This window comes from Alicyclobacillus acidocaldarius subsp. acidocaldarius Tc-4-1 (genome assembly GCF_000219875.1).
GTDB lineage: Bacteria > Bacillota > Bacilli > Alicyclobacillales > Alicyclobacillaceae > Alicyclobacillus > Alicyclobacillus acidocaldarius_A.
On record NC_017167.1, the window covers coordinates 748,169 to 805,839 of the forward strand.

41 protein-coding genes, 1 pseudogene and 1 riboswitch (2 of these 43 running past the window's edge) are annotated in these 57,671 nt (G+C 64.5%); of the genes and pseudogenes, 29 read left to right on the forward strand and 13 right to left on the reverse strand.

Going from position 1 to position 57,671, the window contains the following annotated elements; all coding sequences use genetic code 11:
• The 3 genes from TC41_RS03390 to TC41_RS03400 all read left to right on the forward strand — a co-directional run.
• Positions 1-702 carry the 3' end of a S53 family peptidase gene (locus TC41_RS03390; protein WP_041695677.1) on the forward strand. The gene continues 957 nt to the left of window position 1, outside the view, so only the last 702 of its 1,659 coding nucleotides appear in the window; its start codon lies beyond the left edge, outside the window; it ends in the stop codon at positions 700-702.
• Between the two features lie 187 nt (positions 703-889).
• Positions 890-3,178, forward strand: a complete 2,289-nt coding sequence (gene metE / locus TC41_RS03395) for a 5-methyltetrahydropteroyltriglutamate--homocysteine S-methyltransferase (protein ID WP_014463597.1) — start codon at positions 890-892, stop codon at positions 3,176-3,178.
• 84 nt (positions 3,179-3,262) lie between these two features.
• Positions 3,263-4,276 (forward strand): LLM class flavin-dependent oxidoreductase, encoded by a 1,014-nt coding sequence (locus TC41_RS03400; protein WP_014463598.1) that lies wholly within the window; start codon positions 3,263-3,265, stop codon positions 4,274-4,276.
• A gap of 57 nt (positions 4,277-4,333) precedes the next feature.
• Here the strand turns inward: TC41_RS03400 and TC41_RS03405 are convergent, their stop codons facing one another.
• Positions 4,334-4,945, reverse strand: coding sequence for a flavin reductase family protein (locus TC41_RS03405; protein WP_041695678.1), 612 nt, complete (start codon positions 4,943-4,945; stop codon positions 4,334-4,336).
• Positions 4,946-5,122: 177 nt separating this feature from the next.
• A riboswitch (guanidine-I (ykkC/yxkD leader) is annotated at positions 5,123-5,225 on the forward strand.
• 85 nt (positions 5,226-5,310) lie between these two features.
• On the opposite strand from TC41_RS03405, the gene TC41_RS03410 reads away from it, so the two are divergent.
• From TC41_RS03410 to atzF, 5 genes and pseudogenes are all read left to right on the forward strand, one after another.
• A complete protein-coding gene (locus tag TC41_RS03410; protein WP_014463600.1) occupies positions 5,311-6,738 on the forward strand; it encodes an APC family permease in 1,428 nt (475 codons plus the stop codon).
• A 52-nt stretch (positions 6,739-6,790) separates the two neighbouring features.
• Positions 6,791-7,525 carry an urea amidolyase associated protein UAAP1 gene (locus TC41_RS03415; RefSeq protein WP_041694974.1) on the forward strand — a complete coding sequence of 245 codons (735 nt, stop codon included), beginning with the start codon at positions 6,791-6,793 and terminating at the stop codon, positions 7,523-7,525.
• Positions 7,526-7,540: 15 nt separating this feature from the next.
• Positions 7,541-8,194, forward strand: a complete 654-nt coding sequence (locus tag TC41_RS03420) for an urea amidolyase associated protein UAAP2 (protein ID WP_014463602.1) — start codon at positions 7,541-7,543, stop codon at positions 8,192-8,194.
• A gap of 33 nt (positions 8,195-8,227) precedes the next feature.
• Positions 8,228-11,833: an urea carboxylase gene (gene uca / locus TC41_RS03425; RefSeq protein WP_041694975.1), complete on the forward strand. Its 3,606-nt coding sequence runs from the start codon at positions 8,228-8,230 to the stop codon at positions 11,831-11,833.
• A 2-nt stretch (positions 11,834-11,835) separates the two neighbouring features.
• Positions 11,836-13,538: pseudogene (gene atzF, locus TC41_RS03430) on the forward strand (allophanate hydrolase).
• Between the two features lie 36 nt (positions 13,539-13,574).
• On the opposite strand, the gene TC41_RS03435 reads toward atzF, so the two are convergent.
• From TC41_RS03435 to TC41_RS03445, 3 genes are read right to left on the reverse strand one after another with little or no spacing between them, the layout of a single operon-like run.
• Positions 13,575-14,393 (reverse strand): carbohydrate ABC transporter permease, encoded by an 819-nt coding sequence (locus tag TC41_RS03435; RefSeq protein ID WP_148260112.1) that lies wholly within the window; start codon positions 14,391-14,393, stop codon positions 13,575-13,577.
• 18 nt (positions 14,394-14,411) lie between these two features.
• The gene (locus tag TC41_RS03440) at positions 14,412-15,353 is read right to left on the reverse strand and encodes a carbohydrate ABC transporter permease (RefSeq protein ID WP_148260113.1); all 942 of its coding nucleotides are present in this window, start codon (positions 15,351-15,353) and stop codon (positions 14,412-14,414) included.
• A 5-nt stretch (positions 15,354-15,358) separates the two neighbouring features.
• Complete coding sequence (locus tag TC41_RS03445; protein WP_014463608.1) at positions 15,359-16,687, reverse strand: ABC transporter substrate-binding protein; 1,329 nt, start codon at positions 16,685-16,687, stop codon at positions 15,359-15,361.
• Between the two features lie 204 nt (positions 16,688-16,891).
• Between TC41_RS03445 and TC41_RS03450 the strand changes: the two genes are divergently transcribed.
• On the forward strand, positions 16,892-17,158 hold the full coding sequence (locus TC41_RS03450) for a hypothetical protein (RefSeq protein ID WP_014463609.1): 267 nt from the start codon (positions 16,892-16,894) through the stop codon (positions 17,156-17,158).
• A gap of 10 nt (positions 17,159-17,168) precedes the next feature.
• Here TC41_RS03450 and TC41_RS03455 read toward each other — a convergent pair whose 3' ends face one another.
• The 3 genes from TC41_RS03455 to TC41_RS03465 form a co-directional block, all read right to left on the reverse strand.
• The gene (locus TC41_RS03455) at positions 17,169-18,464 is read right to left on the reverse strand and encodes an MFS transporter (protein ID WP_014463610.1); all 1,296 of its coding nucleotides are present in this window, start codon (positions 18,462-18,464) and stop codon (positions 17,169-17,171) included.
• 39 nt (positions 18,465-18,503) lie between these two features.
• On the reverse strand, positions 18,504-19,883 hold the full coding sequence (locus tag TC41_RS03460) for a methyl-accepting chemotaxis protein (protein ID WP_041694976.1): 1,380 nt from the start codon (positions 19,881-19,883) through the stop codon (positions 18,504-18,506).
• 124 nt (positions 19,884-20,007) lie between these two features.
• A complete protein-coding gene (locus TC41_RS03465) occupies positions 20,008-20,922 on the reverse strand; it encodes an acetamidase/formamidase family protein (protein WP_041694977.1) in 915 nt (304 codons plus the stop codon).
• Between the two features lie 119 nt (positions 20,923-21,041).
• On the opposite strand from TC41_RS03465, the gene TC41_RS17005 reads away from it, so the two are divergent.
• The 9 genes from TC41_RS17005 to TC41_RS03505 all read left to right on the forward strand — a co-directional run bounded on the left by TC41_RS17005 (position 21,042) and on the right by TC41_RS03505 (position 31,141).
• The gene (locus TC41_RS17005) at positions 21,042-21,167 is read left to right on the forward strand and encodes a hypothetical protein (RefSeq protein ID WP_008336890.1); all 126 of its coding nucleotides are present in this window, start codon (positions 21,042-21,044) and stop codon (positions 21,165-21,167) included.
• A gap of 157 nt (positions 21,168-21,324) precedes the next feature.
• Positions 21,325-22,215: a phosphodiester glycosidase family protein gene (locus tag TC41_RS03470; RefSeq protein ID WP_014463614.1), complete on the forward strand. Its 891-nt coding sequence runs from the start codon at positions 21,325-21,327 to the stop codon at positions 22,213-22,215.
• An 18-nt stretch (positions 22,216-22,233) separates the two neighbouring features.
• Entirely contained in the window at positions 22,234-23,223 is a 990-nt protein-coding gene (locus TC41_RS03475) for a hypothetical protein (protein ID WP_014463615.1), read from the forward strand.
• A gap of 119 nt (positions 23,224-23,342) precedes the next feature.
• Positions 23,343-23,918, forward strand: a complete 576-nt coding sequence (lepB, locus tag TC41_RS03480; RefSeq protein WP_237700023.1) for a signal peptidase I — start codon at positions 23,343-23,345, stop codon at positions 23,916-23,918.
• Positions 23,919-23,933: 15 nt separating this feature from the next.
• Positions 23,934-24,914, forward strand: a complete 981-nt coding sequence (locus TC41_RS03485; protein ID WP_014463617.1) for an aldo/keto reductase — start codon at positions 23,934-23,936, stop codon at positions 24,912-24,914.
• Between the two features lie 41 nt (positions 24,915-24,955).
• On the forward strand, positions 24,956-26,590 hold the full coding sequence (locus TC41_RS03490; RefSeq protein ID WP_014463618.1) for a peptide chain release factor 3: 1,635 nt from the start codon (positions 24,956-24,958) through the stop codon (positions 26,588-26,590).
• A gap of 5 nt (positions 26,591-26,595) precedes the next feature.
• Positions 26,596-28,278: a M14 family metallopeptidase gene (locus TC41_RS03495; protein ID WP_237700024.1), complete on the forward strand. Its 1,683-nt coding sequence runs from the start codon at positions 26,596-26,598 to the stop codon at positions 28,276-28,278.
• A 474-nt stretch (positions 28,279-28,752) separates the two neighbouring features.
• Positions 28,753-29,946 carry a glycosyltransferase family 4 protein gene (locus tag TC41_RS03500; protein WP_041694978.1) on the forward strand — a complete coding sequence of 398 codons (1,194 nt, stop codon included), beginning with the start codon at positions 28,753-28,755 and terminating at the stop codon, positions 29,944-29,946.
• A gap of 34 nt (positions 29,947-29,980) precedes the next feature.
• On the forward strand, positions 29,981-31,141 hold the full coding sequence (locus TC41_RS03505; RefSeq protein WP_014463622.1) for a hypothetical protein: 1,161 nt from the start codon (positions 29,981-29,983) through the stop codon (positions 31,139-31,141).
• Positions 31,142-31,160: 19 nt separating this feature from the next.
• Here TC41_RS03505 and TC41_RS03510 read toward each other — a convergent pair whose 3' ends face one another.
• A complete protein-coding gene (locus tag TC41_RS03510; RefSeq protein WP_041694980.1) occupies positions 31,161-31,625 on the reverse strand; it encodes a hypothetical protein in 465 nt (154 codons plus the stop codon).
• Positions 31,626-31,780: 155 nt separating this feature from the next.
• On the opposite strand from TC41_RS03510, the gene TC41_RS03515 reads away from it, so the two are divergent.
• The 4 genes from TC41_RS03515 to TC41_RS03530 all read left to right on the forward strand — a co-directional run bounded on the left by TC41_RS03515 (position 31,781) and on the right by TC41_RS03530 (position 37,362).
• Complete coding sequence (locus TC41_RS03515; RefSeq protein ID WP_041694981.1) at positions 31,781-32,629, forward strand: NAD-dependent epimerase/dehydratase family protein; 849 nt, start codon at positions 31,781-31,783, stop codon at positions 32,627-32,629.
• 88 nt (positions 32,630-32,717) lie between these two features.
• Entirely contained in the window at positions 32,718-34,922 is a 2,205-nt protein-coding gene (locus tag TC41_RS03520) for an alpha-galactosidase (RefSeq protein ID WP_041694982.1), read from the forward strand.
• Positions 34,919-36,043, forward strand: coding sequence for a Gfo/Idh/MocA family protein (locus TC41_RS03525; protein WP_014463626.1), 1,125 nt, complete (start codon positions 34,919-34,921; stop codon positions 36,041-36,043). Before TC41_RS03520 ends, TC41_RS03525 begins: the two co-directional genes overlap by 4 nt.
• Complete coding sequence (locus tag TC41_RS03530) at positions 36,040-37,362, forward strand: sedoheptulokinase (protein ID WP_014463627.1); 1,323 nt, start codon at positions 36,040-36,042, stop codon at positions 37,360-37,362. The genes TC41_RS03525 and TC41_RS03530 overlap by 4 nt, the downstream gene beginning before the upstream one ends.
• A gap of 44 nt (positions 37,363-37,406) precedes the next feature.
• Here the strand turns inward: TC41_RS03530 and TC41_RS03535 are convergent, their stop codons facing one another.
• Together TC41_RS03535 and TC41_RS03540 are read right to left on the reverse strand one after the other, a co-directional pair.
• Positions 37,407-38,369, reverse strand: a complete 963-nt coding sequence (locus tag TC41_RS03535; protein WP_014463628.1) for a glycoside hydrolase family 113 — start codon at positions 38,367-38,369, stop codon at positions 37,407-37,409.
• A 22-nt stretch (positions 38,370-38,391) separates the two neighbouring features.
• Positions 38,392-38,850: a VOC family protein gene (locus TC41_RS03540; protein WP_014463629.1), complete on the reverse strand. Its 459-nt coding sequence runs from the start codon at positions 38,848-38,850 to the stop codon at positions 38,392-38,394.
• Between the two features lie 171 nt (positions 38,851-39,021).
• On the opposite strand from TC41_RS03540, the gene TC41_RS03545 reads away from it, so the two are divergent.
• A complete protein-coding gene (locus tag TC41_RS03545; RefSeq protein ID WP_041694983.1) occupies positions 39,022-47,151 on the forward strand; it encodes a GH36-type glycosyl hydrolase domain-containing protein in 8,130 nt (2,709 codons plus the stop codon).
• A 65-nt stretch (positions 47,152-47,216) separates the two neighbouring features.
• On the opposite strand, the gene TC41_RS03550 is transcribed toward TC41_RS03545, so the two are convergent.
• Positions 47,217-48,581 (reverse strand): MFS transporter, encoded by a 1,365-nt coding sequence (locus tag TC41_RS03550; protein WP_014463631.1) that lies wholly within the window; start codon positions 48,579-48,581, stop codon positions 47,217-47,219.
• Positions 48,582-48,820: 239 nt separating this feature from the next.
• Here TC41_RS03550 and mmgD point away from each other — a divergent pair, with 239 nt between their 5' ends.
• The 4 genes from mmgD to ilvA all read left to right on the forward strand — a co-directional run bounded on the left by mmgD (position 48,821) and on the right by ilvA (position 53,680).
• Entirely contained in the window at positions 48,821-49,933 is a 1,113-nt protein-coding gene (mmgD, locus tag TC41_RS03555) for a citrate synthase (protein WP_041694984.1), read from the forward strand.
• Positions 49,934-50,022: 89 nt separating this feature from the next.
• Positions 50,023-51,468 (forward strand): bifunctional 2-methylcitrate dehydratase/aconitate hydratase, encoded by a 1,446-nt coding sequence (locus TC41_RS03560; protein ID WP_014463633.1) that lies wholly within the window; start codon positions 50,023-50,025, stop codon positions 51,466-51,468.
• Positions 51,469-51,483: 15 nt separating this feature from the next.
• Positions 51,484-52,407 carry a methylisocitrate lyase gene (gene prpB / locus TC41_RS03565; protein WP_014463634.1) on the forward strand — a complete coding sequence of 308 codons (924 nt, stop codon included), beginning with the start codon at positions 51,484-51,486 and terminating at the stop codon, positions 52,405-52,407.
• A 49-nt stretch (positions 52,408-52,456) separates the two neighbouring features.
• Positions 52,457-53,680: a threonine ammonia-lyase gene (gene ilvA, locus TC41_RS03570; RefSeq protein WP_041694985.1), complete on the forward strand. Its 1,224-nt coding sequence runs from the start codon at positions 52,457-52,459 to the stop codon at positions 53,678-53,680.
• Between the two features lie 241 nt (positions 53,681-53,921).
• Here ilvA and TC41_RS03575 read toward each other — a convergent pair whose 3' ends face one another.
• Positions 53,922-54,494 (reverse strand): hypothetical protein, encoded by a 573-nt coding sequence (locus TC41_RS03575; protein ID WP_041694986.1) that lies wholly within the window; start codon positions 54,492-54,494, stop codon positions 53,922-53,924.
• 266 nt (positions 54,495-54,760) lie between these two features.
• Between TC41_RS03575 and TC41_RS03580 the strand changes: the two genes are divergently transcribed.
• On the forward strand, positions 54,761-56,791 hold the full coding sequence (locus TC41_RS03580) for an ATP-dependent Clp protease ATP-binding subunit (RefSeq protein ID WP_041694987.1): 2,031 nt from the start codon (positions 54,761-54,763) through the stop codon (positions 56,789-56,791).
• A gap of 55 nt (positions 56,792-56,846) precedes the next feature.
• On the opposite strand, the gene TC41_RS03585 is transcribed toward TC41_RS03580, so the two are convergent.
• Positions 56,847-57,197: a hypothetical protein gene (locus TC41_RS03585; protein ID WP_014463639.1), complete on the reverse strand. Its 351-nt coding sequence runs from the start codon at positions 57,195-57,197 to the stop codon at positions 56,847-56,849.
• 216 nt (positions 57,198-57,413) lie between these two features.
• On the opposite strand from TC41_RS03585, the gene TC41_RS03590 reads away from it, so the two are divergent.
• Positions 57,414-57,671 carry the 5' portion of a UbiX family flavin prenyltransferase gene (locus TC41_RS03590; protein ID WP_049784324.1) on the forward strand. 336 nt of this gene lie beyond the right edge of the window, so 258 of the gene's 594 nt are visible here — the first part of the coding sequence; its start codon is at positions 57,414-57,416; its stop codon lies beyond the right edge, outside the window.

Sequence of the window (57,671 nt, forward strand, 5' to 3'; positions counted from 1 at the left end):
CCTGAGGACAGTTGGGCGCCGGCTTCCATCGCGGCGATGAACCGCGCGTTTCTGGACGCGGCCGCGCTGGGGGTGACCGTCCTCGCTGCGGCAGGCGACAGCGGATCGACGGACGGCGAGCAGGACGGCCTGTACCACGTCGACTTTCCCGCGGCGTCGCCGTACGTGCTGGCCTGCGGCGGAACGCGGCTCGTGGCGAGCGGGGGCCGCATCGAGCACGAGACCGTCTGGAACGACGGCCCGGATGGCGGATCGACGGGCGGCGGCGTGAGCCGCATCTTTCCGCTGCCCTCGTGGCAGGAGCGCGCGAACGTGCCTCCTTCGGCGAATCCGGGCGCTGGCAGCGGCCGCGGCGTGCCGGATGTGGCTGGCAATGCCGATCCGGCCACGGGGTACGAGGTCGTGATCGACGGCGAGACTACGGTCATCGGCGGGACGAGCGCCGTGGCGCCGCTTTTCGCCGCGCTGGTGGCCCGCATCAACCAGAAGCTCGGCAAGCCAGTCGGCTATTTGAACCCGACGCTCTACCAGTTGCCTCCGGAGGTGTTTCACGACATCACCGAGGGCAACAACGACATCGCCAACCGGGCGAGGATCTATCATGCGGGGCCGGGATGGGATCCGTGCACGGGGCTCGGGAGCCCCATTGGGATCCGATTGCTTCAGGCGTTGCTGCCGAGCGCCTCACAGGCCCAGCCGTAACGCGCGACCTCGCTTCAGGCAAGGAATACAATTGCGAAAGTTTGCAAGCGATGCTATAGTAGCGCCACGTAGAGATGGCGTCGGCACATGGCGACGCCCGGACGAGCATCCGGGCGCCGCTTGTGTGTATCAGGGCCTGTTGCCAACCACGTCGCCACTTTGATTCTGCGAAGGAGGAGAGGGCAACTTGACCATCACCGCCTCAATCGGATTTCCCCGCATGGGGCCTCGCCGCGAGCTCAAGCGGATGGTGGAACAGTTTTGGCAGGGTAAAATTGCGGAGGACGAGCTCACGTCCCGTGCCGCGGAACTGCGAAAACTGCGCTGGCAGGTGCAGAAGGACCGCGGCGTCGAGTGGATCGTCGCGAACGATTTTTCCTTCTACGATCACGTCCTGGACGCAGCTTGTCTGTTTCAGGCCGTTCCAGAGCGGTTCCGCGCATTGCCGTCGGGATCGCTTCAACAATATTTTGCTATGGCGCGCGGCACGCAGGACGCCACCGCGCTCGAGATGACGAAGTGGTTCGATACCAACTATCACTACCTGGTGCCGGAGCTCGAGCCTAAGCAGGTGTTCACGCTCGGCGTGAACAAGCCGCTCAACGAATATCTGGAGGCGAAGGCGCTGGGGATGGAGACGGTGCCTCAGCTCGTGGGCCCCATCACTTTCCTCAGGCTCTCGAAGGTGGTGGGCGGGGAGGCCAATCCGCTGTCGCTTCTCCCCAACCTCATCCCGGCGTACGAGGCGTGGCTTGCGTCTCTGCACGAGGCGGGGGCCGCGTGGGTGCAGCTGGACGAGCCCGCGCTCGTGCTGGATCTCAGCGACGCCGAGCGCCAGGCGTTCGTGGACGCATACGCCGCGCTGGCGAAGGTAGCTCGTCCGAATATCCTCTTGGCGACGTATTTCGGCTCGCTGGGGGACAACCTGTCCATAGCGCTCGAGCTCCCCGTCGAGGGCTTGCATCTGGATCTCGTCCGTGGTCCAGACGCGCTTCAACAGGTTCATGCGCTCGGGTGGCCAAAGGGGCGGAGCCTGTCGCTCGGCGTCATTGATGGGCGCAACGTCTGGCGGGCCGATCTCGACACCGCCTACGCGCACCTGGAGCAGGGCGTGCACCTGGCTGGCGCGGAGCACGTGATGATCGCGCCCTCGTGTTCGCTCCTGCACGTGCCGTGGGACGTGGAACTCGAGACGGACATGGATCCGGAGATCAAGTCGTGGCTCGCGTTTGCGCTGCAGAAGTTGGACGAGATCGCGCTATTGAAGCGGGCGCTTGACGAAGGGCGGTCGGCCGTCGAGGCGCAACTGGAGGCCAATCGCGCGCTTCTCGCGTCCAGGCGGGCGTCGGCGAGGTTGAACCGCGAGGACGTGCGCGCTCGGCTCGACGAGGTCAAGACCTGGAAGCTCGAGCGCCAGTCCCCGCACGCGGTGAGAAAGGAAAAGCAGGCGGCGCGGTTCAAGCTTCCGATGCTGCCCACCACGACCATCGGCTCGTTTCCGCAGACGCAAGCGGTGCGAGACGCTCGCGCGAAGTGGCGCAAGGGCGAGTGGACGACGGACGAGTACGAGGCGTACCTTCGGAGCGAAATCCGGCGGTGGATCGACATTCAGGAAGAGATCGGGCTCGACGTGCTCGTGCACGGGGAGTTCGAGCGAACGGACATGGTCGAGTACTTCGGCGAGATGCTCGACGGCTTCGTGTTCACGAAGCACGGGTGGGTGCAGAGCTACGGTTCCCGCTGCGTGAAGCCGCCCATCATCTACGGCGACGTGGCGCGGCCCGCGCCCATGACGGTCCGCTGGAGCACGTATGCGCAGTCGCTCACCGAAAAGCCCGTGAAGGGCATGCTGACGGGGCCAGTGACCATCCTGCAGTGGTCGTTCGTGCGCGACGACATTCCGCGCGCGGAGACGTGCCGGCAAATTGCGCTCGCCATCCGCGACGAAGTGCTGGATCTGGAAGCGGCGGGCATCGGCATGATCCAGATTGACGAGCCCGCGCTGCGCGAGGGATTGCCGCTCCGGCGCGCGGACTGGGAGGCGTATCTCGACTGGGCCGTGGAGTGCTTCCGCATCGCATCCTCCGGAGTGTGCGACGAGACGCAGATTCACACGCACATGTGCTACGCGGAGTTCAACGACATCATGCCGGCCATTCAGGCCATGGATGCGGACGTCATCTCGATTGAGACGTCGAGATCGCACATGGAGCTCCTGAAGGCGTTTGAGCACTTCCGCTACGAGAACGACATCGGCCCGGGCGTGTACGACATCCACAGCCCGCGCGTCCCATCGGTCGACGAGATGGTGGAATTGTTGCGCAAGGCGGCGAGCGTGATTCGCCCCGAGCAGCTGTGGGTAAATCCGGACTGCGGTCTGAAGACGCGCGGTGAGCCCGAGACCGTGGCTGCGCTGCGGAACATGGTGGACGCGGCACAGCGCATGCGCGCAAGCCTGTCTCAGCCTGTCAGCTGACGCCGTTTCGGCACGGTCTGCCTCCGGGGGTATAATGGCGTTGGGCCGATTGCGCCCGCTTGGAACCGGGAGGAGGCCTGCTCAATGGACTGGGGTTTGACCAAGGGCGAGACGGCGCTGTCTGTGCTCGATCTCGTCCCCATCACGGAAGGAAGTACGCCTGAGGAGGCGTTTCGAAGGAGCGCGGAACTGGCGCAGCACGCGGAGCGGCTCGGCTACCGGCGATTCTGGGTGGCGGAGCACCATAGCATGCCGGGCATCGCGAGCTCCGCCACGGCCGTCGTGATTGCCTATCTGGCGCAGCACACGCGGACGATTCGCGTCGGCTCGGGCGGGGTCATGCTCCCGAACCACGCGCCGCTCGTGGTGGCGGAGCAGTTCGGGACGCTCGCGTCGATGTTTCCCGGCCGGATCGACCTCGGCCTCGGCCGGGCGCCCGGCACCGACGCCCCAACCATCCGGGCGCTCGGCGGCGATCCGGACCGCCACGGGCACGATTTTCCCGAGCGCCTCGCGGAGCTTATGCGGTATTTCCATCCGCCGGAGGACGAGGCGCGCCGGGTGCACGCCGTGCCCGGCGAAGGGATGGATATTCCCATCTGGCTCTTGGGCTCAAGCGACTTCAGCGCGCGGCTCGCGGCGGAACTTGGCCTGCCGTTCGCGTACGCGAGCCACTTCGCGCCAGATTACCTGATGATTGCCCTCGAGACGTACCGGGCGAACTTCCGTCCCTCGCAGTGGCTGAAGGAGCCGTACGTGATGGTCGGCGCGGCGGTGGTGGCGGCGCCGACGGACGAGGAAGCGCGCTTTCTCGCGACTTCCTCGCAGCTTCAGCAGCTTTCGCTCATCCGCGGCAAGCCGTCGCGCCTCAAGCCGCCTGTGGAGCGCGTGCAGGATCTGTGCTCGCCGTACGAGTGGCAGGTCCTCCAGACGCGCGGGCGCCTCGCCATCGTCGGCGGGCCGGACACGGTGCGGAACCGCCTCCGCGCGTTCGTCGAGGCGACGAAGGCGGACGAGGTCATTGTCACGTCTCAGATTTACGATCACGCCGCTCGCCTGCGATCCTTCGAAATCGTCGCGGACGTCATGCGGACGTGAAAAGGCCCGGGTTCCTGTCTTCAGGAGCCCGGGCCTTTTCGTATCTGGGCGAACCGCTCACTTGGGCCGCTCGAGCGTGAACACCCGGCCGAGCAGACCGTAATCGTTGCCGGCGAGCCGGGCGACGGGGGCCAGTTGATGCGGATCAATCCGCCCTTCGTGATACAGCGATTCGTCGACGTGGAAGCGGACGACGCGGCCGATGAGCAGGTCGCAGGCTGGAACGCTGCCGCGGCCTCCCAGGGGAAGTGCCTGCTCGAGGACGCATTCCATTCGCACGCGCGCCTCGCGCACCCCAGGGACTTCGACGGCGTCGCTTGCGATGGGCGTGAGCCCGGCCAGTTCCACTTCGCTCTGATCCGGCGGCAGCGTCGCCGCCGTTTGATTGACGGGCTCGACGTAGGGTTCGCTTACGATGTGGACGACGAACGCGCCTCGGTCCATGGCGTTGCGCGCCGTGTCTTTCGGCTTCCCGCCTTGGCGCTGCACGGATACCGAGACCATCGGCGGATCGGACGTGACGACGTTGAAAAAGCTGAACGGGGCCGCGTTCAGCACGCCTTCCTTCGAGAGCGTCGTCACAAACGCGATGGGCCGCGGAATCACGGTGCCGATGAGGAACTTGTAGCACTCGAGCGGTGTCATCGCTTCCGGATTGAGTGACAGCACACACATCACCTCTCTCCAAGCTTGCCCTCCTGCGCGGCGAAAGTCAAATACCCATACAGGTACATGTACATAGAAAGAAAGCGGTTGCAGCTTTGTGTGTGTAATATTACTTAACAATTTTTCTGAAAATCACGCCGAGTCTGTTGAAGTTTCCGAGAGATCGTGATATAGATAGTGACACAAGGTCTCTAGGGTTCCGCCGGCAAGGCCGGGTCTGGTCCGAGAGAGGCCAGCTCTCGAGCGCTCGAGAGCCGCACGGAGGGATAAAAGCCCGGGAGGTCCTGCTTTCTTGGGTTTTTGTCCCTTTTTCGTACCCTGATTCGACGATACGGAAGAAAAACTCACATATGCGAGGAGGGCTATCTGTGGAGGATTCCGTGGCTTTTGTCGAGGCCGCGCGCCTGGAACATCTGGGCTATCGACAGCAGTTGAGCCGGAAACTCAGTCTGCGTGACGTGGTGGGGCTCGCCATCGCCAACGTGTCGCTGACGATGGCGGTCTTGCTCCTGACGTCCGGCGTGTTTTCCATCGGCGGCACCTTTGCCATCGGGGCCGACGTCATTCTGGGCGTCGTCGTCATTCTCATCTCCATGTGCCTGGCGGAATTGGGGTCCATGTTTCCGGTGGCGGGCGGCATGTACTCGCTGGTTCGTTTCGTGCTGCCAGCGCCCCTCGCCTTCGTGACCCTGTTCAATTACCTGATTCAGGGCGTCATCCTGCCGGCGAGCATCGCGCTCGGGATCGGCCAGTTCGTCAAGGACCTCTTTCCTCATGTGCCGCTGTCGGAGCCGATGATTGCGCTCGTCTCCGTGGCCGTCGCCGTGGCGATTGGCGTCGTCCGCGTGGAACTCGGCGCGTACGTGACCATGGCCATGGTGTTCGTGGAACTGCTCGTGCTGTCGACGGTCACGGTGGCTGCCTGGATCCACCCGCATCAGTCGCTCTGGGCGGTGACGTTTCACCCTGTGTATCTGGATGGCAGCGCACTGCGGCCCGTGACCATCGCGATGATGGCGGCGAGTCTCGCGCCGGCCTTTAACATCATCAACGGTTACGACGCGACGCTCGGGTTTGCTGAGGAACTGGTGGGTGGGCCGAAAAAGCTCGCACGCGCTGTCATCACCGCTGCCACGACGGCCGCCGTTGCCATTGTCGTCCCGCTCACCTCGGCCGTGGTCACCGCGCCCAACTTGAAGGCGTTCTTCGGCGCCGCGAGTCCCGTCATCTATGCGGTCAAATCGTCCCTCGGCCCGAATTTCCGGATTGTTCTGGATATCGGGGTGTGCGTCGCGCTGTTCAACTCCATGCTGGTCTACTTCATGTACTTCGGCCGCGTGTTTTACACCACCGGGCGCGACGGCCTGTGGTGGCGATGGGCGAATCGACGCGTGGGACAGGTGAACCGCTTCAAGGCGCCAGGGCTCTGTGTGCTCCTGCTTGGGCTGCCGACCGCCGTGCTGCTATTCATGAGCCAATTGAACTGGCTCATCATCTTCTCCGGCACGGTCACGACCGTCGTGTACTTCTTCATCGGCCTGGCCGCCATCTGGAGCCGGGTGAAGTTCCGGCATGACCCCCGTCCCTATCGAATGCCTGCATGGCCCATCGCGCCCGCGGTGGTGACCTTGTTCACCGCCTTCGCCATCGTCACGCAGGAGGCGCAATACCTGCTCGGCGAGGCCGTGCTCGCGGCGGCTTCCCTCGCGTGCTACGCGCTGTCGCGCTGGGTTTGGCGATCGCGCCAGGCTGCGGACGGCGAGGCCGAATGGCAGGAGGACGCCGTCAGCGGCTGACGCCAGTCCGAGTCCACCGTCCATGCCCATTCACGAAGGAGGTCATCTGCACATGTCCATGGCTCTTTCGTCGTTCACCCCGCTCTACACGCTCTCCATCCCGGCGGGCGGCCGCTTTTCCATGCGCATCGGCCGAGGCAAGCGACTCGTGGTGCGCGCCGAAGGCCCGGGCGCAAATGCGGCACTGTGGCTCTACCGGGCGGATCACCCCGCGGAGCGCCTGAACGTGCCAGACACACTCAAGGCCCAGCACACCGCGAAGATCTCGCTGTTCGACGTGCTGATGAGCGACGAGGGGCGCGCGATGGCGACCGTCGTGCACGACACGGTCGGCTGGCACGATCCGCTCTCCGGCGTGCAGACGAGGGCGGACGTGGATAAGCGCTATGGCGAGACCAACTTCCAGCGCCACCGGAACGCCATGCTTCGCTCCGGCTACGAGAACGCCGTGAAGGAGCTCGTGCGAAACGGCTTGGACGCGGGCGATCTCGTCCCTCCCGTGAACCTGTTCTCCAAGGTGTGGTGCGACGAATCCGGCCGCATGCACTTCGTCTCGGAGTTTGCCCCGAAGGGGAGCGAAATCGGGCTGCGCATGGAGATGGACGTGATCGCCATCGTGAGCAACACGCCGCACCCGCTCGACCCGCGCAGGCCGTATCCGTCCGTGCCGCTCACCCTCTCGGTCTACCAGGACGAACCGACGGATCCGCGGGATCCGCGCCTCAAGACGGACGAGGCGCGCAGAGCGATGGAAAACACCGTGTGGCAATACGCGCTCTTGCGCTGAACAAGGAGGATGTGTATGCCATCTCTTGCGTTTGATCGCGATCGCGACCTGGTCGCAGCCGACACCCGGCTGGTCCTGCCGAGTGGAGAAGGGTTTATGTGCACGCTCCAGCTGGGCGATGTGCTGCGCATTGTGGATCTCGAGGGCAACCAGGCCGTCGACACGCTGTTTTTCGACGCGGATCGCCCCTACGACCACTACAGCGCTGCGAAGACCATCGCGGCGCAGGGCAACATCTACCTCACCACTGGGGCTGTGCTCCTCACCGAGTCCGGACGGCCGCTCGTGCGGATTGTCGAAGACACCTGCGGCCGGCACGACACGCTGGGCGGCGCGTGTTCGGCCCAGAGCAACACCGTGCGCTACGGCCACGACAAGGTGCACATGCACAACTGCCGCGACACCTTCATGCTGCAGATTGCCATGCACGAGCCGCGCCTCGCGAAGCGCGATCTCGCCCCGAACGTGAACTTCTTCATGAACGTCCCAGTGAGGCCCGACGGCGGGCTGGAGTTCGCGGACGGCATCTCGGGCCCGGGCCGCTACGTGGAGCTGGAGGCGATGAGCCGGGTCATTGTGCTCATGAGCAACTGCCCGCAACTCAACAACCCGTGCAACGCATACAACCCCACGCCGGTCGAGATTGTCATCTGGCGGCGCGGGGTCTAAGAGGAGTCCATTCGGTCAGCGAGGGGGATGCCGATGTTTCGCAAAGTGTTGATCGCCAACCGCGGCGCCATCGCGGTCCGCATCATACGCACACTCAAGAAGATGGGCATTGCATCGGTGGCCGTGTACACCACGGCGGACGAGGACAGCCTGCACGTCGATCTCGCCGACGAGGCCCTCTGGATTGGCGAGGGACCGGTCCACGACTCGTACGTCAACGCGGAGAAGATCCTCGACGCGGCACTTCGGTCGGGCGCGGACGCCATTCATCCCGGCTACGGCTTTCTGAGCGAAAACGCGGCGTTTGCCCGGCAGTGCGCCGAGCGCGGGCTGGTGTTTATCGGTCCGGATCCCGAGCAGATTGAGAAGTTCGGCTACAAGCACGTCGCGCGCGACGTGGCGCGGCGGGCGGGCGTTCCGCTCTTGCCGGGGACCGATCTCGTCCGCGACCTTGAAGAACTCCGCCGCGTGTGTGCCGACATTGGCTATCCGGTCATCCTGAAGAGCACGGCGGGCGGCGGAGGCATCGGCATGCGCGTGGTGGAGCGCGAAGACGCGCTCGCGGACGCCTTCGAGAGCGTTCGGCGACTGGCGGGTCAGCACTTCCGCGACGACGGCGTGTTTGTGGAGAAGTACGTGCCGCGCGCCCGCCACATCGAGGTGCAGATCTTCGGCAATCGCCAGGGCGAGCTCGTGGCCATCGGCGAGCGCGACTGCACGCTGCAGCGGCGCAACCAGAAGGTGGTGGAGGAGTGCCCGGCGCACGTGCTCTCCGATGAGACGCGCCGGCGCCTGCACGAGGCCGCGCTGTCCGTGGCGCGCGCCGTGGGCTATCGGAGCGCCGGAACCGTGGAGTTTTTGTACGATCCGTCGTCCGACTCGTTCTACTTTCTCGAGGTCAACACCCGCCTGCAGGTCGAACACGGCGTCACGGAAGAGGTGTACGGGCTCGATCTCGTCGAGTGGATGATCCGGGAGGCGGCGGGGAAGCTCACAGACCTGGAGGCGCGACTGCCTGCGCCCTCGGGCCACAGCATTCAGGTGCGCGTGTACGCGGAGGATCCGGGCCGCGAGTTTCGCCCATGCGCCGGCAGGGTGGACGGCGTGGTGTGGCCCAGTGGCGCGCGCGTGGAGACGTGGATCGACAAGGGGGTGGCCGTCAGCCCCTATTACGATCCGCTGCTCGCGAAGATCATCGTGCGCAAAGCTTCGCGCGATGCGGCGGTGCAGGCGCTGCGCGACGCGCTCGCCGAGGCGCGGGTGTACGGCCTGCAGAACAACCTCCGCTACCTGCGCGCCATCGCGAACTCGGACGTGTTCGCGTCGGGCGACGTGTATACCAAGTGGCTGGAGGGATTTGAGGCGCCGGAGCGCGCGATTGAGGTACTGGACGGCGGCCTGCAGACGACGATTCAAGACCTTCCAGGGCGGCTCGGCCTGTGGGACGTGGGTGTGCCTCCGTCGGGGCCGATGGACGCACTGTCCATGCGCATCGGCAACCGCCTGCTCGGCAACCCGGAAGGCGCGCCTGCGCTGGAGCTGACGCTCCGGGGCGGATCGTACGCGTTTCGCGATGACGTCTGGATCTGCCTGACCGGCGCGGACATGGGGGCCACGCTCGACGGCCAACCGGTGCCGCGCTATCGACCGGTGCTCGCGCGCCGGCGGCAGGTCCTCCGCTTCGGAGAGTCGGCAGCTGGTCTGCGCGCGTATCTGTGCGTGCAGGGTGGTTTCGACGTCGCTCCTGTCCTCGGCAGCGCCTCGACGTTTGCGCTCGGCGGGTTTGGCGGGCACGGCGGGAGAGCGCTCGCCGCCGGAGACGTGGTGGGCATCTCGCCCGCGGCGGGCGAGGTCGCGGACGAAGGCGTGGAGCCTCCGTCCTTCGGGCGCATCTGGGAGCTGGGCGTGGTGCCCGGGCCGCACTGCACGCCCGAGTTTTTGCCTCCGTCGTATCTGGAGATGCTCACGTCCACCGACTGGACCGTCCACTTCAACAGCTCGCGCACGGGCATCCGGCTGAGCGGACCGGCGCCCGTGTGGGCGCGCGAGGACGGCGGCGACGCCGGACTTCACCCGTCCAACCTGCACGACAACCCGTACGCCATCGGGTCGCTCAATCTCACGGGCGATCTCGCCGTCCTGCTGGGCCAGGACGGCCCGAGCCTCGGGGGCTTTGTCTGTCCCGTTACCGCGCCCGCGGCGGAGATGTGGAAAATTGGACAGCTTCGCCCTGGCGACACGGTGCGGTTCCGCCTCGTGAGCCTGGCGCAGGCGCGCGAACTCGACGCCATGCAGGCGCGATGCCTCCAAGAACCCGCTCAATTCGGCAAGGCGTATCAACTTCCGCTTCCTGAGATGCCGTTTTCGTCCTTCGCGGAGGCGGCCGAAGCCGCGTACCTCGCGCGCGAATCCGAGGGGCACGCATTTCCCGTCTGTGTTCGCGCCGCAGGGGATGAGTACGTCCTCGTCGAATTCGGCGACATGGAACTCGACTTGCGTTATCGGTTCCAGGTGCACCTGCTCATGGACGCCATCCGCAACGCCGGCGACATCCCGTGGATTGACCTGACGCCAGGCATCCGATCCCTGCAGATCCACTTCGACCGCTCCCGGATGACGAGCGAAGAGGTGGCGCGCCGCGTCCTCCGCCTCGACGCCAGCGTGCCGGATCTGTCGACCGCCAGGGTGCCGTCGCGCATCGTGCGCATGCCCCTTTCCTTCGACGATCCGTCCGTGCAGCTCGCGATTGAGCGGTACCAGAAGAACGTCCGCCCCGACGCGCCTTGGTGCCCGAGCAACATCGAGTTCATGCGGCGGGTGAACGGGCTCGAGCGGATCGAAGATGTGCAGCGGATCGTCTTTGAGGCCAAATACCTGGTGCTGGGGCTCGGCGACGTGTACCTGGGCGCGCCTGCCGCCACGCCGGTCGATCCCAGGCACCGCCTGGTCACGACGAAGTACAACCCGGCGCGCACGTGGACGCCGGAGAACGCGGTCGGCATCGGCGGATCGTACATGTGCATCTACGGCATGGAGAGCCCCGGCGGGTATCAGCTGTTTGGCCGCACGCTGCAGATTTGGAACACGTTCCGGCAGACCGGATCGTTCCGGGACGGGAAGCCGTGGCTGTTGCGCTTCTTCGATCAGGTCGAGTTCTACCCGGTCACGCCGGAAGAGCTCGAGGAGATGCGCAAGAAGTTCATGCGCGGCCGCTACGACATCGAGATTCGAGAGACGGAGTTCGATCTCGGCGCATATCTGAAGTTCCTGGAAGAGATTCGAGACGACGCGGCGGCTTTCAAGGCGCGGCAAAAGCAGGCGTTTCACGAGGAGTTGGAGCGGTGGAAGGCCATGGGGCTTGCCGCGTACACGAGCGAAGCCGTGGTCGAGGAAGAGGAGCCCGAGGAGGACGGCCTCACGGTGCTCCGGGCGCAGATGCCGGGAAGTGTGTGGAAGGTGCACGTCAAGCCCGGGCAAATCATCCGGCCGGGCGATACCATCGCCGTGATCGAGAGCATGAAGATGGAGTTTCCAGTGGAGGCCACCTGCGCCGGCGTCGTCCGCACGGTGCACGTGCGCCCGGGGCAGGAGCTCCGGCCCGGCGGGCCGATTGTGGGCATTGAGGAGGTGTCGGCTTGAGCATGACGACCGTGGAGGCGCTTCGGCGCGCATACCGGACCGGGCGGCGCACGCCGGCGGACGTGATCGACGAACTCATTCGTGCAGCGGAGTCGCACGCCGCGTGGAACGTGTGGATCACGCCGCCCTCGTGGGAGAGGATTGAGCCGTATCTCCAGGCGCTCCGCGCAGACGAGATGGATCAAAAGCCGCTCTGGGGCATTCCGTTTGCGGTCAAGGACAACATCGACGTCGCCGGCATGCCGACCACGGCCGCCTGCCCAGCGTTTGCGTACGAGGCGCTGGCGCACGCGGCGGTGGTGGAGCGGCTGATCCGCGCGGGGGCCATTCCGGTGGGGAAGACGAACCTAGATCAATTTGCGACGGGGCTCATCGGCACGCGCAGCCCGTATGGCGAGGTGGCGAATGCGCGCCATCCGGAGTGGGTGAGCGGCGGATCGTCGAGTGGATCGGCGGTCGCCGTGGCGCTCGGCATGGTGCCGTTTGCGCTCGGGACCGACACGGCGGGTTCCGGGCGCGTGCCGGCGGCCTTGAACGGCGTCATCGGCTACAAGCCCCGCGTCGGCGGCTGGCCGAATGACGGCGTGGTGCCGGCGTGTCGCACGATCGACTGCGTGAGCGTGTTCACGCGATCCGTCGCGGACGCGGCGTGGGTGCAGGCGGTCATCGCGCCGGCGCCTGCCGCGCAGGGCGCGCCGGATCGCGCGGTGGTGCCGAAATCGCTCGGCGCCTGGTTCGGCACCAAGGGGGACGCGTATCGCAACGCGTGGGCCAGGGCGCTGTCCAAGCTTGAGGACGCCGGCGTCGCGGTGGTGGAGATGGATCTGCCTGAACTGGACGAGGCGAGCGCGATGCTGTACGAGGGCCCCTGGATCGCGGAGCGGTGGGCGAGCCTCGGGGCCTTCGTTGAGGCCCATCCCGACGACGTGCTGCCCGTGACCCGAGCCATCCTCGAGTCCGGCCGGGATCGTCTCGCGAGCGATCTCTTCCGGGCCCAGCACCGCCTTTTGGACCTGCGCCGCTCCGTGGAGGAGAAACTGCGCGGCGCTGTGCTTTTCATGCCGACCGTCGGCGGCACCTGGACGCGGGACGAGGCGCGCTCGGAACCCTTTGCCACCAATCGGGCGCTCGGCGCGTACACGCATCACGCGAACCTGCTTCACTTGGCCGGCTTGTCGCTCCCGTGCGGCGAAGCGGATGAACAAATGCCGTTTGGCGTCACGTTGTACGTCCCTGGACAACGGGAGGCCGAGCTTCTGGCCGCGGCGCGCTGGTGGCTTGATCCCCACGAGGATGTGGCGACACGTGAGGACGAGATGGAACTCATCGCGGTCTGCGGCCTGCACATGCGAGGCATGCCGCTGAACGGCGAGTTGGTCGATCTCGGCGGAGAATTCGTCGGTGTTTCGCGCACCGCGCCTTTGTATCGCCTCTACCTGCTGGACACGGATCCGGTGAAGCCCGGGCTCGTGCGCGCGGACGGCGGCGCGGAGGTGGAACTGGAACTCTGGAAGCTGCCGCGGCGCGCGTGGCTAGCGTTCATGCAAAAGTCCGGCATCCCTTGGCACTTGGAAAGATCCTGCTTTCCGACGGGCGGGAGGTGACGGGCTTCGTCTGCGAGGCGGGTGCGGCGAAGCGCGAGGACATCACGGTCTACGGGGGTTTCCGGGCGTGGTGCGAGCGCGGCAGGGTGGTCATTTCGTGAACGGTCCGCGGGGGCGCCGTCTCGGCCCCCGCCCATTCAACCGTTGATGCCGCTGGATTTCGACAGGCCACGTAGGATGGGTTTGCGGAACAGCACGAAGAGGGCGATCATCGGCAGCGTCGCGAACATCGCGGCGGCGGACAGACCTTGCCAGTTGGACGAATCCTGCGTCAAAAAGGTGGACAATAACACCTCGATGGGCTGAACCCGAGGACTCGAGGTGACCATGAGCGGCCAAATCAGGGAGTTCCAGCAGCCGATGAAGATGTAGAGCGCGATGGTGAACAGAATGGGTCTCGACAACGGCACGACGATGCGCCACAGGAACGCCAGATGGCCGCAGCCGTCGATCCTCGCCGCGTCGTGGTACTCCCGCGGCAGCGTCAGCAGGTGCTGGCGCAAGAGGAACACGCCGAAGATGCTCGCGCCATACGGGATGATCTGGGCGATGCGCGTGTCCACCAGGTGCAGCTTGGCCATGGTCACGAAGTTCGGGATGAGCAGCGCCTGTTCCGGGATCATGAGCACCGCCAGGAGCGCGGTCCACAGCACGGTTTTCCCTCGAAACGGGATGTAGACGAGCGTGTAGGCGCAAAGCACGGTTGTCGTCAGGGCGATAGCGATGGTCGCGAGGGCAATGACGACCGTGTTGAGGATGGCGAGCATCCACGTGTTCCCGCGCCACGTCTGCACCCATACGGAGAAGTTCCAATCCGGCACCAGGTGAGGCGGATAGACAAACACGTCCTGTGGTCGGTCCAACGACGTGACGAACGCAATGTAAATCGGCAAGAGGAACGCTAGCCCGAGGGCCAAGGCCAACGCGGCGCGCAACACGCGTCCGATGGTGCGCATGTCCATCCTCCTCGTACATCATTGGTAAAACGTGAATCGGTGACCGATCCAGCGCGTCAGAGCGGTGACTGCAAAGATGCAGACTACGAGCATCGCGGCCATGGCGGCGGCGTAAGAGAACTGTCCGTCCGTGAACGCCTGCTGGTAGATGTACAAAAGTGCCGTCAGCGTGGCGTTCTCCGGGCCGCCGCTCGAAAGACTCAGTGCGTACACCTGCGCAAAGGCCTGCAGAGAGCCGATGGTGGTCATGACGGCGATGAAAAAAAGCGTCGGCGAGATGAGCGGCAGCGTGATGCGGAACAGCCGGGTCCATGGCCCTGCGCCGTCCATTCGCGCCGATTCCAACACGCCTTCCGGCAACTGAGACATGGCGGAGAGCAGGATCAGCACGTCAAACCCAATGCCGTGCCAAAGTGAATACAGCACGACGGCCGGCATGGCCCAGTGGGGTGAATTCAACCATCCGATGGGCCTCAGGCCGACATCTCGCAAGAGTGCGTTCAAGATGCCGAAGTTTGGATTGTACATCCAGAGCCATCCGATAGCTGTGCCGACGGCCGGGGTGATGTACGGGAGCACCACCAAAGACTGCGCGAACCGGAAGAGCCGCCGATTCGATTGAAGCAGTGCGGCCAGTGCGACGGACAACACCAGGGTGGAGGGCACCATCATGAGGGCGTACAAGCCGGTGTTCGCCATCGAACGCCAGAACAGCGGATCGGACAAGGCCGCATGGAAGTTGCTCAGGCCCGCGTAGGTCGCCGTGCCGCCGGGGTGAAAGTTGAAAAACGCGAGCGCGAAGGCGAGCACGGCCGGAGCGTAGACGAACGCCACGAGAAACACAAAGGCGGGCGCGAGCAGGCACGCCGCCAGAAGACCCTCCCGCAGGCGGGATGGGCGGGGGGAAGGCTCGGCGACGGACTGCGCCGGCGAGCGAAGAAACGCGTCGGTCACGGACATGGACATCAGCTCCTGCGCTCGCCGCTCAGGTATTGATTGCCGATGTTGTTCATATTCGCGATGGCCTGTTGCGGCGATTCCTGCCCGTTGAGTGCCTTCAGCAGTTCAGTCTGCATGGCGGTCAGCGCGGCGTAATATTGTGTGGCGTTCGCGGCCGGGTCCGTGAGCCAGGTGGACGGATTCGTGAAAGCGGCCGCCTGGTCGGGGTGGGACGCATAGTACGGTTTCAGCTGGGCCGCCGCGGCTGGGCCAATGGGAAGGTAATTCGCCGCTTGATCCCATTGCGCGTTTTCCGCCGGGCTCACGAGCCAGCGGATGAACGTCCACGCCGCATCCTGCTGGGCTTTGGTTCCCGTGTTCAGGATGGCGAGGCTGTCGCCATCGACGTAGTTGTACGCGCGGCCCGAGGTGCCAGCGGGCGCCGGCGAAGCTTTAACGGGGAACTTGCCGCCCACCGACTGCACGTCATAGCTCCACCCTGCGGACGATTCGATGAGAAGTCCAATGTTGCCCGTCCCGAAATCCAATTGGTAGTCGTAGTTTTGCGTGAGGATCATGTCTCCATGCGCGACGAGATCGCGCAAAAAGGAGAGGGTGGCGACGGCCTGCGGGTTGTTGAGGGCGAACCGCGTCTCGCTGCTGGACGCCCATATCTTTCCGCCGTTGTCTGCGACCATCGTCAGAAACTGCTCCATGGAGGGGGTCCAAGCAATGCCGTGGATGCTTCCGCCGAGCGCTGTGATCTTCCTCGCATCCGCCCCGACCTGCTGCCACGTCTTAGGAGGCGACGAGATGCCGGCCTTCTTGAACAACTCCGCATTGTAGAAGATCACCATATGCCCGTTTTCCTCGAACGGGAGAATCATTGTTTGCCCGGCTCGATGGCTGTTCCAAACAGAGGGATAGAAGAACGAGGCGAGTTGAGCCTTCGTGAAACCGCTCGGCCCGTCGATGTACGGTGTCAGGTTCACGAGGTACCCGTCCGACACGAACTGCTGCGCGGCGTCGAGGTGCGGCATAATCACGTTCGGCGCATCGCCCGCGGTCATCGCTGCGGTGACGGGCTGAATCTGCGCGTACTTGTCGACTACGGTGACGTGGATGTGGGGATGGGTGGCGTTAAACTCGTCGACGAGGGCGTGCATTTCCTTCTTCAGTGCACCTGAAGGATGCCCGTTCCAAAATGTGATCTGAACCACGCCGTCTGTGCTGGCTGCTTCCGCAGGTGCCACGCGAACCGCGGTCTGCGCGTGCGCGCGCTCCAGCGCGATACCGGTTCCCGCGCCTGCCAAAATCGCGGCGAATGCGGTGCCGAAAACCCAGCTTCGTCTCACGTGAATTCTCCCCCTTGAATGCCCGAATATTGGGTCAAGACCATCTTGAGATGCGGGTTTGAAGGAAGGCTTGTGTTTTTGTGAAGCGCATGTAAGAAGTCTGTATCTTTTGTTTATGGTCCGCTGGCCGTCGAGATGGACCTCAGGGGGTGACGTGTGTGTATCCGTTCTGGGCATGCTAAGCGAGCGAGGGGGGAGCAGGCGGTGAAGAAGGACATCCAGTCCACGAAAAAGCAGACACCCATCACGGAAGCCCAGAACGCTATTGCGCAGGCGGAGCGCGCGGCGAAGCAGGCGCTTTCGCACACCAACCGCACAAGCCTCATGTCCGCCGAGGAGGCGCTGAGGCAAGCAGAAAACGCCGTGGAGAGCGCGGGCGGATCGTCCAATTTCCAGGCTGTGGCCGGACTCCATGACCACCTGAATCGCGTCCGCGCAGCGCTTGACGACGCGGAAGCACAGCAACCGTGAGGCGTTCGCTTCACGGTTGCTTCATTTTTCCTGTCTTTCGCATACCTGAAAGCGCTTGTTTGGTCAAAAGCGGGTGGGATTCGATGTGCCGATAGTCGGACGTCGCATAAAGCGCGGCGAACGCGCCAGCCACGCCCACACCGCACGCCAAGAGGAGGAACTCCGGCGCGACGCCCTGCTGGAGAATCCACGAGGACATGGCGTAGCTTATCGGCGTGAATCCAACGCTGACGAGCATGAGGACCGACATGACGCGGCCGAGCTTTTCTTCGGGGATGCTGCTTTGCAAAAAGGCGAGAAACGGGATGTTGACGATGCTCATGAGGATGCCAACCAGGCCGAGCGCCGCCATCCCTTTGATGGGCACCTGCCAGTACCCGACCGTCGCCATGGCCAGACCCATGAGCGCGCCGCACATGCCAATCCAAATGAGCTTGCCCTGAAAGCCCTTGAGCAGCGCGACAATCACGCCTCCGACAATGGACCCAATGCCGAGCGCAGACTGGTATTCGCCGAGCACCGCGCCCGTCCAGCCTCGACCGCGGATCATCACCGGCACCCCGATGCTGAGCGGACCGATGCAAAACAGATTCACCACCAAACTCAGGCACATGACGATGAGCAGGAGGCGGATCTGCACCACAAATCGGAGGCCATCCGCGATGTCGCGCAAAACGGCTGAGACCCCTTGGACGGGCTCCGCGAGGCCGCTGTGCGCGCGAAGGCGAAGCCAGAACACCGTCACGGCCGCGACAGCAAATACGAAGGCCACCACGACGAACATCAACCCGTAGTCTCGCTGCGCCAGCAGGACGGCCGCGAGGATGGGCCCCATTACCGTGCTCGCCTGCTGCACGGTCTGAACGATGCTCGACGCCTGAGCCACGTGCTCTTCTTCGACGGCGGTCTGCACAATGGACGAGGTAGCCGGGTAGTAGAACGAGTCGATCACGCCGAACAATACGGCCATCAGGTCGATGGCCCAGAGTGGCGCTCGCGGGCCGAAAAGCGCGATGCGAAGCGCGAAGGCGGTCAGGACGGCTGCACGGGCAGCGAGGGAAATGCCCATGATCCACTTGCGGCTGACCCGGTCTGCGATGGCACCGCCGACCAGCATGAAGATGACGCGCGGCACCGAGGCGAGCGTCATGGTGGCGCCGAGCGCGAGCTGCGAACCGGTAACGGTCAACGTGTACCAGCTCAAGATGGTGAAGTACGCGTTGTCGCCGCCCACCGAAAACAGCGAGCCCAACACCAGAATCCACAGATTGCGCTCGCGCACAAGCCGCCTGTCGAGATTCAGCAACGCGTTCGCACCACCTTGCTCGCTGGATCGCTCTCCCTTCTAAATATACACATCTGCTCCGATGCAGCCAACCACTTTTTGGTCATGGACAATCGGTACGCTCACCGTGATGCATCGCCTGCGGCTTTGCGCCGAAAGGTAGGGCGCGGATATGTACGACTCCCCAGCCAGGGCGGCCTGGAACCACGCCCTTTGCGAGGCGTTCAGGAGACCCGCGGGAGGATCGGAGAATACGAACGATCCGTCCGCGCGATTCAACCAGATGGATCCCAGGTTGTGCTTGGTCTTGAGCTCCAGAAGGATCCACTGGACCGATTCTCGTTCGAGGTCCGCGGCGCGGAGACGGGAAGACGCGAGCGCGAGCTCGCGTTTCAGCGCTTCCAAGTCCTCCGCGTCGACGGCAGGCGCCGATGTGGGCACAAACGACTCAAATTCCGCAACCTCGCCAGACAGCTCGTCGGCCGTCTCTCGCAAATGGGAGGCGACTTGCGTCAGCTTGTCCACTTGCTGGCGGGTGGCCGCGTTTTCCGCCATGAGCGAGACGAGATCGTCAGCGGCGTCTCGCATCGACGCCTGCGCCCGTCTTACGCCTCGTTCTGCGTCGGCCAAATGATGGAACGCTCGATCCGCCTCTCCGCGCGTGTGTTTCGCGTCAGAGGCCATGTGCGCTACCTCGTCGCGCGTCGCGGCGAAGAAGCTCTCGAACTCGCGCAGGGCCGTGGTGGCGACATGGGACGCCGATTGGGCTTCGGCGCCGATGGCCGCTAGGGCGTCGACTTGAGCTCGGATGTTCGCGAAATTGTTTGCGCTGTGCCGGAGTGCGTCCTTCGCTTGTTCCGCCAGGCGGCGCACCTCGTCCGCAATCACGGCGAAACCGCGGCCGTGATGGCCAGCATGCGCGGCCTCGATGGTTGCATTCAGCGCGATGAGCGAGGTCTGCTCGCTGATGCTGCGGATGGCTTCGTGCACGGTGCGGATGCGATCCAGGCCCGTGAGCATCTCTGACACGCGCGAATGATTCTCCTCGATGGCGGCGGAAAGCTTTCGCAGGGTGCGCATGGCTTCCTGGACGTGCTCCAAGAGGGCGGGGACGCGTTCTTCGAGATCCTCTGCACGGCGCGCGATGCGCTCCATGGAGGCTTGCGAGTCCGAAAACGTTTCGAGCGCGGCCATCACGTGCGCGGCCGATGCGTCGAGTTCTTCGACAGCGACGGTGGCTCGCTCGCACGTGCGGACTTCGGTCGATTCGGCGCGATCTGCGAGGGAGACGAGCTCCCGGACGGATTGGCCGACGGCGGCCGTGGTGGCGTCCAACCTGTCTGCCGTCACGCGAATCGCGGCCAGGAGTTCCGCGATGAGGGGAAGATGAGGCGGCGTCCCGCCTTCCACGTCCCGATTGCGCCGAAGAAGCGTCCACAAGGCGACCCACTCCTGTCTAAATGTCATAGATGATTCCATTATGGGGGTCAAGGTTGGGGTTATCAAGAAGATATGATAGATAACATGACAAAACGGCGAGCGCGGGCGCGTTCGCCGTCTGGTTTCAGACGGGGAGAGGCACCCCGAGTTGTTCTAGCAACCTGCGGTCGATCTCCATCCTCGCCGTCTTGAGCGGATCGACGATTTGGCAGATGCGGAGTCGCCCGGCCGCGCTCAGCAGCATGGCGGCGTCGGCGAGATGGAGGCGAGCGGCGGCCGAGAGCCAGGTGGCGGCCCGCTTCGTCGCCAACTCGGCCGCCTCATCTAAGGTGGCTGCAGAGGCGATGACGCTCACATCGTCCGGAGACACCACCATGGGCGCCGGGCAGCTCGCGCCGCGCACCACGTTCAGCCGCACCGTCACACGGCCTGCGATTTCGACGCCCGACACGCCAACTTCGCCGTCGCCCATGGCCGCGTGGAGATCGCCGAGTGCAAACAGGGCGCCCGGGGCGGAGACGGGGAGCAGCAGCACCGCACCTGCCGTGATGCGCGTGCAATCCATGTTTCCGCCGTGATCGCCAGGTGTGCCACACGGGACCTCGCCGCAAGCGGGAGCCACGCCGATGACGCCAATCATCGGCCTCAGCGGCGCACGCACCCCTCCGGGCAGGACGACCTGGTCTTGATCGATCTCGGCGAAGCGAATGGCATTTTCGGACAGTTGGTCGCCCATCACGCCGAGGCCGGGGCCGGTGGTCATGATGCCGCGCTTGGCGAGTTGGATGTCCAGGATGTGGACCGCGAGAAGGTCTCCCGGCGCCGCTCCCTCTACGTAGACGGGGCCGGTCGCGGGATTGATGCGACTCCAATCCAGCGTGCCAAAGTCCTGGTCTTCTCGCTCGATCTGGTTTTCGAAACAGTCGCACGTCTCGATGTGCACCACCGCGCCCTCGGGAACGGACAGGGCGGGGGGATGGTATGGCGCGAGCGAATAGACGATGTGCGTGGAATCCAGAGTGTACGCTGCGGTGGACATGACATGCCTCCTCTCGAATGCTATCTCTTCGCGCCCATGCATGTCTTTGACACCTGCCTTGAATTCACCTGCGGGCATTTCAAAGGCTGCGGCATACTAACGCCGAAGGGGGGATGAAGGTGTCTAATAGTCGACACGAGTCCAAACCGCTGCACAACGACGCCAACAAGACGCTGCCGACGGAAGAGCGAGAAGAACGCATTCCGGGCGAAAAGCTACGGGTGAAACTCGGCAAGAAGAAGTAAGATCGGGCGCGTGGATGGACGGCTGTCCTGCCACGCGCCCGGTTTTACGGAGGAGCGCGGCGACCACAGTTGGGCAGGGATTCGACCTCGTCCTGGCGAAATGAAGCATGGTGCAATCGCGCCCACAAGGCCGTGGGCGTGACGAAGGTGAGCGGGCGTGATCGCAAAGAAGCGCGCGGCGGCATTGGCCGCGGTCATGTATTTGGCGCTTGTCGGTTGTGTAGCTTCGTTTGTGTACCGGTGGAATGTGCCCAAGCCAGTCGAGCGGGACCGCGTGGTTCGCGTGGCGAGTCCGTCGCGTCCGCTGCCGAGGCTTGATGCTCCGGTCTTCGGCGCTCCCCTGTACAGACCGCCCAAACCTCCCTCCGGGACGCGGCTGTCCGTGATCCACGAGCCGACCTTCACGGCGTACGTGTTGTGGGTGCGGGATCCGCGGCGCGTCGAAATTGTAGAGACGCGCTATCCCGGCGACGTGGGCGAAACGGTCGAACAATTCGTGAATGACTGGCATGCGGTCGCGGGCATCAACGGCGGATCGTTCACGGACATCAACTGGCGCGGGACGGGAGGACTTGTGCAAGGCATCGTGATCAGCAACGGGCGGATTCTCAAGCGCGCGAGCGGTTCCGAAAGCATCGTCGGTTTCACGGCGGATGGGCGCCTCATCTCAGGCACCTACACGCTCGCCGAATTGCAGGCGATGGGCGTGACGCAGGCGCTCATGTTTGGGCCGACGCTCGTGGAACATGGCGTGGACCAGATCCAGGGTGCCGGCGACTGGGGCTATGCGCCGCGCACGGCGATAGGGCAAACGGCGGACGGGACGGTCATCCTCATGGTGACGGACGGACGCGAGCTCCACGGGCCTGCGGATATCGGCGCGAGCCTCGGGGACATCGCGCGCCTCATGATTGCGCTCGGGGCCGTCACGGCGGCCAACCTGGACGGCGGCTCGTCCGCCACGCTGATCTACGATGGACACCTGATCAACCAGCCTACGGACATCCTGGGCGAGCGATACGTCGGCACGGCCGTGATCGTCAAATAGCGCGAAAGAGGTAGGCGTGTGAAGCTGAAGCGGCTGGGTATGTACCTAACCATTCTGGCGGGGACCGCAGCCGTGCTGTGGGGAGCGCAGGAAGCCGCGCGCAGTCGCCCCGCGCCTGTCCGTTGGCACACCGTAGTGGTCCACGAGCCACCGCAGGAGCCCATCCTGCAGATTCCCCTTCGCGCGCAGACTGCCGCGTTGCAGCGCGCGCTGGCATGGGAACCGAGCCCTTCCCGCCTGGCGGCGTTCGCCATCGAACCGAAGGGCGAGCTTTGGGTGTTCGAGCTGCGGACGGGCAACAGCGTGGCGCGGCTTCGCTTCTCGTCTGGCTTGGCAAGCGCGGCGTGGGTGAGCGACAGGCTCATCCTCCTTCTCACGGGCGCCGGGCAGCTTGAGACGTACGACGTGTGGAACCACGTGCTGAGGTTTATCGCTTCCCTTCATCCGCCCGCGGGCATGGTGTGCCACGCTATGGCCTGGAGCGGCTACACGAACGACCTGTACGTCATCTTCGCCGGCCCGTGGGGCAATCAGGTCTACTACTTTGACACAAATGAGCACATGTACGTGGAATCCATCGGCGACCTCTCGATCCGCCAGGCTTACTACAGTGCCACGGATCTCACGTTGTACGTCGTGGACGCGCATCATCGGCTGTGGGCGGATCGCGAAGGACTCCTTCGCCCGTTGGCTTCTCAGGTGGCGCTGATTCGCGGCGCTGGGAATTCCGTTGATTGCGCGGCGCTTAACGCCCGAGGGGAGGCCGTGGCCGTCCGTGCGTTTGACGGCCGCGCGTGGACGACGCTGTGCCGGTTGCCCTCACCTGTGCCCGCCTCGAGCTTGGTGATGGATCACGCCGGCCACACGTACATCGTGAGTCGGCAATACATCGAGGATCCTTCCGGCCGCGTGGCGCGGGCGCCCCAGGGCGCATTTTTCTTCGCTGCGCAGAGCGCGGACGCGGTGGTGGTTGTCCGCGGAAGCGCGTACGGAATTGCGGTAGATTGAGATCCCGGTCCGGGCGAAGTTCTCGATGTGAAGGCCATGTGGATGTCGTATAATGTTGGTCGACTGCCGAGGCGGCCTTTCGCGTAGCTTCGGACATGACAGAGCAGGGAAGTGGCAACGTGGAACAGCGACAACCGATGGAAGAGAGGCCGAAGCGCAGCTGGTTCTCTGGGTTGTTTTTGCCCATTCTGATTGGCGTGGCCATCGCCATGGCGCTTCGGATGTGGGTGGTGAGCCCCGCTCGGGTGCCCTCCGCTTCAATGTACCCCACCATCCCTGCGACGAGCTCCCGGAACTTCGCATACGTGATTGTCAACAAGCTGGCGACGGAGCTTTGGCCCATCCACCGCGGGGAGGTCGTCGTGTTTCACTGGCCGGACGATCCGAGCGAGCTCTTCGTCAAGCGCGTGATCGGCCTGCCTGGGGACACGGTGACGGTGACGTCCAATGCCGTGTATATCAATGGCAAGAAGCTCGTCGAGAACAATCCGGATATTTCGAAGTACAACGGCACGGTCGTCGGGACGTGGAAAGTTCCTCCAGGATGCTACTTTATGCTCGGCGACAACCGACCCATTTCCGACGACAGCAGGCTCTGGGTGCACAAGTTCGTGCCGCGCTCCATGATTGTGGGCGAGGCGGAATTTGTCGTCTATCCGTTCAACAAAATGAGCGTCATCTCCCAACACGTCTGAGAGGAGTGACCACAGATGCAGTATGTGCGCCTCGGCAAGACGGGGCTCGAGGTTTCGCGCATTTGCCTCGGATGCATGAGCTATGGGGATCCGGAGCGAGGCACGCACTCGTGGGTGCTGCGGGAAGAGGAGGCGCGCCCGTTCATCCGGAAGGCGCTCGATCTCGGCATCAACTTCTTCGATACGGCAAACGTGTACTCGCTGGGCGCCAGCGAGGAGATCCTCGGCCGCGCGCTGCGCGATTTCGCCAGGCGGGACGAGGTCGTGATCGCCACGAAGGTGCACGGGCGCATGCGGCCTGGGCCAAATGGCGGCGGGCTCTCGCGCAAACACATCCTCGAGGAGATCGACAACAGCCTGCGCCGCCTGGGCACGGATTATGTGGACCTGTACCAGATCCATCGGTTTGACCCGAACACGCCGGTCGAGGAGACGATGGAGGCTTTGCACGACGTCGTGAAGGCGGGCAAGGCGCGCTACATCGGGGCCTCTTCCATGTACGCGTGGCAGTTCCTGAAGCTTCAGCACGCGGCCGAATTGCATGGGTGGACGAAGTTCGTGTCGATGCAGAACTACTACAATCTCCTGTATCGCGAGGAGGAGCGCGAGATGATGCCGCTGTGCCAGGCGGATGGCATCGGTGTCATTCCGTGGAGCCCGCTTGCGCGCGGCCGACTGACGCGGGACTGGGATACGCGCACGGCGAGATCGGAGACTGACGAATTCGGGCGCAAGCTGTACGCGCTGACGGAGGCGAGCGATCGGCGCATCGTCGAACGGGTCAAGGCCGTGGCGGAACGGCGCGGGGTGCCGATGGCGCAGGTGGCGCTGGCGTGGGTGTTGTCGAAGCCGTTCGTGACGGCGCCCATTATCGGCGCGACGAAGCTCCATCACCTCGAGGACGCTGTGGCGGCGCTCGAGCTTCAGCTGACGCAGGACGAGATCGCCGAACTCGAAGAGAATTACGTGCCGCATCCAGTCCTGGGTCATCAGTGATACGCACCGGATCACGTCGGATGAAAGGGGCGCGGTGAAGAATGTCCGTGGAATTAGAACCCAAGCAGGCGCTCCTCGACGCGGGCTCGCGCTATGCGAACCGTCGAACGTTCGCCATCATCTCGCACCCAGACGCAGGAAAGACGACGTTGACCGAGAAGCTGCTGTTGTTCGGCGGCGCCATCCGCGAGGCGGGCGCGGTGAAGGGGCGGAAGGCGCGGAGGCACGCGACGAGCGACTGGATGGAGATTGAGAAGCAGCGCGGCATCTCGGTCACGTCGACCGTGCTGCAGTTCGATTACATGGGGTGTCGCCTGAATCTGCTCGACACGCCGGGCCACGAAGATTTCAGCGAGGACACGTACCGGACGCTCGCGGCGGCGGACAGCGCAGTGATGCTCATCGACGCGGCGAAGGGCGTGGAGCCGCAGACCATCAAGCTGTTCGAAGTCTGTCGGATGCGCGGCATCCCCATTTTCACCTTCGTCAACAAGCTGGACCGCCACGGCAAGGATCCCTTCGAGCTGATGGAGGAAATTGAGCGCGTGCTCGGCATCCGCTCCTGTCCAGTGACTTGGCCCATCGGCATGGGACCTGATTTTCAGGGCATCTACCATCGCATGGAAGGGCGGTTCGAGCGCTTCACGAGCCGAGCAGACGAGACGCGCGTGCCAGTGCCGGACCTGAACGATCCGGCTCTCGCTGAAGTGCTCGGCGAATCGCTCTGGCAAAAGCTCAAAGACGACATTGAACTGCTCGATGTCGCCGGCGACCCGTTTGATGCGGATCTCGTCCGCCAGGGCAAGCTGACGCCGATGTACTTCGGCAGTGCGATTGCCAACTTCGGCGTCGCGTCGTTTCTCGAATCGTTCATTCAGCTCGCGCCCGCACCCGGCCCGCGCGAGAGCAGCGCCGGCTTGGTCTGCCCGGACGATCCCGTTTTCACGGGCTTCGTCTTCAAAATTCAGGCCAACATGAATCCCGCTCACCGGGATCGCGTCGCGTTTGTCCGAATCTGCTCGGGCAAGTTCGCGCGCGGCATGACCGTGACGCACGTCCGCACGGGAAAGCGCCTTGCGCTTACGCAGCCCCAACAGTTCTTCGGCCAGGAGCGTGAGACCGTCGACGAGGCGTACGCGGGCGATATCATCGGCATTCACGATCCCGGGCTCTTCCGCATCGGCGACACGCTCGCCGAGCGAGGCAGTCTGGAATTCCCGCCGCTGCCCTCATTTTCGCCAGAACACTTTGCGCGGGTGTCCGTCCCGAACGCGATGAAATACAAGCAGTTTCACAAGGGAATTGCTGAGTTGTCCGAGGAGGGCGCCGTGCAGGTGTTTCGCCAGGCCAACCGCACGGAGGACCTGATCCTCGGCGCCGTCGGCCAGCTTCAGTTTGACGTGTTTGTCTACCGCATGAAGCACGAGTACGGCGTCGACGTCGAGCTGATCCGATTGCCGTATCAGTTCGCACGGTGGCTGGAGTCCGACGAGCCCGTCGAACACCTCCAGTTTGACCGATACGCGACGCTCGTCGTGCGCGATCGCGATGGGCGCACGGTGCTCTTGTTCCAGACGGAATTCGCCATGCAGTGGCTGTTGGACAAAAACCCGAATGTGCGCCTGCACAAGACGTCGTTCGAGCTGGACGCGTCCCGAGGGCGCTCGAAGGAGTGAGGCGCGTGCCGACGGCGGCATACATGACCTACTCGCAACTCGTCCAACGGCTGCGCCGACTCGCCGACTTGGCGCCGGATCTGGTTCGTCTCGAGATCATCGGGAAGAGCCGGCTCGGCCGAGATCTCTTCGCCGTCGCGCTGACGGATGCGGCGACGGGATCGGCCCTCGACAAGCCGGGCGTCCTGGTCGACGGCAACATTCACGCGGGCGAGGTGTGCGCATCGAGCGCCGTCGTGTATTGGATCGAGCGCCTGGTTGAAGAGCGGGATCGCGATCCGGCCGTGCGCGAGTTGCTTCGGACGCGCACCGTCTACGCCATCCCGCGCATTGCGGTCGACGGCGCGGAGGTGTATCTCACCACGCCCGCCAGGCTTCGTTCGAGTCCGCACCTGTACCCGCACACGTTGCCACCCGACGGCTTTGTCGAGGACGATGTCAACGGCGACGGGCGCATTCTGTGGATGCGCGCGCCGGCGGAGGACGGGGCCTACGCTGTCGACGAGATCGACCCGCGCGTGATGCGCCCACGGCAGCCCGGTGAGATAGGTGGTGTGTATTACCATCTGTTCCCCGAAGGCCGGATCGTGCGGACGTCGCAAGGCGGGGCGCGACCGGCTGCGTCCTCTGCGCGGGATGTGCGCCTGTACGGCATGGATTTCAACCGGAACTTCCCGATCCGCTGGGCCGGAGAGAGCGGCCAGCCGGGGGCGGGGCCGTTTCCGCTTTCGGAGCCAGAGTTGCGGGCGCTCGCGGATTTCATCCGGGCGCATCCGAACATCGCCGCGTACGCCGCGTTGCACACCTCGGGCGGCGTCATTCTGCGCCAGCCTTCGACCGGCGACGATACGGTCTTGTCTCCGTTCGATCGCGCGCTCTTTACGGAGGTCGCCCGGATGGGTGAGCGGGAGACGGGGTACTTCTCAGGCTCCAACTACGAGAAATTTGCGACGGGCCACGAGGCCGTCCTCATGCCCGGCGCGGCGGACGACTGGATGTATGATCACCTGGGCGTGCTCAGTTTTACGGTGGAACTCTGGGATCTGCGCCGGCGCGCTGGGGCGCGAGGGTACGGCGAGATCGGCATGCGCAGGATGATGTCGTTGACGGTGGAGGAGCGGCTCGAGGACGAGCGCAAGGTCGTCGACTACGTGGCTCGCGAGTTTCCCGATGCGTATACGCCTTGGACGCCGTTTGACCATCCCGATTTCGGGCGCGTGGAGATTGGCGGCTTAGATCCCAAGTTCGTGATTCAGAATCCGCCGCCCGCGTTGCTAGAAGAAGAATGCGATCGCGTCGGCCGGTTTCTCACGCGGCTGGGCCTGACGACGGCTCGACTTATCGTGACGGGCCTGTCCGTGGAACCCGTTGCGGCGGGCGTGTACCGCGTGATGGCGGAAGTGGCGAACGCGGGCTTCTTGCCGACGACGAGCACGAAGAAAGGGAAGGATCTGGCACTCGAGGGCATCCGCGCGGAGTTGCATGGGGCGTCGGAGGTCCTTGCAGGTGCATCGCCGTGTGAGTTGGATCACCTCGATGGGTACGGGTTTTACGGTAACGGGCGCCTGCCGGCGCATCAGCGGGCGCATGTGGAATGGGTGGTGCGCGGCGCGCCGGGAAGTTTCCTCGAGGTTCGTTTTTCCGCGCCGCGCGCGGGGCGGGCGACGGCAAGCGTCGCGCTTCCTTGAGGCGCGCCAGGCGTTGTGCTTGGAATCTATCGTTCAACACGGAGCGGTGTGCGACGGCACGCCGCTTCGCTTCGCTTTTCTAGTGGATATTTCCTATGGATTCTGATAAGATGAAGGAAGAGGTAGGGAGAGAACCGGTGCGCGGTTGGGCCCTACCGGTAGAGTGGAGTGGACATTGCGGGAAGCGCGGCCGTTTCAGCCGCGCGCCATGGCTGGGTCAGAGATGAAAAGGTTTGGAGGTGGGAGTGGCGTTGCGAGAATTCGTCAACGGGATTACAATATTAGCAGCCGACTTCAACGAGTGCTAACAGGGTGTTGCCTTCTCGCGCACCATGACGTTCCACCGCGGTGTGTCCGTCAACTGCTCTCCCCTGCGCTTCCTCGATGCATACTAGCCGCAGGTACTCGCGCACAGTCATGTATTGGAAACCGTCGCGATTCGGAGCCAGACAGCACACAGGAGGTGGTGCGTGCATGACGTTGGAAATCGGATATGTCAGCACTTATGTCCCCCGGAAATGCGGACTTGCCACATACACTCACCATTTGCGCCAGAGCGTTCGCCGGGCGGCGGGACCGTCCGCGGCTGATCAGGTCATCGCCATGTTGGCCCCGGATGAAGATGTGAAGAACTACAACCGGTCGTATTGGTTCCTTCGCCGGGATGAGCGCCGGGATTATGCGCGCATCGCGCGGCGAGTGAACGACAGCCGAATTGGCGTGGTCTCCCTGCAGCACGAATTTGGCATCTTTGGCGGCGAAGCAGGGTCGTACATCCTCGACTTCATCGACGCACTGGACAAACCGCTCGTGACGACCTTTCACACCGTCTTTCAAAAGCCCATGTCGCCTTATCGCGAAGTGCAGAAGGAGATTGCCGAGCGAAGCGATCACATCGTCGTGATGAATCGCCAGGCCATCGACTATCTTGTCGACGCCTTCGGCATCTCGCCGTCGAAAATCCACTATCTTCCGCACGGGACGCCGGTGCGATCCGTGACGCCAAGGGCCGAGTTGCGCAAGCAGTTCGGCTGGCAAGACCGTGCGGTCATCGTCACGTTTGGGCTGCTCGGTCCGAGCAAGGGCATTGAGTTCATGTTGGACGCGATGCCGGATATCGTGCGCGAGGTCCCGAACGCGCTGTACGTGATCGCCGGGCAAACGCACCCGGAAATCGTCAAGCGCGAGGGCGAGGCGTATCGCGAGTCGCTCATGCGGCGGATTCACGACCTCGGCTTGGACCATCACGTCGTGATGCTCAACCGGTACATGTCGGAATCCGACATCGTGGACCTCATCACGGCGGCGGATCTCTACGTCACACCGTATCCGAATATGGAGCAGATCACGAGCGGGACGCTGGCCTACGCGGTCGGCATGGGGCAGGTCGTGCTGACGACGCCGTACGCGTACGCGCGCGACCTTCTGAAGGACGTGCCGGAACTGCTCGTGCCCTACGGGGACACGCGCGCGTGGGCGGATCGGGCTGTGGAAGTCCTGACCAACCGCGATGTGCGCGCGAAGTACGCCGAGCGGATTTCGGCGATTGGCGCAGACATGACGTGGCCGCGCGTGGGCGAGCGCCATTGGCAGTTGTTCCAGGACGTCGCCCTGCGGGCTCGCCATCGCGCGTCGGGGGTGAAGGGATTTGCGGTCATCGCACACTGATGGGCTGCCGGTTTCGCTGGATCACCTGCGCCGGATGACTGATGACACAGGGCTCATTGAGCACGCGATTGGCCGCATTCCTCGCCGTCAGGAAGGGTATTCCACCGACGACAACGCGCGTGCCTTCTGGCTCGCGTACGAGTGGCTCCACTACGCCCGCGAGCGAGGCCTGGAGGCGGAGGCGGCCGATCTCGCGCGGCTCATCGACATCTATTTCGCGTTTTTGGCATGGGTCCAGAAGCCGGACGGCTGGTTTCACAACAACGTCTCGTACGATCGCCGCTTTGAGCTGGAAGTTCCGTCGGACGACTGCCAAGGGCGATCCGTGTACGCACTCGCAGTGGGCATGTGCGAAGAGCGCGATCCGGCCCGGCTGACGGCCTACGCGCAAGTGCTGCGCAGGGGATTCGAGGCGGCTTTCGGGCTCACGCACGCGCGCGGCGTCGCCCACGTCGTGGCGGCCGCCGCGCGGCTGTTGCGCCATGCAGAGGGAGCCGATGCTCCCGAAGATGCGGTGCCCGAGTTCTGGGCCTTTGTCCGTCAGCGCCTGCCGGGCGTCGTAGAGCGCGGCGCGCGCGATCTCGTGTCGCGTTTCGAGGCACACGCGCGCAGCGACTGGCCCTGGTTCGAGGACCGCATGACGTACGACAACGCGGTCATGCCCTGGGCGCTCTTCGAAGCCTATGCGCTCACCGGCGAGGCGAGATGGAAAGAAGTTGCAAAAGCTTCACTCGACGGGCTCCTCGCCCGCATGCGGGCGCCGGAGGGGTGGTTACGGCCCATTGGAAACCGCGGCTTCGCGGCGCCTGGCTTCACAGCCATCTGGGACCAGCAACCGCTGGAAATCGCTCAGCTCGCCATTGCGTGCGAATCGGCCTGGCGGGCGACGGGTGACGAGGCCTATCGGCGGCTTACGGCCGAGTGCCAGCGCTGGTTCTACGGTGAAAACGACAAAGGGGTGCCCATGGCCGATCCGACCGACGGCAGTTGTTGCGACGGCCTGACGCCGCAGGGTCCCAACCTGAACCGCGGTGCAGAATCCACGTGGTCCTACCTGATCACCGAGATCCACGTCGAGCGGGCCTTTGCCCATGACCTTGAGGCCGCGCGGGCGCTTGGGGCATGGGTGGGCGTTCCGCGCCACACTCTTGCGTCCGCACGGTCGAGACGTGCGCTCGGCGGTTTTCACCGCTGATATCACGCGCCGGCCAGCCTCACAGTGGGGCGAGGCCGGCGTTTCCGTTTTCCTTCATTCGCTGATACCAGCCCAGAAAGGCGTTCTCGATGGCACTTCGCATCTTGGGCTCGGAAAACTCGCCGTGATAGAGTCGCTCTTCATCCCGCCAGTCGGCCCACAGGCCGTTTTCGCCCGGAGCCTGGGTCCAGAAGTCGTCCTTCGCCCGGATGTCGAACACCCCGTTCTTGTACTTCGCCATCACTTTGAAGCGAGGGCTGTAGAAGTGCGAGTTGAGAAAGGCCACCACGAGCTCGACGGACTCCGTAGTCACGACTTTCGCCTCCAAGGCTGAATCGCCTTCATGAATCGACTTGGCGATCTCGTTGAACAGCCGAACGGCCTCTTCTTTACACTCCGTGTCGCTCATGACGACGTGCGCGTTGACGTTCAGTTCGTCTCCGCGCTCGCGGATGCGCGTCATCTCTTGGTGAAACGCGTCCATCCCATCGCATCCTTTCCGCACGCTCTTGAACACATCGTCTCCTTGATTTTGCGTTTCATGCGCACCCGCCCGTTCACACTTGGTGTACAATGAAGGCGTTGTCATGCGCTTCGCACCAAGGGTTGCACATCATCCAGGATGGGAGGCATGTCGCGATGCGCGTCGTCATCACCGGAGGAAGTGGCCTGTTGGGCCCGTGGGTCATTCGCGAGTTTTTGAGCGCGGGCTACGACGTGTTGAACGTCGACACGCGCCCGCCCGCTGAGGAACTGTGCCCCACTGTCCTCGCGGACCTCACGGATCTCGGAGACTGTTATCAGGTGCTTCAGGGCGCCGACGCTCTGGTCCATCTCGCCGCATTGCCTCGCGTCGGCATCCGCACGGACGCGGCCACCTTCGCGCTCAACACGGTGTCCACGTACAACGTGCTGGAGGCGGCGGGATCGCTCGGCATACGCAAGGCCGTCATCACGTCGAGCGAATCTTCGTATGGACTCGTGTTCGCCAAACATCCGTTTGCGCCGAAGTACGTGCCTGTCGATGAGGATCACCCGCAACTGCCCCAGGACGCCTACGGCCTGTCGAAGGTGGTCAACGAGCTGACCGCGGAGACGCTCTATCGGCGCTACGGCATGCAGATTGTGTCGTTCCGGCTCGGCAACGTCATTGCGCCCCACATGTACAGAAACTTTCCTGACTTCATCAAAAAGCCAGAGGTGCGCAAGAATATCCTCTGGTCGTACATCGATGCGCGGGACGCCGCGGTGGCGTACAGGCTGGCCGTCGAGAAGGACGGCCTAGGGTGCGTCAAACTGAATATCGCCGCGGATTGGACCAGCATGGATCTGACGAACGGTGAGCTTCTCGCGGCGTGCTACCCCGAGGTCACCGATATCCGCGTCGACCCGAACGGCTACGAGACGCTGCTCGCCAACCGGAAGGCCAAAGAGGTGCTCGGTTGGCAGCCGATTTACCACTGGCGAGACGAAGTCGCGAAGCTCTGAGGCGTTGCGGCCTTCGCGCCCGCCGGGCACACCCCGAAGAGCGCGCCTACATGGCGAGCCTGTGGCGAATGGGAAGGGACGAACTTCGATGCCCATCATCTTTCATTCGGATGAGCGCCTGTTTCACCTGCTGACGCCGAGATCGAGCTACGTGATTCGCGTCGGCGACCAAGGCACATTGGAGCACGTCTACTGGGGCGCCAGGTTGGAAGACGCGTCGGATCTGGTCCGCATCGCGCGCGCCTGCCAGCGGCTTGACGCGCGGCCGGAGCACATGCGCGCCACCGACATCGGCTCGCTTCGCCTTGAGTATCCCTCGTTCGGGACGGGCGACCACCGCGATCCCGCCTACGAGGTCTTGCAGCCGTCCGGCAGCCACGCGTCCCAGCTCGTGTACGAGTCGCACCAGATCCGACCTGGCAAGCCGGCGCTTCCGGGCTTGCCCGCGTTTTACGTCGAATCCGATTTCGAAGCCGACACGCTCGAGATCTCGCTGGTCGATCCGGCCATCTCGCTGCGCGTGATCCTCTCCTACACCGTCTACCGCGACTTCGATCTTGTCTGCCGCCACGCGCGTTTCGAGAACGCGGGGACTGAACCGCTCGTCCTGCGCCGGGCACTCTCCGCATCTGTCGATCTCGACCTGCGGCAGGCGGACTTTGTCCAACTGTCCGGCGCCTGGATCCGCGAGCGGTTTATCGAGCGGACGTCGCTTTCGCCTGGGCGGCATGAGATTATGAGCCGCTCCGGCGCGAGCGGCCACAAGCACAACCCGTTCTTCGCCCTCGCGGCGCCGCATACGACGGAGGACTGCGGCGAGGTGCGCGCGTTCGCCCTCGTCTACAGCGGCAACTTCATCGGCGCCTGCGAAATGGAGCCCATGCGGCAAAACGTGCGCGCGCAGATCGGCATCCATCCCGCCGACTTCGCCTGGCGCCTCGAACCCGGCGAGCGGTTTGTCACGCCCGAGGCCGTGCTCGTGTACTCGGATGAGGGATGGGGTGGCATGTCGCGCACGTTCCACCGCGCCATTCGAATGAGGCTGTGCCGAGGCACTTATCGCGATGCCGTCCGCCCCGTGCTCATCAACAACTGGGAAGCGACGTATTTCCAGTTCGACGAGGACGATCTCGTCGAGATCGCCGAGCAGGCGCGCGATCTCGGCGTGGAGCTGTTCGTCCTCGACGACGGCTGGTTCGGCCAGCGCGACGACGATACCACGTCGCTCGGCGATTGGTGGCCGCACCCCCGCAAACTCCCGCACGGGCTGCGCCATCTCGCCGATCGCATCCACGCGCTCGGACTCCAGTTCGGCATCTGGATGGAGCCGGAGATGGTGTCGCCGAAGAGCGAGCTGTATCGCGAGCATCCGGATTGGTGCCTGCACGTGGCGGATCGGCCGAGGTCGGAGCGAAGGCATCAGCTGATGCTCGATCTCACGCGCGAGGATGTGCGCGCCTTCGTGGTGGACGCGGTGTCGCGCGTGATCGAAGAAGGGGCTGTCGATTACATCAAATGGGACATGAATCGGCCGATGACCGAGGTCGGATCGGCCGCGCTCCCGCCGGAGCGCCAGCGCGAGGTCGCGCACCGCTACGTGCTCGGGCTGTACGAGATCCTGGAGACGCTCACCAGCCGGTTTCCGCACGTGCTGTTTGAGAATTGTGCCTCCGGCGGGGGCAGATTCGATCTCGGCATGCTCCACTACATGCCGCAGACGTGGACGAGCGACAACACGGACGCCGTCTCGCGGCTGAAGATTCAGCACGGCACGAGCCTCGTCTATCCGCCGGTGGCGATGGGCGCGCACGTGTCGGCCGTGCCCAACCACCAGATGGGGCGCGTGACGCCGTTCGCCCTTCGCGCCGGCGTCGCGATGTGCGGCAACTTCGGCTTCGAGCTCGATCCGCGGCGCCTTTCGGACGCGGAGCGGCGCGAGGCGCGTCAAGCGGTGGAGCGGTACAAAGCGCTTCGCCAGCTCGTGCAGTTTGGGGACTTCTATCGGCTGCTGTCGCCGTTTGACGGGCCCGAGGCGGCCTGGATGTTCGCCGCCGAGGACGGTAGTGAGGCGCTCGTCGCCTATTTTTGCACGTACCCGGATCCCATGGATCCGCCGGCGCGCCTCGCCCTGCGCGGCCTGCGGCCCGAGGCGCGCTACGTCTGCGAGGCGCTCGGCGAGAGCTTTCGCGGCGACGCGCTCATGCGCCACGGCCTCATCATTCCGCGCCACATGGGCGACGGGCAGGCCGTGCTGATTCATCTCAAGCAAATCGGGGAAGGTGATGGCCCGTGATTCGAATTGGTGTGATGGGCTGTGGCGTGATCAGCGAGGTGTACCTGAAGAACCTTCGATCATTCGGCATTCCCGTGGCCGCGGTGGCGGATCTCGACGCGGACCGGGCCGCGGCGCGCGCCGAGCAGTTTCAGGTTCCGGCGCTCACGCCCGACGAACTCCTCGCGCATCCCGACGTGGATCTCGTCCTCAATCTCACCGTGCCGAAGGCGCACGCCGACATTGCGCGCCAGGCGCTGGAGGCGGGCAAACACGTGCACACAGAGAAACCGCTCGCGCTTCAAGCGGACGATGCGAAAGCGCTCGTCCATCTCGCCCGCTCTCGCGGGCTTCGCATCGGGGCCGCGCCGGACACCTTCCTCGGCAGTCACCTCCAGACGGCGCGCAAGCTCCTGGACGACGGCTGGATTGGCGAGCCCATCGGCGCGACGGCGTTCATGATGAGCCATGGGCCGGAGCGCTGGCATCCGAATCCGGACTTCTTTTACCAGGCCGGGGGTGGCCCCATGTTCGACATGGGCCCCTACTATCTGACGGCGCTCGTTCACCTGATGGGCCCCGTGCGACGCGTCGCGGGCACGGCGCAGACCACGTTTTCGACGCGCGTGATCGGCTCACCAAATCGATTCGGTGAGCGCATCCCCGTGGAGATCCCGACGCACGTGCAGGCCCTGCTCGAGTTCGAGCGCGGGGCCACGGGCGTGCTCGTCACCACGTTCGACGTGTGGCACTCCGAACTGCCGCGCATCGAGATCTACGGCACCGAGGGGACTCTTGCTGTGCCGGATCCCAACAACTTTGACGGCACGGTGCGCGTGCGCCGCCGCGGTGCGGACGCGTGGTCGCCTGCGCCCGCGCTCTTTGGCTTTTCGGAGAACCGCCGAGGCCTCGCGGTGGCCGACATGGCGCTCGCCATCCGCGACGGCCGTCCGCACCGCGCGTCGGGCGATCTCGCCATGCACGTCGTCGAGATCATGGAGGCCATCCACATCTCGGCGCGCGAGGCGCGGCATGTCGACATTGTCTCGCGCACCGCAAGGCCCGAGCCCTGGCCCATCGGCTACGACGAGGCCGCGCTGGCGCTCGACCTGCGGGGCGAGAGGCAGCGGGATCCGTCATGAAGGCGCTCGGCGTCGATCTCGGCACGACCTCCATCGCCGCGGTGGTGTACGACACCGCGGCGAGTCGCGTCGTGTGGTGTGAGTCCCATCCGCACGGTGCCCAACTGCCGACGGACGATCCGCTCGCGTCGATGCAGGACGCCGAGCGCATGCTGGCCCTCGCCGAGCGCATGGTGGAGAAGGGGTTATCGGAGCATCCGGACGTGGCCGCCATCGGCGTCACCGGGCAGATGCACGGCGTGGTGTATCTGGACGCGCATGTTGCGCCGGTGAGTCCGCTCTTCACATGGCAGGACCGGCGTGCGGGCCAAGAGGCGTCGCGAGGCGAGACGTTTGCCGAGTGGTTGTCTCGGCTGACGAGATGCCAGGTGCACACTGGCTACGGGCTTGCGACGCACGCCTATCTCGCGCATCACGGCCTCGTGCCCCAAGGCGCGCTGTGGATCGCCACGCTGCCGGACGCGTTTGCGGCCCGCCTCGCCGGCCTGTCGCGGCCGCGGGCACACGCGTCGCTGGCGCACAGCATGGGCGGGTTTGATTTGGAGCAGGAGACGTTTGCCGCGGAGGGCTTGCAGGCGGCCGGAATGGACCTCTCGTTCCTGCCCGAGCTGGCGCTGGATCTTCACATCCTGGGCGAGCACCGCGGTATTCCCGTGGCAGTGGCGCTCGGCGATCACCAGGCGAGTTTCCTCGGCGCGGTGGGCGTGGAAGAGGGTGGCGTGCTGGTGAACATCGGCACGGGCGCGCAGGTGTCGGTCTGCGTGCGGGGAAGGCCCGAGCTGCCGCCTGGCGCGGAACTGCGGCCGTTTCTGGGGGAGCTCTGCCTCGCGGTCGCCGCGACGCTCGCGGGCGGAGCGGCGTACGCCCTGGTGGCCGCGTTTTTCGATCGCGTCGTCCGCTTGCACGGGCTCGTGCCGACGCGTTCCACCTACGACGTCCTGGACGAGGCCATTGCGGCCTGGCGCCAATCTGGCGGGCCGTTTCCGCGCGTGCGCCCGACGTTCTTCGGGTCGAGACTGAGCGACGAGGACGGCGCCCGGGTCGAGCGATGGACCGCGGCGGCCATGGTGCCCGAGGCGTTCGCCTGGGGCGTAATCTCAGGTGTGGCGGAGGAACTGTACGAGGGATTTTGCCGCCTGCCGCCGTCCGGGCCGGACGGCCCTCGCGCCCTCGCAGGCGCGGGAAACGCGCTGCGCGTGAACCGGCACCTGCGAGACGCGGTGGAGGCGGTCTTCGGGTCTCCCTTGCGGCTCGCGCCTCATCCGGAGGAGGCCGCGCAGGGCGCCGCGCGCTGGGCGGCCATGGCCGTCACCGCGTGACGCGTAGCCTGTCGACCGGATGGCGCGGACGAACCGCGTGCCCGTCATCGATTTGCGATGGCCGAGAACGCCCGCGCCACGACGTCCTCGGCCGGTTTGCCGTAGATGCAGTAGCTTCCGTCCTCGGACGCCGCTTCGCGCGGGTACAGCTTCCACGGCCATTCCCACAGCATGTAACCCTTGAACCACGGCTCGTCGGGCATGGCGGCGAACATGGCTTCGTAGAACCGCGCCTGCTCGTCAAGACAGACGGCGCCTGGGTGCCGGTAGTCCCACGGGCAGGCGCCGGAGCCGGAGCGGCTCGGGCACCCCACTTCCATGAAGAAGAGCGGCTTTTCATGCGCCTCTGCCACCTCGCGGAGCACAGGCACGCGATCTCGCCACCGGTCGATGGGATAGTAGGCGCTCGACGAGATGAGATCGACCGCGTCCCAGAAGCGCACGTGCTCCTCGCGCCCGTGGTTGCAGTTGTACGTCACGAGGCCGTCGTACTCGGTTCGCACGCGCGCGATGGTCTCGCGCCACATGGCTTCGTGTGGCTCGGCAGTCGTCATCTCGCAGCCCACGCAGAACATCTCGCAACCCGTGCGCTTCGCCACATGCGCGTAGTGGGCCATCATGTCGGAATAAGACCCAAACCACGCTTCCCAGGACTCGAGATCCGGGCCGTGTTCCTTCTCGAACCGGATCTCGCCTCGCCACGTCCCGTCTCGGCAGTTCACGGTCGGCTTCAGGCACACCTTGAGCCCGAGTGCGTGGGCAAGCTCCGCCATCGACGCAATCTCGTCGTCGCTCACGGTGACCGGAGGCCCATACGCGATGGCGGGATCGCCGGGGTGCTCCATGAGGCCCGCGAAGGCGAGCGTCACCCAGTTGAAGGGCTGTTCGGCAAGCGCACGCATCGATGCGCGCGCCTCGTCGGTTCCCCACGTCCCGTGCTGGCCGACGAAGCCAAAGGTCATGCCTCGGATGAAGCCGAGATCGAATGCGCTTTCGATCCGTCCCATCCCAGTTCACCTCCAAGGCGCCTCAACGGCGGTCGTTTTCCAGCAGTTCAATCACGGCTCGCGCAGACGACGCGCCGTCGAAGTACGCGTATCGGCCGCCTGTGTATTCGCCTCGCTGGAGAAGCGGAAGCCCCGCTTGGATCATGCTCTCGGTGTGGGCGACCATGCCGTCGACTTCAAAGGCGATATGATGCACACCCTCGCCGTGTTCATCGAGCCAGGCGCGCCAGGTGCTGGGATGTTCGTCGGGTTCGATGAGCTCGATGTCGAGGTTCTCGAGGCGGAAAAACGCGAGTTTGGCGCGCGCCTGGGTCGGTTGTCCCTGGTATTCCGTCCGCGCCTGCTCGTACGCCTCGGTCCAGTGCCACTTCGGCACGTCGCAGCCGAGGAGCTTCGCCCAAGCGGCGCTCGCCGCTTCAATGTCCCGCACGATGATGCCAATCTGCGCAACGCGCCGCGTCCCCAATGGATACGCTTCCATACGCCTTCCTCCCAAAACGTTTTGACACCATCTTACCACGTCCGTTGGCGCCCGTGTCAGCGCGAACCGATTTATAATCCAGACTTCAAACGGGAATGTTTACATATGCTGCCGTTTTATCTGTTCGTTCGGACGGGCGATCCGAGACTCTCGGCGGCACAAGGAGGACCTATGGCGTTCGACACAGAGCTCGAGAGACGCGCGCATGCATTGGCGCTGACGCAAGATATCAGTTCGACGCGCGGCGGGGGAGACGACCTGTGGCCCATCCTGCGCCGGTTAACGGCGCGTGTCCGGAATTTCGCCGCCAGACTCGAGCGGGAACCTGCGGCGTGTTCCGAGCCTGCGCACGAGTGGCTGATCGATCACGCCGCCTATCTCGAACTCCAGGCGATGCTGGCGGAGCGCCTGTGGCCGAACGCCGTCGTGCGGAAACTGCCGAGGATGGTCGAGACCGGGGAGCCTCGCGTGGTGGCGCTCGCCACCACCTACCTCGATGCGGTGCGCGGACACATCGAGGCCGAGACGCTCACCCGCTTTGTCGAGGCGTACCAGGACGTCCAGGTGCTGACGACCCTCGAGTGCCATCAGCTTGCCAACGGGCTGCGCATCGCGATTCTCACGCGGATCGCTGAAGCGAGCGAGGAAATTCAGCGTCGGTACGAGGCGTGCCGCGCCATCCAACGCTTACTCAGCGAGATCGAGCAGGGAGGCGGGCCAGCGGCCGTGCGGCGCGCCATCGACCGCTTTTCCAAAGGGCGTGAGCTCGGTGCCGTGGAAGTGGTACACCTCGTGCATCACCTGTCCGAGTGGGAGCCGGATAGCCAGGAGTTGCGCGAGTGGCTGGCGGCGCACGTCGCCAACTCTTCCGAGAGCATCGAGCGGCTGACGACGTACGAGGCCGAGTGGCACGCCGAAATTCAGGTGCTCATCGGCAACTTGGTGCAGAGCCTGCACGCGCTGGAGCGCATGTCTTGGCAGCCCATGGCGTCGCGCATTTCCCGGGTGCAGGCCTGCCTGCGCGAGGAGCCGACGGGCGACTATACGCGGCTCGATCCGACAAGCCAGAACGTGCTCACCCATCAGGTCAGCTGGCTCAGCGAGGCCTTCCGCCTGCCCGAGGCGATGATCGCGGAGACCGCCGTCTCACTCGCGCGGGACGCGTGGGAGAAGGCCGGATCGCCCACCGCCGCAAGCGACCTGCCGCGGGAGGCGTTTGTGGCGCATTATCTGTGCGATCCCGACGGCATGCACGCGCTTCATCGAACGCTCAAGGAGCGCGCGAAGCCGAGGGCGGTGCCGCAAATCGCGCTGCGCCGCCACCCGCTGCGCACGTACCTGCTCGGTGTTGCGCTCTTGTTCGCGGCCATCCTGTGGGCGGTGCTCGATGGATTCACGGGCGGATTTCGCGCATCCGTTGGCGTGACACTTGCACTTGCCGTCCTGCTCGCGCTTCCCGTGAGCGAGTGGGTCCTCGCCCTCGTGCACGAGGGGATCCGCCGCGCCGTTCGGCCCGTGCCCATCCTGCGCCTCGACTTCAGCGAGGGGATTCCAGAGGATGCTCGCACCATGGTGGTGCTCCCCGTCCTATGGGCAAACGAGGCCGACGTCGACGAGGCGTTCGACAAAATCGAACTTCACCATCTGACGCAGCGGGGAGACAACGTCTATTTTGCGGTGCTGTCGGACCTGCGCGACGCCGGTGCGCCGGATCTGCCGGAGGACGAGATCCTGCTCGCCCGGGCGCGCGCGCGACTTGAGGCGCTTCGCCGCAAGTACGGAGCCGCCCGCTTCTTTTGGTTTCACCGCCACCGCGTTTTGAACCGTGCAGACGGCGTATACATGGGCTGGGAGCGAAAACGGGGGAAGCTGGTCGAGCTGATCGAGCTCATGCGCGGCAAGCGCGACACCACCTTTTGCGTGAAAGATGGAGATCTCGACGTCCTACCGACCATTCGCTACGTGTTTACCGCCGATCTCGACACCGAACTTCCCATCGGCGCCGTGCAGCGCCTCGTCGGCACGATGCACCTTGGCTACAACCGGCCGCGGCTCAACGCCCGCGGCACGCGCGTCGAGCAGGGCTACGGCGTGCTCCAGCCGGCCGTAGCCGTCAGCCCGCGCTCGACGCAGGTGTCGCGCTTTGCGCGCCTCTGGTCGGGCGAGACGGGCGTGGATCCCTACGCGTTCGCCATCTCCAATCCGTATCAGGATTGGTTCGGGCGCGGCCTGTTCGTCGGCAAGGGACTCATCGACGTCGATGCCTTCCACGCCGTGCTGTGTGATCGCATCCCGGACAATAGGGTCCTGAGCCACGACATCCTCGAAGGCGGATTCTTGCGCGCGGGGCTCGTCGCCGATGTGGAGGTAGTCGAGAGCCAGCCTGCGACGCTCCGCGCCTACATGCGCCGCGCCCACCGCTGGGTGCGAGGAGACTGGCAGTTGACGTATTGGTTGCGCCGGGTGTGTCGAGATCGCCGCGGCCGGGCGCAGCCTGTGGACTTGTGCGGCTTCACCCGCTGGAACATCGTCGATCACGTCCGGCACAGCCTGGTCCATCCGGCGCTTGTGCTGCTCATCGGCCTTGGTGGCGCTGGCCTTTTGCCCGGGCCGGCGTACGCGTACGGCGCCGTGCTCCTGATCACCGTGTTTTTGCCCGTTCTGCGCCAGCTTGACGCCGTCCGGCCTAGCGAATGGTCCTGGCGGGGCGCCGCGACGGCGCTGGGCCAGAGCCTGGTCATGCTCGTGACGCTGCCGTTCATGGCGGTGGTCGAGGCGGATGCCAGTCTGCGCGCGCTGTATCGGATGCTCATCAGCCGGAGGCGGCTGCTCGAGTGGATCCCGTCCTCCCACGCGGACCGTGCAGACGGATCGTCCGCGCCCCTTCTCTACGAGCCCGCGGGTTACGCGGTCGCGCTGGCCTGCTCAGTGCCTGGGCTCTTCGGTACCTGGGAACAGGTGTTCTTGGGCGCTCTCGCGCTCGCGGTGTGGTTGCCCGCGCACGGTGTGGCGCGATTGCTCGCCCAACCCGCCGGTCCACCGCGCGTGGATCCTCACCCGGACCTTTCCGCGCATCTGCGCGAAGTGGCCGTGGCAATGTGGCGGTTTTACGAGCGGTACGTCGGCGAGGAGGATCACCACCTGCCGCCGGACAATGTGCAGCTTGAGCCGGTGGAGCGAGTCGCGCACCGCACCTCCCCCACCAACATTGGGCTCTACCTCTTGTGCGTCGCCGCAGCGGCAGATCTGGAAATCATCTCGAAGGAACACGCCGTGCATCGCCTGGAGCAAACCATGGCGACGCTCATGTCCCTGGATCGGTGGCACGGCCACCTGTTCAACTGGTATGATACGCGGACGCTCAGGCCCCTTCCGCCGAGGTACGTCTCGACCGTGGACTCCGGCAACCTGGTCTGCGCGATGTTGGCCTTGGGCCAGGCGCTTCGCGAATGGGCGGCATCCGACGCGGATGTCGCCCCTCGCGCGCGCCGCCTTGCGGACGCCGTGGAGGGCTTTGCGCAGGAAGTAGATTTTCGCCCGCTGTATCGCCCGGATCTCAGGCTGTTTTCCTTGGGCTTTCACGCAGATCGAAACGAGCTCGAGACAATTGTCTACGATCTCCTCGCTTCCGAGGCGCGCCAGGCGAGTTTCATCGCCATCGCGAATGGCCAGGTGCCTGCGTCCCACTGGTTCGCGCTGTCCCGCACCATGACGCGCGTGGGCCGACACTATCCGCTCTTGTCCTGGTCCGGCACGATGTTCGAATATCTCATGCCCGCGCTTTTGATGCGCCACCTGCCCGGCACCCTCTGGGAGGAGACGTATCGCGGCGTGGTGTCGAGACAGATCGCCTACGCGCGGGAGCGCGGCGTCCCGTTCGGCATCTCGGAGAGCGGTTTCTACGCGTTCGATCGCGACCTCAACTACCAATACCGGGCGTTCGGTGTGCCGGGGCTCGGGCTGGACCGCGGCCTGGAACGCAACCTCGTCGTGGCGCCCTATGCGACCATGCTGGCGCTTTCTTTTGCCCCTGAACAGGTGGCTGACGCCCTTAGGCAATTGCGCGAGTTGGGCGCGCTCGGGCCGTACGGCTACTACGAGGCCGTCGACTTCACGGCAAGCCGCCTTCCGTCGGGAGAACGGTACAAGGTGGTGCAGAGCTTCATGGCCCACCACCAGGGGATGGCGTTCATTGCCATCGCGAACTACCTGCAGCACAATCTTTGGATCGAGCGGTTTCACCGCTTGCCGCTCGTGCGCGCGGGCGAGTACATGCTGTATGAACGCATGCCCAAGCGCCCGGCGCTGCTCCTCAAGCCAGTTCACGCCGCGCACGCGCCGAACTTCGACCGCCCGGTCTATGCGCGCCGGCGGAGCGGAAACGACGACGCGTGGAACGCGGTCTCCAACGGCAATCTGACGAGCTTCGTCGACGCGCGGGGCGAGGGTGGGATAATCTGGCGCGGCATCGCAGTCACGCGCTTCCGGCCGGATCGGCACCTGCCGTATCGCGGACCCGTGATGTACGTGCGAGATGTGGATCGCGGCGGCGTCTTTCGCACCACGTTGCACGGGGGCGCAGGACACGTGGAGGCGGAGTTCCGCCCGGACAAGTCGAGCTTGAAGCGCGTGGTGGACGGGATCGAGAGCGAGTGGTCTGTGCTCGTGGCGCCGGACCGAGATGTGGAGATTCGGAAGTTGGTCCTTCAGAACCTCGGCGAGGACATTCGCCGGCTCGAGGTGACCTATTTCGCCGAACTCGCACTCGCGAAGCCAGCGGCGGACATCGCGCATCCGTCGTTTCAGCGCTTATTTGTCGAGACGGGCTGGGACGAGGCGCGCCACGTGCTGTGGGCGCGGCGCAGGCCCGAATCGGACGATGAGCTGGACGTGTACGCGGCGTTTCACCTTGTGGCGGACGAAGAAGCGCCGGCACCGGTCGAGTGGGACTCCCACCGGGCGCGGTTCGTCGGGCGCGGCGGCCGTCTCGCGGCGCCGAAGGGGCTCTGGCAACGCCTGCGCGGCGAAGCTGGATCGGTCGCCGATCCGGCCGCGATTCTCCGCACAACCGTGGCACTCGCGCCCGGGGAAAAGCGCGCGCTCTATGTCATCACCGCGCTCGGCGAGGCGCGGGAAGAGGTCGTGGAGAGGGCGTTTGAAATGCGCAAGCCTTCGGCCTTATCGCGCGCGGCGCAACTCGCATGGATGCGCGCGCAGATCGATCTCCGCCAACTGCACCTTTCGCCGGAAGACGTCGAGGACGCCATGGAATTGCTGTCGCGGTTCTTGTCCCGGCGCGCGTTTTCGCCCGAGCGGCGGGCGGCCATCCTGCAGAACGAGCTCGGCCAATCCGGACTCTGGGCGCACGGGATCTCGGGTGACAGGCCCATCGTCGCCGTCCGGCTCGCCTCCGCGGCGGAAATCCCATTTGTCGCGAAGCTCGCGCGGTTGACGCAGTACCTGGCGCACATGGGCTTCGCGAGCGATCTCGTCGTGATCGACGAGACGATGTCGAGCTATCGGGACGAGACGCGGGATCGCATCCGGGCGGAGATGGCGCGCCGCGGCGTGCACGACACCTCGGGGCTCGCCGTGGTGAAGGCGGATCAGCTTTCGAGCGCCGAACAAACGCTCATCGAGGCCGTCGCGGTCGCAACGTTGCGGGCCGGTGGCCCAAGCGTCGGCGCGCAGCTCGCGGGCGGTCGAGCGCGGCGCGAGGAGCCGGCGAGATTCGCGTCGGACCGCCTGGAGCCGGAACCGAAGCGCGCGGCGCACGATGCCGGGCAGGTGGAGGGGGAGTTTGCGAACGGCTACGGCGCGTTCGTCGACGACGGTCGCGCGTACCGCATGCGTGTCACGCGCGCCAAGCGGCCGCCGCGGCCCTGGTCGAACGTGCTTGCCAATCCCAACTTCGGCGCGCTCGTGACCGAGCTCGGCACCGGCTACACCTGGTGGCGCAACAGCCGCGAGTTCAAGCTCACGCCCTGGCACAACGATGCCGCGTTCGACCCGCCCGGTGAAGCCGTGTACCTCGCCGATCTCGACCGCGGAATCGTCGCGAGCGCCACCCCTTCGCCAGCCGGGGATGCATGGACGTACGACGTGACGCATCGTCCGGGCGTCACCACGTTTGAAAGCGACGTGGAGGGCGTCCGCGTGGCGCTCGAGGTGTTCGTGGATCGCGCAGAGCCCATCAAGTGGATGCGGGTGCGGCTTCGCAACCAAACCGGTTCGCGGCGCAGAATCCGCGTGGCGCCGTACGTCGAATGGGTGCTCGGCGTGGATCCGTTCTCGAACACGCCCCTCGTTGTGGTGCGCAAGCTGACCGAGGCGGACGCCATCGCCGCGGAAAACCGGTATCAGGAGGCGTTTCGCGGCGCCATGGGGTTTCTCGCCGTAGGCGGCGCTGGGCGGACATCGGGGTGGCTGGGCGACAAGATTCGCTTCCTCGGCGACGGATCGTATACGCGGCCCGACGCGCTGCTCGAGGACGCGTGGCACGGGGACGAAGGCCCCACGCCGACGCCCTGCGCCGCCCTCGCGCGCGATTTCGACCTGGGGCCTGACGAGGAGGCCGAGGTGGTCGTGCTCCTCGGCGCGGCGCCTGACGAACACGAGGCCGCGAGGCTCGCCCGGCTCGCGCGCCCTGACGCGGCGGACCGCGCGCTCCGCGAGGTCAGCGAATTCTGGGCCGATCTGCTCGGACGCGTCCAAGTCCGCACGCCGGACCGCAGCTTCGACATCCTGATGAACGGCTGGCTCGTGTACCAGGCCCTCGCCTGCCGCATCTGGGCCCGCACAGCGTTTTATCAGGCCGGTGGCGCGTTCGGCTTTCGGGATCAGCTGCAGGACGCCCTGGCGCTGCTTCACGCCCGTCCCGACGTGCTGCGCCATCAAATTCTTCGGGCTGCGCGCCATCAGTACGTCGAGGGCGACGTACAGCACTGGTGGCACGAGGAGCTCGGCAAGGGTATTCGCACCCGTTTCTCGGACGACCTGCTCTGGCTGCCGTACGCGGTCTCGCGCTACCTCGAGGCGACGGGCGATACCGCCATCCTCGACGAACGCGTTCCGTATCTCGTGAGCGCCCCGCTTGGCGACGGGGAACTGGAACGATACGAGGACAGCGTATGGAGCCAGGAGGAAGGCAGCCTCGCGGAGCACGTGGCACGGGCCGTGGAGCGCGCGCTGCACTTCGGCCATCACGGCCTGCCACTCATGGGCATCGGCGACTGGAACGACGGTCTGAGTCGAGTCGGCGCGAAGGGCCGGGGCGAGAGCGTGTGGCTGGCGTGGTTCTTGGCGGATGTGTTGCGGCGGGTGGCCGAGATCGACCATCCCGCATTCGCTTCCCACCGTGGGCGCTGGCTTGCGATGCGCAAGAAGCTTCTCAAAGCGGCGAACGAGTCGGCGTGGGATGGACAGTGGTACCGGCGCGCTGTGACGGACGACGGGCTGTGGCTAGGGTCGGCCGCGTCGCCCGCGTGTCGGATCGACGCCATTGCTCAATCGTGGGCCGTCCTCTCGGGCGGTGCTCCGCCGGATCGGGCCGTGCGCGCCATGGAATCGTTCGACCGGGAACTCGTGGACCGGCGCCTGGGTGTGGCGCATTTGCTGCAGCCGCCGTTTCGAGATTTGCGCCCGAGCCCTGGGTACATCCAGGGCTATCCGCCAGGAATTCGCGAGAACGGCGGGCAATACACCCACGGGGTCATCTGGAGCATCATCGCGTGGACCCATCTCGGGCGGGGAGAGGAGGCTTATGAACTCTTCTCCATGCTGAATCCGATTCACCACGCCGACACGTCGCGAGAAGTGGAGCGGTACGGAAACGAGCCCTATGTCATGTCGGCGGACATTTACACGGAGCAGCCGAACGTGGGGCAGGGCGGATGGTCCTGGTATACAGGCGCCGCTTCGTGGATGTACCAGGCGGGGCTCGCGGCCATCCTAGGCGTTCAGCGGCGCGGGACCAAGCTCATCGTAGAACCGTGCATCCCCATGCACTGGCCTGGCTTTGAGGTGAGGTATCGCCACGGTTCAACGCTCTACCGGATTCGCGTCGAGCGAGCGACACAAGGCGCGCAGGCGCGCGAGCGAATGCTCACGGTGGATGGCGTGGCTGCGGCCGAGATCCAGCTCGTGGACGATGGTGGGGAGCACGACGTGGTTGTGTGGCTCGCGGACTCAGGCGCCGTGGTGTCAAACAACCTTCAGACAGTGACTGCCCTGCCGCGCGAGGGAGCTCGGCGACACCGCATGTCGAGCGGCGCCCGCGTTCCCCGCGAGCATGGCGTGTAAAAGCGCGGTCGACTTGGTAGGGCGGCGCGAATGGCGGAACATTCGCGCCCCTAGCATTCACGGGATCAAACGCCCACGTTTGGCCCTTGCTCCTGCACAATGACGCGTTCGTTGACGTCCTCCAGCGCGCGCCCCGTCGTCTTCGGTCCAAGTGCTCCCACGTCAATCATCAAGAGCACCATGGCGCCGGCCACGACGGAGAACATCGCCGTGGCCCCATGCGCGTGCAGCACGGGCAAGAGGATGAACGGCATCAGGCCGCTCATCAGGCGGCTCAGGCTGTACGCCGTGCCGACAGCCGTGGCGCGCACGGAGGTGGGGTAAATTTCGGCCTGAAAGATGTGATAGCCATTGGAGAAAATGTTGCTCGATAACGTATACAAGAATCCAAACAGCATGATGAGTGTCGGCCGCGTGGTCATCCCGAAGAGAATGCCGAATACGGCCATGCAGAATGCGGCCCCCACGACGATCCACTTGCGCTCGATGCGCTCCACGATGGGCACCGACAAAAGGGAGCCGATGGGATAGCCTATGAAACTCACCGCCGCATAGGTGAGTGACGTGGTGATGGTCAGGCCCTTGCTCGCCAAGACCAGAGGCACAAGCGTGCCAAAGCCGTAGTAGCCGAAGGTCTGGAGGATTTGAAAGATCCAAAGCATGATGGTTCGCTTGGCGTACGTCGGCGTGAACAACGTCCTGAGCGGCACGCGCTTCGGCTCTACAGCATCGGTGGCAGGTGTCCCCTTTCCGGGTTCACCCGGAGCTTCTTCCAAGAAGCGCGCCAGAATTTGCTCCGCTTCCTGATGCCTGCCCACCGATTCTAGCCAGCGAGGCGATTCGGGCAGGATGCGCTGCAACGACCAGACAATGATGGCCCCGAGGGAACCGATGACAAACAACCAGCGCCAGCCCGCCATCAGGAAGTGCGTGGTCACGAGGGCACGTGCCAAAAATCCTTCCACTGGCGTCGCACAGAATTCCAGTGTGTACGTCCACGCCATGATCCGCCCGCGGTTATGCGCAGGGAAGATCTCGCTCAAGTACACGTCGCAGAGTGGCAACAGCGCACCGATGCCAAGTCCGGCGAGGAATCGGAAAACAATCAAGAAGGCCGCATTGGGGCTGAAGGCCGCGATGAAAGTGAAGACGGAGTACGTCGACAAGATCCCGAGAAACGCGGCTTTTCGCCCGACGCGATCGGCGAGCGCATTGAATCCAATGCTGCCGATGAACATGCCGAGAAATGCGGATGAGAGCAGGAGCGCCTGCTCCGACTTGGGGATGTGGAATGCGCCCGTCAGCACAGTTCCGAGCACGCCGGAGAGGTAAATGTCGAACAGGTCGAAGAACAAGCTGATGCCGACGATCACGGCGATGCGCTTGTGCCACCGCGTGAGGGGCATCTGATTGAGGCGCGCAGCGACCATAGGTGTAGACAAGGTCATCCCTCGCTTTCTGACGATTGCCCGCCCGCTTTCACCACCTCCATGGGCAGGTCGTGATATTGTGTACACGGTTTCATTATACAACCGTCAAATTTCTCTGAACACACTGCCAAACCGCCTTCTCGGCCTAGTTCCTGTATAATGAGGCTATGTAACCGCTATCGAAACGAGGCGCCTGTCTGCTGTCACGGCCCGTGGGCGCCCGACGAGGAGGCTCGTACATGTCTGAAGCGTACAGACCCGGTTTGGAGAATGTGATCGCGTGTGAGACGGAGATCTCGTTCCTGGATGTCGATCACGAAGAGATTGTCCTGCGCGGGTACGACCTGATCGATCTCGCCAAGAAAGTGTCGTATATTGATATCGTTGGCCTGCTGATTGACAAGCGCTTGCCTAACGACGAAGAACGGCGAGACATTGAGCGCGCGCTGAAGTCGCATCGCCAGGTCCCATTGAACATTTGGGCCATCCTCAAGCAGCTTCCGCCGACCACGCACCCCATGGACATGTTGCGCACCGGGGTCTCGGCGCTCTCGGGGTTTGATCCGAATCTCGAGGATCAGTCGCCCGCGGCGAATCGGCAGCGCGCGATGCGGCTCCTAGCCCAGGTGCCACAGATTGTCGCGGCAAGCCATCACATCGCGCACGGGCGAGATCCGATTCCGCCCAAGGACGACTTGTCGTTTGTGGCAAATGGCTTGTATATGATCACGGGGCGCGAGCCGAGCGCGGATGAGGTCAAGTACTTTGATCAGGTGCTCATGGTGTACTGTGAGCACGAGCTGCCGAACTCCACTTTCGCGGCGCGCGTCATCACGTCCACGCTGTCCGACATGTACGGGGCGCTGACGGGCGCGGTAGCTTCGCTCAAGGGACCACTGCACGGCGGCGCGAACGAGGCGGTCATGGAGATGTTGCTCGAAGCCGAGACCGTGGAAGGCTTCGAACGGATGATCCGGGAAAAGCTCGCAAACAAGGAGAAGATCATGGGGTTCGGCCATCGCGTGTACATGCGCAAGATGGATCCCCGCGCCCAAATGATGAAGGAAGCGCTGCAAGAGATGGCCGGATCGAATCCCGAGGCCAAGAAGTGGCTTGACATGTGCGTGGCCGGCGAGACCATCATGCGGGACGAGAAGGGGCTGTATCCGAACCTCGACTACTACGCGGCGCCGGTCATGTATATGCTTGGTATCCCGGTTCCGCTCTTCACACCGGTGTTCTTCGCGGCGCGCGTCGTGGGGCTTTCGGCGCACGTCATGGAGCAGTTGGCGAACAACCGCATTTTCCGCCCGCGCGTGCTGTACAAAGGGCCGCGCGGCCTGAAGGCGTAAATCGGCGGAGGAGCCGGCTCTTTCATATTCGACCGTATGAGCGGGCGGCGCTGCCGCCCGGCACTTTGCTGTGCGCAGGGGGATTGACGATGAGTGCAACCGTGGATCGCCAGGGCGGTCGCCCGTTTGACGACGTGATTGTACAAATGACGGACTACGTGATGAAGCCGGAGGTCGCGAGCGACGAGGCGCTTCACATCGCGCGCCACGTGCTCATGGATACCATCGGTGTGGGGCTGCTCGCGCTCTCCTTCCCGGAATGCGCGAAGCACATCGGGCCGTACGTGCCTGGGGCCGCCATGCCGGGGGGCGTGCGGGTGCCGGGCACGAAGTACGAGCTCGATCCGGTCCAGGCCGCGTTCAACATCGGCGCGATGATCCGCTGGCTCGACTATAACGACACGTGGCTCGCCATGGAGTGGGGCCACCCTTCGGACAACCTAGGCGGTATCCTGGCCGTAGCCGATTATGTGAGCCGGGAGGCGCGCAAAAGGGGGCAAAAACCCTTGACGGTGCGTCAGTTGCTCGAACGCATGGTGCAGGCGCACGAGATTCAGGGTGTGCTCGCGCTCGAGAACAGCCTGAACCGCCGAGGGCTCGATCACGTCCTGTTCGTGAAAGTGGCTTCGACCGCCGTCACCACGGCGATGCTCGGCGGTTCAAGGGAGCAGATTCAGAACGCCATCTCGAACGCGTGGATCGACAACGCGCCGCTTCGCACGTATCGCCACGCGCCAAACACGGGCTCCCGCAAGTCGTGGGCGGCGGGCGACGCGACGAGCCGCGCCGTGTGGCTCGCGTTTATGGCGCTGCGCGACGAGATGGGCTACCCGAGCGCGCTCACGGCGCCCCAGTGGGGATTCAACGACGTGGTCATGGGCGGAAAGCCCATTGTGCTGGCGCGGCCGCTCGGCTCGTACGTGATGGAGAACGTGCTTTTGAAGATCTCGTTCCCCGCCGAGTTCCATGCGCAGACGGCGGTGGAGTGCGCGTTCCAGTTGCATCCGCTCGTGAAAGACCGCCTCGACGAGATCGAGCGCATCGTCATCACGACGCACGAGTCCGCGATTCGCATCATCGACAAGAAGGGGCCGCTCCACAATCCGGCGGATCGAGATCATTGCATTCAATACATGGTCGCGGTGGGGCTCATCTACGGCGACCTGCGGGCCGAGCACTACGAGGACGAGACGGCGAGTGATCCGCGGATCGATGCGCTGCGCGAGAAGATGGAGGTCGTCGAGGATCCGCGCTACAGCAAGGATTACCTGGATCCGGACAAGCGCTCCATCGCAAACGCGGTTCAAATCTTTTTCCGCGACGGATCACACACCGACAAGGTGGAAGTGGAGTATCCCATCGGCCATCGCCGCCGCCGCGCGGAAGGGCTGCCGAAGGTCATTGAAAAGTTCCGCGCGAACCTGCTGACGCGCTTTCCGGAGAAGCGCGCCGAGCGAATCCTCGACCTGTGCCTGGACGCAAACCGGCTGCACGAGACGCCGGTCGACGAGTTCATGGATCTGTTTGTCATCTGAGGGGAGGCGTGAACGTTGGCGTGGCTGGTGGAAGAGCAACCTAGCCAGGAGGAATTGGCCAAGCGGTTCCTGGGGCGCATTCAGGAACCGCGGATCCTCAAAATTCCCGGCGCGCACGACGGGCTGACGGCGCGGATCGCCAAGCAGGCGGGGTTTGAAGCCATCTACCTGTCCGGCGCGGCGTACACCGCGAGCCGTGGGCTGCCGGATCTCGGCATCGTCTACTCGAACGAAGTGGCCGAGCGCGCGGCCGATCTCGTCCGAGCCTCCGGCCTGCCGGTGCTCGTCGATATCGACACCGGGTACGGCGGCGTGCTGAACGTGGCGCGCACCGCGAAGGAGATGGTCGAGGCGCGCGTGGCGGCGGTTCAGATTGAGGATCAGGTCATGCCCAAGAAGTGCGGGCACTTGAACGGCAAGAAGCTCGTCGAACCGTCCGAGATGGTGGAGAAGATCCGCATGCTGAAGACCGTGGCGCCGACGCTTGTGGTGGTGGCGCGATCCGACGCCAAAAGCGTGGAAGGACTCGAAGCGCTCGTGGAGCGCGCGAATCGGTATGTGGCGGCAGGCGCGGACGCCGTGTTCCCGGAGGCCTTGACGACGGAAGAGGAGTTCCGCTATGTTGCGGAGCGGGTTCGTGTTCCGCTGCTCGCGAACATGACGGAATTCGGGAAGACGCCTTACTACACCGCGGACCAGTTTGAGTCGTGGGGCTATCGCATGGTCATTTACCCCGTGACGAGCGTCCGCGTGGCCGCCAAAGCCATTGAGCGCGTTTTCGAAGCGATTCAGCGAGAGGGGACGCAGAAGTCGTTCCTGTCGGAGATGCAGTCGCGCGAGGAGCTGTACCAAACCATCCGCTACTTCGATTACGAGGCGCTCGACGAGCACATCGCCAAGACGGTGCTCGAGGATTCGATGAAGCGCGCGGACCGATGAGCATGGGGCGGGCCTTTCGGGCCCGCCTTCTTTAGGGAGGAAGAGGCGGTTGCAGGATCGGTCGCTACCCACCTTGGAGGATATCGAACGGGCGAGAGAGCGGATTCGAGGGAGCGCGCTGTATACGCCGCTCGACTACTCCGAGACGTTTTCGCGCCTGTCCGACAACGAGGTTTATCTCAAACTGGAGAACTTGCAAAAGACGGGATCGTTCAAGCTGCGCGGCGCGCTGAACAAGATCACGGCGCTGGCGGAGATGGGCACCCTCGCTGGCGTCGTCGCTGCGTCCGCGGGCAATCACGCTCAGGGCGTCGCCTATGCGGCGCGAGGGCGCGGCGTTCCATGCACCATCGTGATGCCGGAAGGGGCGAGCCTCGCCAAAATTATGGCCACGCAGCGGTACGGGGCGCGCGTGGTGCTCCACGGCGACGACTACGACGCCGCATACGGTCACGCGAGCGAGATCGCCATGCGCGAGGGCCTCACCTACATTCATGCGTTTGACGATCCCGACATTATCGCTGGCCAAGGCACGATCGGGCTCGAAATTGCGGAGCAATTGCCGGACGTGAGCGCGGTCATCGTGCCGATGGGGGGCGGCGGTCTCGCGGCGGGGATCGCCATCGCGCTCAAATCGCTGCGCCCTGACGTGAAAATCTACGGCGTTCAGGCAAAGGCCGTGCCGGCATTTCGCCACGCGCTCGATCTCGGCGCCATCGAGACCGTTCCGGGCGAGCCGACCATCGCGGACGGCATCGCGGTGAGGCGGCCCGGTGCGCTGACGTTCGAGGCTGCGAAGCGGTACATCGACGACGTGATGGTCGTGGAGGAGGACGAGATCGCCCGCGCGATGATTTTGCTCATGGAGCGCTCGAAGCTCGTGGTGGAGGGTGCGGCGGCCACCACCATCGCGGCGGTGCTGGGGAAAAAGGTGCCGGCGGGGCTCGGCAAGGTGGTGGCTGTGCTGTCCGGTGGCAACGTCGACGTGGTGGTGCTGTCGCGGATCATCGAACACGGGCTTGTGGAATCGGGGCGTTACCTGCGCCTCGCCGTGACGATTCAGGACCGCGTGGGCGCGCTCCGCGATCTGCTCGACATTGTCGCCCGGCTCCGCGCGAACGTACTCACGGTGCACCATCAGCGGGTGGGATCGCACATCCACCTCGGGCAGACGGAGGTCGAGATCGACCTTGAGACGCGCGATCACGCCCACATTCGCCTGATCTGCGACACGCTGCGCCAGGCGGGGTACGAGCCGGTCATCCGCGATTGATGGCCGGCGAGGCCGGACCCGTTGGCCGCGATGCGCGCGGCCCCTCGCTGCTCGATAGGATCTGGTGCCTCCTTCTTACCGTGTGATGAGGTCGAACGAGGGAGGTGGCGGGGTGTCCAAGCCGGAGCGCAAAGGCGACGTTCGCCGCCGGCATTTCCCGATCTCGCCATGGACGTCGGCGTTCTCCGTGATTTAGTGAGCGAGCGCAAAACGCTCGGTAGGCATCGAAAGAGGGCCGGGTTTAGACCCAGCCCCCGCCGTTATTGTTTGGGTCGTCAAACGGCCCATTCTGAAAACCGTCATCGCGAAAATCCACCTGGTTGTCCCAGGGCTCACCCGATCCCCAGTCCTGAACTTGTCCCGGATCCACCGGGTTACCATTCGGATCATAGATGCCGCTGTGATCCATCATCATTTGCTGCTGCAACTGTTCGATCTCGTCCTGCTGAATGATGTTCTGCTGCAGAAGCGCGTCAATCATCTGCTGATCTTCCATTTGGCGGAACATCTCGTACTGCATGGCGTCGATCCGGCCTTGCTCGAAGAGCCACGACAACAGTGCACCGGCCGCCATGCCGCCGAGGAATGAACCGGCGCCGCCAAACCCAGGCCGATAGCCGCCGTACGGCGGTGTCACGTCGTACGTCGGGCCATAGTTCGGTCCGTAATTGGACTGAAACGGTCCCTGCTGGTACGGACCGCTCTGATACGACTGGAATGGTCCGCGGCGGTACACAGGGCCGCCTTGCGTGCGGCGCGCGAACAGAAGCACCAGCAGAATGACGATCACGACGAGCAGAAGGATGACCAACAAAGGGCTCACCTCGCCTGAGTGGTATCCTTATCATAGCGCGATTTCTGGTCTTCAAACCACCGCGCTTGCGAAAAAAGTGTTGCAATCGGTGTCGAGCGTGCTATAATTGGTCAAGGAAAGGCAAGGTCAACTATCGACTAAAGGTCAAAGTTAGTCAACATCAATCAACGATCGAGACGTGGGCGGGCGCTTGAGATTCGCAAGGTTTTGTGTCTCAGCCCGCTTACGTCCGTGCAGAGGTGTCCGTAAGGCTGGAGGTGGCCATCATGCCATTCATCAATCCGGAGTTTATCCTGGGCGGGGGGTTCCCGCTTGATGATTGGTTTCGTCAAATGAGCGGCCAACCTGTCGGGCAGCCCGTGCAGACGCTGTCCGGGGGTGGCAAGAACGGCGGGGTGCTCGAACAGTTTGGCCGCAATCTCACCGAGCTGGCGAAAGCGGGGAAGATCGATCCCCTCATTGGCCGCGAGGACGAGATCGAGCGCACGCTGGAAATCCTGAACCGGCGCAACAAGAACAATCCCGTGCTCATCGGTGAACCTGGCGTCGGGAAGACGGCCATTGTCGAAGGCATCGCCCTGCGCATGGCCGAAGGGCGGGTGCCGAAGAAGCTGTTGGGCAAGACCATCTATGCGCTCGACGTGGCTTCCCTGGTGGCAGACACCGGGATCCGGGGCCAATTCGAGAGCCGCATGAAGCAACTCATTGCCGAACTCGAGTCTCGCCAGGACGTTATTGCGTTCATCGACGAGATCCATCTCTTGGTCGGGGCCGGCGCTTCGCAGGGCGGGCTCGACGCGGGGAACATCCTCAAGCCTGCGTTGGCGCGCGGAGATATCCAGGTCATTGGGGCCACGACGCTCGACGAATACCGTCAAATCGAGAAGGATCCGGCGCTCGAGCGCAGGTTTCAGCCCGTCATGGTGGACGAGCCGTCCGTCGAGGAGGCCGTGCGCATTCTCGAAGGATTGCGGCCGCGGTATGAGGCATATCACGGGGTGCGTTACACAGACGAGGCGGTGCGCGCCTGCGTGACGCTGTCTCACCGGTATATCGGCGATCGGTTTCTGCCAGACAAGGCCATCGACCTCATGGACGAGGCCGGATCGAAGGCTAACTTGCAGTACGGCGGGGATCGCGCGAGCATCGAGGAGCGCCTCGCCGCCATCGCGAGAGAAAAGGAGTTGGCCATTCGCCAGGAGGCCTACGAGCGAGCGGCCGCGTTGAAGGCCGAAGAGGAGAAGCTTCGAGCGGAACTGGCTCATGCGGCGGGCGGGCCTGACGTGCCCGTCGTCGACGAGGAGCAGATTGCGGCGATTGTCGAGGCGAAGACGGGCATCCCGGTCACGAGGATGCAGGCCGATGAGCAGGCCAAGCTCAAGAACCTGGAGGCCGATCTCGCCTCCGTCGTGATCGGCCAGGACGAGGCGGTGCGCCAAGTGGCGCGCGCTATTCGCCGGAGCCGGGTGGGGCTGCGGAGGGGCGACCGGCCCATCGGGAGTTTCTTGTTCGTGGGTCCCACGGGCGTGGGGAAGACCGAGATGGCTCGGAGACTCGCGGAACTTCTCTTCGGATCGAAGGACGCGATGATCCGGCTCGACATGAGCGAGTACATGGAGAAGCATTCGGTGTCGAAGCTCATCGGCGCGCCGCCTGGGTATGTCGGCTACGAGCAGGCGGGCCAGTTGACGGAGCAGGTTCGTCGCCACCCGTACAGCCTCATTTTGGTGGACGAGATCGAAAAGGCGCACCCGGACGTGCAGCATATCTTCCTCCAGATCATGGAGGACGGGCGCCTGACCGACAGCCAAGGTCGTACGGTGAGCTTCAAGGACACGCTCATCATCATGACGTCGAATGCGGGCGAGGTGGAACGGAAAAGCCACGTCGGCTTTACGACGAAACGCGATGAGGAAGCGCGCGCCGACGTCGATCTCGGCGATTTGTCGGCCTACTTCAAGCCGGAGTTTCTCAACCGGTTTGACGCCATTGTCCGGTTCCGTCCGTTGGGGCAGGCCGAGGTGCGGCGCATTGTCGAGTTGATGCTCGCCGAGGTTCGCGAGCTTCTCTCGGAGCGCGGGGTGACGCTTTCCTGGAGTGAAGAGGCCGTGCACTGGTTGGCGGAGCGCGGTTATCACCCTTCATTCGGGGCGCGGCCGCTTCGGCGCACGGTACAGACCTACGTCGAAGATCCGATTGCAGATCGCCTGATCGACGAAGCTGTACACGAGGTGCGGCTGGACGTGGAAGGAGACGCTCTCGTGGTGCGGACGCCAGAGCCTGTTCTGGCCGCGTGACAAAGATGAGCGCGGGGTGCTCCATATCAGGGGTCCCCGCGCTTTTGGTTTCTCATCACCAGAAGAAAAGCCCGAATAGCGCGTAGATGATGAGAAACGGCACGGCCCAGCGCACCCACGCACCTCCATAGCCGTATCCCGGGCCAGGGACGCCATAGGGGGGAGCACCGTATCCGGGGCCGCCCATGGGACCTGGGCCGAAGCCGCCGTACGCGAGGACGGGATCGACACCCGCCGCATCACCATCTGTAAGAACCAGGGACGGCACGGCCTGCGATCGCGGAGACAGCACGATGACGCGCCCATCCTCCGTCACCCGCTCAATCAAGCCGTGGTGCTGTCCGTATGGGGTGCGAAACGTGACCCAGCGCCCGACGAGGCGCTCGCATTCAGCTTTTGTGCACATGGTTTCACCCCCCAACATAATCCCACGATATGCCGCGGACGGCCTCGCTGCCGCGGTCGTTGCCCAGGGGGCGATGCGCCCAGCCGGAGGGGCGTACGGGATGAGACGGGCAGGCAAAATCTCAAAATTCACTCGAGTTTGTTTTGAAAACAGACCTTAAGTGGCTCGCGCTATACTCAGGGCTACTGAGCAGGAGTAGACAGGAGACGATTCGCCATGCGCATTGTAGTCGGAGTGACGGGCGCTACAGGAGCCGTCCTCGCCGTCCGCACGCTTCGAGCTCTGACCAACCTTGGTGTTGAGACGCACCTCATCTGTTCGCGCTGGGCAGAGACCACCCTGAAATTAGAGACGGATCTCTCGCTCGCCGATCTCTATAGCCTGGCATCCGTCGTTCACCGGGTAGATAACCTCGCTGCTTCGATTGCGAGCGGCTCCTATCGAACGGACGGGATGGTTGTCGTGCCCTGCAGC

Coding starts and splice junctions, on each gene's coding strand:
- mmgD (WP_041694984.1), top strand. CDS start 48,821: ATGTCTGAAGCGTACAGACCCGGTTTGGAGAATGTGATCGCGTGTGAG.
- TC41_RS03400 (WP_014463598.1), top strand. CDS start 3,263: ATGGACTGGGGTTTGACCAAGGGCGAGACGGCGCTGTCTGTGCTCGAT.
- TC41_RS03520 (WP_041694982.1), top strand. CDS start 32,718: ATGCCCATCATCTTTCATTCGGATGAGCGCCTGTTTCACCTGCTGACG.
- TC41_RS03545 (WP_041694983.1), top strand. CDS start 39,022: ATGGCGTTCGACACAGAGCTCGAGAGACGCGCGCATGCATTGGCGCTG.
- uca (WP_041694975.1), top strand. CDS start 8,228: ATGTTTCGCAAAGTGTTGATCGCCAACCGCGGCGCCATCGCGGTCCGC.
- TC41_RS03560 (WP_014463633.1), top strand. CDS start 50,023: ATGAGTGCAACCGTGGATCGCCAGGGCGGTCGCCCGTTTGACGACGTG.
- TC41_RS03550 (WP_014463631.1), bottom strand. CDS start 48,581: ATGGTCGCTGCGCGCCTCAATCAGATGCCCCTCACGCGGTGGCACAAG.
- TC41_RS03485 (WP_014463617.1), top strand. CDS start 23,934: ATGCAGTATGTGCGCCTCGGCAAGACGGGGCTCGAGGTTTCGCGCATT.
- TC41_RS03420 (WP_014463602.1), top strand. CDS start 7,541: ATGCCATCTCTTGCGTTTGATCGCGATCGCGACCTGGTCGCAGCCGAC.
- TC41_RS03415 (WP_041694974.1), top strand. CDS start 6,791: ATGTCCATGGCTCTTTCGTCGTTCACCCCGCTCTACACGCTCTCCATC.
- TC41_RS03530 (WP_014463627.1), top strand. CDS start 36,040: ATGAAGGCGCTCGGCGTCGATCTCGGCACGACCTCCATCGCCGCGGTG.
- TC41_RS03540 (WP_014463629.1), bottom strand. CDS start 38,850: ATGGAAGCGTATCCATTGGGGACGCGGCGCGTTGCGCAGATTGGCATC.
- TC41_RS03535 (WP_014463628.1), bottom strand. CDS start 38,369: ATGGGACGGATCGAAAGCGCATTCGATCTCGGCTTCATCCGAGGCATG.
- TC41_RS03490 (WP_014463618.1), top strand. CDS start 24,956: ATGTCCGTGGAATTAGAACCCAAGCAGGCGCTCCTCGACGCGGGCTCG.
- TC41_RS03465 (WP_041694977.1), bottom strand. CDS start 20,922: ATGTCCACCGCAGCGTACACTCTGGATTCCACGCACATCGTCTATTCG.
- TC41_RS03580 (WP_041694987.1), top strand. CDS start 54,761: ATGCCATTCATCAATCCGGAGTTTATCCTGGGCGGGGGGTTCCCGCTT.
- TC41_RS03515 (WP_041694981.1), top strand. CDS start 31,781: ATGCGCGTCGTCATCACCGGAGGAAGTGGCCTGTTGGGCCCGTGGGTC.
- TC41_RS03505 (WP_014463622.1), top strand. CDS start 29,981: ATGACTGATGACACAGGGCTCATTGAGCACGCGATTGGCCGCATTCCT.
- TC41_RS03585 (WP_014463639.1), bottom strand. CDS start 57,197: ATGTGCACAAAAGCTGAATGCGAGCGCCTCGTCGGGCGCTGGGTCACG.
- TC41_RS03500 (WP_041694978.1), top strand. CDS start 28,753: ATGACGTTGGAAATCGGATATGTCAGCACTTATGTCCCCCGGAAATGC.
- TC41_RS03510 (WP_041694980.1), bottom strand. CDS start 31,625: ATGGACGCGTTTCACCAAGAGATGACGCGCATCCGCGAGCGCGGAGAC.
- TC41_RS03440 (WP_148260113.1), bottom strand. CDS start 15,353: ATGTCCGTGACCGACGCGTTTCTTCGCTCGCCGGCGCAGTCCGTCGCC.
- TC41_RS03435 (WP_148260112.1), bottom strand. CDS start 14,393: ATGCGCACCATCGGACGCGTGTTGCGCGCCGCGTTGGCCTTGGCCCTC.